At 75.3% G+C, this 46907-nt stretch carries 45 protein-coding genes, 1 other RNA gene and 1 pseudogene; 26 read left to right on the top strand and 21 right to left on the bottom strand.

What is annotated here, in order from left to right:
• On the top strand, positions 1-215 hold a 215-nt coding region (locus tag ACW69E_RS25525), incomplete at its 5' end, for an ALF repeat-containing protein (RefSeq protein WP_457500646.1).
• 354 nt (positions 216-569) lie between these two features.
• On the opposite strand, the gene ACW69E_RS25530 is transcribed toward ACW69E_RS25525, so the two are convergent.
• Positions 570-836 carry a hypothetical protein gene (locus tag ACW69E_RS25530; RefSeq protein ID WP_457500647.1) on the bottom strand — a complete coding sequence of 89 codons (267 nt, stop codon included), beginning with the start codon at positions 834-836 and terminating at the stop codon, positions 570-572.
• The gene (locus ACW69E_RS25535) at positions 833-1069 is read right to left on the bottom strand and encodes a hypothetical protein (RefSeq protein WP_457500648.1); all 237 of its coding nucleotides are present in this window, start codon (positions 1067-1069) and stop codon (positions 833-835) included. The genes ACW69E_RS25530 and ACW69E_RS25535 overlap by 4 nt, the downstream gene beginning before the upstream one ends.
• Before the next feature lie 207 nt (positions 1070-1276).
• Between ACW69E_RS25535 and ACW69E_RS25540 the strand changes: the two genes are divergently transcribed.
• From ACW69E_RS25540 to ACW69E_RS25555, 4 genes are all read left to right on the top strand, one after another.
• On the top strand, positions 1277-2551 hold the full coding sequence (locus ACW69E_RS25540) for a helix-turn-helix transcriptional regulator (protein ID WP_457500649.1): 1275 nt from the start codon (positions 1277-1279) through the stop codon (positions 2549-2551).
• Positions 2548-3081 (top strand): N-acetyltransferase family protein, encoded by a 534-nt coding sequence (locus tag ACW69E_RS25545; protein WP_457500650.1) that lies wholly within the window; start codon positions 2548-2550, stop codon positions 3079-3081. Before ACW69E_RS25540 ends, ACW69E_RS25545 begins: the two co-directional genes overlap by 4 nt.
• A gap of 119 nt (positions 3082-3200) precedes the next feature.
• Entirely contained in the window at positions 3201-4031 is an 831-nt protein-coding gene (locus ACW69E_RS25550; RefSeq protein ID WP_457500651.1) for an SDR family NAD(P)-dependent oxidoreductase, read from the top strand.
• Positions 4032-4139: 108 nt separating this feature from the next.
• Positions 4140-4718, top strand: a complete 579-nt coding sequence (locus ACW69E_RS25555; RefSeq protein WP_457500652.1) for a dienelactone hydrolase family protein — start codon at positions 4140-4142, stop codon at positions 4716-4718.
• A 278-nt stretch (positions 4719-4996) separates the two neighbouring features.
• Here ACW69E_RS25555 and ACW69E_RS25560 read toward each other — a convergent pair.
• The 6 genes and pseudogenes from ACW69E_RS25560 to ACW69E_RS25585 all read right to left on the bottom strand — a co-directional run.
• Positions 4997-5332: pseudogene (locus tag ACW69E_RS25560) on the bottom strand (methyltransferase domain-containing protein); the annotation flags it as partial.
• 71 nt (positions 5333-5403) lie between these two features.
• The gene (locus ACW69E_RS25565; protein WP_457500653.1) at positions 5404-5847 is read right to left on the bottom strand and encodes a PIN domain-containing protein; all 444 of its coding nucleotides are present in this window, start codon (positions 5845-5847) and stop codon (positions 5404-5406) included.
• The gene (locus ACW69E_RS25570) at positions 5819-6058 is read right to left on the bottom strand and encodes a hypothetical protein (protein ID WP_279948281.1); all 240 of its coding nucleotides are present in this window, start codon (positions 6056-6058) and stop codon (positions 5819-5821) included. The genes ACW69E_RS25565 and ACW69E_RS25570 overlap by 29 nt, the downstream gene beginning before the upstream one ends.
• A 188-nt stretch (positions 6059-6246) precedes the next feature.
• An RNA gene (rnpB, locus tag ACW69E_RS25575) (RNase P RNA component class A) lies at positions 6247-6664 on the bottom strand.
• A gap of 64 nt (positions 6665-6728) precedes the next feature.
• Entirely contained in the window at positions 6729-7121 is a 393-nt protein-coding gene (locus ACW69E_RS25580) for a hypothetical protein (RefSeq protein ID WP_457500654.1), read from the bottom strand.
• Positions 7118-9397, bottom strand: a complete 2280-nt coding sequence (locus tag ACW69E_RS25585; RefSeq protein WP_457500655.1) for an NACHT domain-containing protein — start codon at positions 9395-9397, stop codon at positions 7118-7120. The genes ACW69E_RS25580 and ACW69E_RS25585 overlap by 4 nt, the downstream gene beginning before the upstream one ends.
• Positions 9398-9593: 196 nt before the next feature.
• On the opposite strand from ACW69E_RS25585, the gene yaaA reads away from it, so the two are divergent.
• Both yaaA and eda read left to right on the top strand, forming a co-directional pair.
• Positions 9594-10391 carry a peroxide stress protein YaaA gene (gene yaaA / locus ACW69E_RS25590; protein ID WP_457500656.1) on the top strand — a complete coding sequence of 266 codons (798 nt, stop codon included), beginning with the start codon at positions 9594-9596 and terminating at the stop codon, positions 10389-10391.
• 79 nt (positions 10392-10470) lie between these two features.
• A complete protein-coding gene (gene eda, locus ACW69E_RS25595; RefSeq protein WP_457500657.1) occupies positions 10471-11184 on the top strand; it encodes a bifunctional 4-hydroxy-2-oxoglutarate aldolase/2-dehydro-3-deoxy-phosphogluconate aldolase in 714 nt (237 codons plus the stop codon).
• Here eda and ACW69E_RS25600 read toward each other — a convergent pair.
• From ACW69E_RS25600 to ACW69E_RS25610, 3 genes are read right to left on the bottom strand one after another with little or no spacing between them, the layout of a single operon-like run.
• Positions 11159-12589 (bottom strand): bifunctional RNase H/acid phosphatase, encoded by a 1431-nt coding sequence (locus ACW69E_RS25600; RefSeq protein ID WP_457500658.1) that lies wholly within the window; start codon positions 12587-12589, stop codon positions 11159-11161. The two genes, eda and ACW69E_RS25600, sit on opposite strands and share 26 nt — an antisense overlap.
• Complete coding sequence (locus tag ACW69E_RS25605; RefSeq protein ID WP_457500685.1) at positions 12589-13332, bottom strand: zinc ribbon domain-containing protein; 744 nt, start codon at positions 13330-13332, stop codon at positions 12589-12591. Before ACW69E_RS25605 ends, ACW69E_RS25600 begins: the two co-directional genes overlap by 1 nt.
• Positions 13329-14216, bottom strand: a complete 888-nt coding sequence (locus ACW69E_RS25610) for a Nif3-like dinuclear metal center hexameric protein (protein ID WP_457500659.1) — start codon at positions 14214-14216, stop codon at positions 13329-13331. Before ACW69E_RS25610 ends, ACW69E_RS25605 begins: the two co-directional genes overlap by 4 nt.
• A gap of 173 nt (positions 14217-14389) precedes the next feature.
• Here ACW69E_RS25610 and ACW69E_RS25615 point away from each other — a divergent pair, with 173 nt between their 5' ends.
• From ACW69E_RS25615 to ACW69E_RS25635, 5 genes are all read left to right on the top strand, one after another.
• Complete coding sequence (locus ACW69E_RS25615; RefSeq protein WP_457500660.1) at positions 14390-15634, top strand: hypothetical protein; 1245 nt, start codon at positions 14390-14392, stop codon at positions 15632-15634.
• A 61-nt stretch (positions 15635-15695) separates the two neighbouring features.
• Entirely contained in the window at positions 15696-15854 is a 159-nt protein-coding gene (locus tag ACW69E_RS25620) for a hypothetical protein (RefSeq protein WP_206346260.1), read from the top strand.
• 201 nt (positions 15855-16055) lie between these two features.
• On the top strand, positions 16056-16712 hold the full coding sequence (locus ACW69E_RS25625; RefSeq protein ID WP_457500661.1) for a class I SAM-dependent methyltransferase: 657 nt from the start codon (positions 16056-16058) through the stop codon (positions 16710-16712).
• A gap of 22 nt (positions 16713-16734) precedes the next feature.
• On the top strand, positions 16735-17679 hold the full coding sequence (locus ACW69E_RS25630) for an N-acetylmuramoyl-L-alanine amidase (protein WP_457500662.1): 945 nt from the start codon (positions 16735-16737) through the stop codon (positions 17677-17679).
• Positions 17680-17825: 146 nt separating this feature from the next.
• Positions 17826-18767, top strand: coding sequence for a DUF5336 domain-containing protein (locus tag ACW69E_RS25635; RefSeq protein ID WP_457500663.1), 942 nt, complete (start codon positions 17826-17828; stop codon positions 18765-18767).
• 144 nt (positions 18768-18911) lie between these two features.
• Here the strand turns inward: ACW69E_RS25635 and ACW69E_RS25640 are convergent, their stop codons facing one another.
• The 3 genes from ACW69E_RS25640 to ACW69E_RS25650 all read right to left on the bottom strand — a co-directional run bounded on the left by ACW69E_RS25640 (position 18912) and on the right by ACW69E_RS25650 (position 22165).
• The gene (locus tag ACW69E_RS25640) at positions 18912-19979 is read right to left on the bottom strand and encodes a prenyltransferase/squalene oxidase repeat-containing protein (protein WP_237883784.1); all 1068 of its coding nucleotides are present in this window, start codon (positions 19977-19979) and stop codon (positions 18912-18914) included.
• Complete coding sequence (locus tag ACW69E_RS25645; RefSeq protein WP_457500664.1) at positions 19976-20734, bottom strand: methyltransferase domain-containing protein; 759 nt, start codon at positions 20732-20734, stop codon at positions 19976-19978. Before ACW69E_RS25645 ends, ACW69E_RS25640 begins: the two co-directional genes overlap by 4 nt.
• An 81-nt stretch (positions 20735-20815) precedes the next feature.
• Complete coding sequence (locus tag ACW69E_RS25650) at positions 20816-22165, bottom strand: glycosyltransferase family 4 protein (RefSeq protein WP_457500665.1); 1350 nt, start codon at positions 22163-22165, stop codon at positions 20816-20818.
• Between the two features lie 303 nt (positions 22166-22468).
• Between ACW69E_RS25650 and ACW69E_RS25655 the strand changes: the two genes are divergently transcribed.
• Entirely contained in the window at positions 22469-23089 is a 621-nt protein-coding gene (locus ACW69E_RS25655; RefSeq protein ID WP_457500666.1) for a TetR family transcriptional regulator, read from the top strand.
• A gap of 156 nt (positions 23090-23245) precedes the next feature.
• Positions 23246-23851, top strand: coding sequence for a LuxR C-terminal-related transcriptional regulator (locus ACW69E_RS25660; RefSeq protein ID WP_457500667.1), 606 nt, complete (start codon positions 23246-23248; stop codon positions 23849-23851).
• Between the two features lie 133 nt (positions 23852-23984).
• Here ACW69E_RS25660 and ACW69E_RS25665 read toward each other — a convergent pair whose 3' ends face one another.
• The 5 genes from ACW69E_RS25665 to ACW69E_RS25685 form a co-directional block, all read right to left on the bottom strand.
• Entirely contained in the window at positions 23985-25916 is a 1932-nt protein-coding gene (locus tag ACW69E_RS25665; RefSeq protein WP_457500668.1) for an ATP-binding cassette domain-containing protein, read from the bottom strand.
• Positions 25913-27757: an ABC transporter ATP-binding protein gene (locus tag ACW69E_RS25670; protein ID WP_457500669.1), complete on the bottom strand. Its 1845-nt coding sequence runs from the start codon at positions 27755-27757 to the stop codon at positions 25913-25915. The genes ACW69E_RS25665 and ACW69E_RS25670 overlap by 4 nt, the downstream gene beginning before the upstream one ends.
• 159 nt (positions 27758-27916) lie before the next feature.
• Positions 27917-28042 (bottom strand): SapB/AmfS family lanthipeptide, encoded by a 126-nt coding sequence (locus ACW69E_RS25675; RefSeq protein WP_093654844.1) that lies wholly within the window; start codon positions 28040-28042, stop codon positions 27917-27919.
• On the bottom strand, positions 28039-30723 hold the full coding sequence (gene lanKC, locus ACW69E_RS25680; protein WP_457500670.1) for a class III lanthionine synthetase LanKC: 2685 nt from the start codon (positions 30721-30723) through the stop codon (positions 28039-28041). The genes ACW69E_RS25675 and lanKC overlap by 4 nt, the downstream gene beginning before the upstream one ends.
• Positions 30724-30980: 257 nt before the next feature.
• Positions 30981-32561 carry a peptidoglycan-binding protein gene (locus tag ACW69E_RS25685; protein WP_457500671.1) on the bottom strand — a complete coding sequence of 527 codons (1581 nt, stop codon included), beginning with the start codon at positions 32559-32561 and terminating at the stop codon, positions 30981-30983.
• 749 nt (positions 32562-33310) lie between these two features.
• Here ACW69E_RS25685 and ACW69E_RS25690 point away from each other — a divergent pair.
• The 10 genes from ACW69E_RS25690 (at position 33311) to ACW69E_RS25735 (ending at position 42891) form a co-directional block, all read left to right on the top strand.
• Positions 33311-34612, top strand: coding sequence for a prenyltransferase/squalene oxidase repeat-containing protein (locus ACW69E_RS25690; RefSeq protein ID WP_457500672.1), 1302 nt, complete (start codon positions 33311-33313; stop codon positions 34610-34612).
• Positions 34609-35334 (top strand): SCO2322 family protein, encoded by a 726-nt coding sequence (locus tag ACW69E_RS25695; protein ID WP_457500673.1) that lies wholly within the window; start codon positions 34609-34611, stop codon positions 35332-35334. Before ACW69E_RS25690 ends, ACW69E_RS25695 begins: the two co-directional genes overlap by 4 nt.
• Positions 35331-36512, top strand: a complete 1182-nt coding sequence (locus ACW69E_RS25700) for an energy-coupling factor transporter transmembrane component T (RefSeq protein ID WP_457500674.1) — start codon at positions 35331-35333, stop codon at positions 36510-36512. The genes ACW69E_RS25695 and ACW69E_RS25700 overlap by 4 nt, the downstream gene beginning before the upstream one ends.
• Positions 36509-38161: an ABC transporter ATP-binding protein gene (locus tag ACW69E_RS25705; protein ID WP_457500675.1), complete on the top strand. Its 1653-nt coding sequence runs from the start codon at positions 36509-36511 to the stop codon at positions 38159-38161. The genes ACW69E_RS25700 and ACW69E_RS25705 overlap by 4 nt, the downstream gene beginning before the upstream one ends.
• Entirely contained in the window at positions 38158-39075 is a 918-nt protein-coding gene (locus ACW69E_RS25710; RefSeq protein ID WP_457500676.1) for an ECF transporter S component, read from the top strand. The genes ACW69E_RS25705 and ACW69E_RS25710 overlap by 4 nt, the downstream gene beginning before the upstream one ends.
• Before the next feature lie 36 nt (positions 39076-39111).
• Complete coding sequence (locus ACW69E_RS25715; RefSeq protein ID WP_457500677.1) at positions 39112-39837, top strand: hypothetical protein; 726 nt, start codon at positions 39112-39114, stop codon at positions 39835-39837.
• Positions 39834-40439 carry a hypothetical protein gene (locus tag ACW69E_RS25720; RefSeq protein ID WP_457500678.1) on the top strand — a complete coding sequence of 202 codons (606 nt, stop codon included), beginning with the start codon at positions 39834-39836 and terminating at the stop codon, positions 40437-40439. Before ACW69E_RS25715 ends, ACW69E_RS25720 begins: the two co-directional genes overlap by 4 nt.
• Before the next feature lie 188 nt (positions 40440-40627).
• Positions 40628-40972 carry an antibiotic biosynthesis monooxygenase family protein gene (locus ACW69E_RS25725; RefSeq protein WP_457500679.1) on the top strand — a complete coding sequence of 115 codons (345 nt, stop codon included), beginning with the start codon at positions 40628-40630 and terminating at the stop codon, positions 40970-40972.
• Between the two features lie 262 nt (positions 40973-41234).
• Positions 41235-42011, top strand: a complete 777-nt coding sequence (locus ACW69E_RS25730; RefSeq protein WP_457500680.1) for a peptidoglycan-binding domain-containing protein — start codon at positions 41235-41237, stop codon at positions 42009-42011.
• A 226-nt stretch (positions 42012-42237) separates the two neighbouring features.
• A complete protein-coding gene (locus tag ACW69E_RS25735) occupies positions 42238-42891 on the top strand; it encodes an HAD-IA family hydrolase (RefSeq protein ID WP_457500686.1) in 654 nt (217 codons plus the stop codon).
• Between the two features lie 180 nt (positions 42892-43071).
• Here the strand turns inward: ACW69E_RS25735 and ACW69E_RS25740 are convergent, their stop codons facing one another.
• Positions 43072-43653 carry a TMEM165/GDT1 family protein gene (locus tag ACW69E_RS25740; protein ID WP_457500681.1) on the bottom strand — a complete coding sequence of 194 codons (582 nt, stop codon included), beginning with the start codon at positions 43651-43653 and terminating at the stop codon, positions 43072-43074.
• Between the two features lie 717 nt (positions 43654-44370).
• Here ACW69E_RS25740 and ACW69E_RS25745 point away from each other — a divergent pair.
• Positions 44371-45042 carry an HNH endonuclease family protein gene (locus ACW69E_RS25745; protein ID WP_457500682.1) on the top strand — a complete coding sequence of 224 codons (672 nt, stop codon included), beginning with the start codon at positions 44371-44373 and terminating at the stop codon, positions 45040-45042.
• 109 nt (positions 45043-45151) lie between these two features.
• On the opposite strand, the gene ACW69E_RS25750 is transcribed toward ACW69E_RS25745, so the two are convergent.
• Positions 45152-45862 (bottom strand): superoxide dismutase family protein, encoded by a 711-nt coding sequence (locus ACW69E_RS25750; protein WP_457500683.1) that lies wholly within the window; start codon positions 45860-45862, stop codon positions 45152-45154.
• Positions 45863-46026: 164 nt separating this feature from the next.
• Here ACW69E_RS25750 and ACW69E_RS25755 point away from each other — a divergent pair, with 164 nt between their 5' ends.
• Positions 46027-46683 (top strand): DedA family protein, encoded by a 657-nt coding sequence (locus tag ACW69E_RS25755; RefSeq protein ID WP_457500684.1) that lies wholly within the window; start codon positions 46027-46029, stop codon positions 46681-46683.
• The last annotated feature ends 224 nt before the right edge of the window (positions 46684-46907 follow it).

A 46907-nucleotide genomic window follows, 5' to 3' on the forward strand; every position in this document is an offset into this window, starting at 1 on the left:
CCCTCAACGACGGCAGCCCCGAAGCCCTCCGCGCCTTCCTGGAGACCGGCTACCGCCTCGCCCAGGCCGAGGACGACCGCGTCGCCGTCTTCCGCCTCCTGGCGGACCCGACCATCAGCGACGCGCTCCGCAAGGCCGCCGAGGAGGTCATCGACGGCACTCCGGAGGAGCTGCGGTACTTCCTGGAGACCGGGCGGTACGAGGTGGACGCCTGAGCCCGCGCCCCGGCAGACACCGCATCTGACGGGCCGTCCCGCCCCCGCGTTCCCGAACGGGGGCGGGACGGGCGCGGGGTACGGTCGGCCGTCAGCGCCTCTCCGTCCCACTCGCCGTCGGAAGCGGCCCCCGGCCGGACACGGGTGCGTCGTCGTCGAGGACGGTGACGGGCAGCGCGCCGGGAACGGTCGGCACGATCCCCGCGGAACCGGCCACGGCCCCGAGGCCGAGCACGTTCGCGGCTGCGAGGACGACTCCGGCCACGATGCCGTCCGGCTCCGGCAGGCGGAGAGGCCGGGGGGCGCGGGACGCGCGGGACGCGCGGGGAGGACGCAGGGCGCGTCGGCGGGCGTTCACCCGGCCACCTCCCGGATCGTCTCCGGCGCGGTGGTCCACTCCACGCCGCCACCGACCGGGGCCAGCCACGCCACCGGCGGTCCGCTCCCCGGCCGGAACGCCGATCCCGTGCACACGGCGGCGCCGTCCGGCTCGGGGCAGATCGCCCGCAGGACCCCGGTCCGCCCGGTGGCGGTGTCCAGCACGGTCCGCCCCAGCAGCGGGTGGTCCCGGTGCCCCAGCCCGATCTCCCGCAGCCCGATCTCCCGCCCGGCCGCCCTCACGGCGTGCTCCGCAGGCCGCCGACCTCGGCCCACCAGCGCGGCTCGCGCCCGCCCTCGCACCGCAGCAGAGCCCGCGCCGGGCGGCCCGCGCCCTCGGTGCAGACCTTCCCGGATGCGTCCCGCAGGAGCAGTACCACCGCGACGCGCCCCGTCCCGGTGTCCAGGACCCGTATGCCGACCGCCGGCCAGGAGGACGCTCCGGTGGACGCGGGGCCGCCTGTGGTCGTGGTCATCGTCGTCGTCATCGCCTCGTTCCGGGTCTCTGGCAACCGACCGCCGCATCCCGCCCGCCTCGGCGGGCCCGCGGCTCCTGTCCCGCCCAGTCAACGGCCGCGTACCGCGGGGGATAAGGAAAAGCAGGAGCCCCACGGACCGTCCCCAACCGGAAATTTCCCCTCATCGACTTCTACGCAAAGCCTTCGTGCGGCTACTTTGAGTGAGTGCAGAGGAACCAGGACCTCAGAAGTCGCATGCTCGAAGCGGGCCTCACCCAGGAGGAGTTGGCCGAGGCCGTCAACTTCCGGCTGCGCGCGGACGGGTACGCGGGGACGGTCAGCGACCGGACGGTGCGCAACTGGCTGGCCGGAAAGACGGTTTGGCCGCATGCTCGGCAGAGGCAGGCTTTAGAAGCGGTGTTCGGTTGCGCCGTCGAGGAGTTGGGCTTCACACCTCCGGCGGGCAGGTGCGGCACCGCACCCTCACCGGAGCAGGAGGAGCCCGTGCGACGCCGTCACTTCCTCACCGCCACCACCGGGACGACCGCCGCAGCCGTCCCCCTGGTCGCCGCCGCCCGGCCGTCCTCCGTCGGCACATCCGACGTGATCCGGCTCCGCGAGGGGCTGGAGGCCCTGACCACCCTGGACCACGCCCGGGGCGGGCACGAGAGCCTGGAACGGGCGGCCCTGTCCGGCGCCGGCCAGGCGCTGAAGTTGCAGGAGCGGGCGGCCTCCCAGCGCATCCGGCAGCGCCTGTTCGGCGTGGCGGCCGGCTACACAACCACCGCCGCTTGGTTCACGATCGACGCCCGTCGCTCGGGCCATGCACAGCAGTACCTTGACCGGGCGCTGTATCTGGCTCGGATGGCGAAGGACTCCGTCGCTGAGCTACACGTGTGGAACTCATACGCGATGTTGGCCCGTGAGCGCGGCGACTACACGCAGGTCGTGGATGCCGCACAGGCAGCGCAGACGACCACTACCACCCGCCGCGACCCGCTGTTCGCCTCGCTCATGCATGCTCGTGCGGCAACCGGCCACGCCTACCTCGGTGACCGCCAGGCCGCCTTGCGGTCCCTCGGATACGCCGAGGAGTTCCTCACCAAAGCCGACTTGCATGCACCCCGGGCGAGTTGGGTCGCCTTCTACGGCCTTGGGGAGTTGTACGCCCTCACCTCGATCGCCCATGACCGCCTGGGCGAACCGGCGAAGGCCGAGGCCGCCTCCCACAAGGCGCTGTCCGCCACACCCGCCCGGTTCCGCCGCAACCGGGGCATGGAGACGGCGTGGCTCGCCATGGCTCAGCTTCACCAGCACGACGTCGAGCAGGCGTGCGCTACCGCCGAAACAGTCTTCGACCTGATGGAGGGCGACCCTCTTCCGGGGAGGATGCGTTCCCTGCTCGGCGACTTCCACCGCGACCTGATCACCATCGCCCCCGACTCCGCCACCGCGCGGGAGTGGGGCGACCGCCACCGCGACGAATGGACCCTCGCATGACGACCGCCACCGACCTGGACCCGCGTCACTACACCCACGAGGACCTTCCGCGCATCCGGCAGACCCTTCTGGACGTGCACGCCGACGCCTACGCCGACCAGATGGACGACCCGTTCGTCCAGCGCTTCCCCTGGTTCGTGGACCACTGGGGCGGCAATCCCGGTTTCTCCTGCGTCATCGGCTACGACGGCGACGAGCCTGTGGGCTACGCGTACGGCGCTCCCGCCACCCCCGGCCGCGAGTGGTGGCGGGAGTACCTGGACCCGGCTCCCGAGGCGTCCCGTACGTTCGCCGTCTCGGAGCTGATGGTGCGCCCGCGATGGCGCAAGACCGGCGCCTCCCGGCTCCTGCACCACGGGCTGCTGGCGAAGCACGATGAGGACCTGGCCGTCCTGCTGGTGGACGTCGAGCACCCCAAGGTGCAGGCCCTGTACGAGTCCTGGGGCTACCGGAAGGTCGGCGAGCGGCAGCCCTTCGCCGACTCACCGCTCTTCGCGGTGATGCTCGCCCAGCTACCGCTGCCCGACTGATCACCGCGTGCGGCGCGGACGTGCACAGCCCGTATGCCGCCCAGTGCGTCGAGACCGGGCATGGCGCCGCTCACGGCGGGACGTTCTTCACTCACACACAGGAGACGGGGCAGCACCACATGGACAATCCCTTACCCGTGAAGGCCGCCGTCGTCGGCGGCACACGCGGCATCGGTGCCGCGATCACCTCCACGTTCGTGGCCGCCGGGGCGGACGTCCTCCTGACCGGACGCAGCGTTCCGGAGCGTGTGCTGGAGACCTTCCGGGAAGGCGGGCACCGCGCCGGACAGACCGTGGAGGGGCTGGCTGTCGACGTCACCGAGCACGACTTCGCGCACCGGCTGGCCGAGTCCGCCCGGACATCGCTCGGCGGCCTGGACGTACTGTGCCTCAACGCCGGTGTCTTTCCCAACAAGCCGCTGGCGGACATGACGCACGCCGACGTACGCGAGGTCTTCGCCACCAACGTGGAGAGCCAGATACTCGCCGTCGCGGCGTGCGTGCCGCTGCTGCGGGAGTCGGGACGCGGACGGATCGTGCTGACCTCCTCGATCACGGGCCCGCTCACGGGCTTTCCCGGCTGGAGCCACTACGGCGCGAGCAAGGCCGCACAGCTCGGCTTCATGCGTACGGCCGCGCTGGAACTCGCCCCTTACGGCATCACCGTGAACGCGGTGGCCCCCGGCAACGTGATGACCGAAGGGCTTGAGGAACTGGGTGAGGCCTACCTCGCCCAGATGGCCGCGACCGTTCCCCTGGGCCGTCTCGCCCGCCCGCAGGAGATCGCCGATGCGGTGGAGTTCCTCGCCGGCGAGCGGGCGTCGTTCATCACGGGGCAGGTCATCACCGTCGACGGTGGCCAGACCCTGCCCGAGTCACCGGAAGCGGTGCTGCCGACCAGTGCCGGTACGCACGTCCCGTCCTGCCCCGAGGCTCCTCGGCCGGGCTGAAGTACCTCGTTCCCCACTCCCCTCCCCGAGCCGCCGGGGAATGTCAGTGCCCCCTGCGACACTCCCCGCGGCGGCTCCGTCCGGGTGCCGCCGGAGCGAGGGGGCCGTATGACCGAGGTAGTGCTGTTCCACCACACGCACGGACTGACGTCCGGGGTACGGGAGTTCGCGCGGGAGCTGGAGGGTGCCGGGCACACCGTCCACCTGCCGGACCTGTACGAGGGGCGGGTCTTCGCCGACATGGCGGAGGGCGCGGCGTACGCGCGGGAGACGGGGTTCGGCACGATCACCGAGCGCGGCCGGGCCGCCGCCGAGCACCTGCCCGGCGAGGTCGTCTACGCGGGGTTCTCCCTCGGCGTGCTGCCCGCGCAGATGCTGGCCCAGACGCGCCCCGGCGCGAAGGGCGCGCTGCTGTTCCACGCCTGCGTCCCGGTCTCCGAGTTCGGCGGCGAGTGGCCGAGGGGGCTGCCGGTCCAGGTGCACGGCATGGAGGCCGACGAGTTCTTCGCCGGGGAGGGCGACCTGGAGGCGGCTCGCGCCCTGGCCCGTACGGCCGGTGACGCGGAGGTGTTCCTCTATCCCGGCGACCGGCACCTGTTCGCGGACGGCAGCCTGCCCTCCTACGACCGCGAGGCGGCCGCACTGCTCACGGAGCGCGTGCTGAAGTTCCTCGACCGCGTCGAGTAGCCCCGCGCGGCGGCGGTGGTCTATGGGCGGGCGAGCCGTACCCGCCATGCGTCGCCCGCGCGCTCCAGACGGCCGTGCAGTTCGTGGGTACACGGTGACGCGGCCCGGCCCGCGGTCGTCGCCGACCGTGATGTGCGCGATGGCGTACGCACCGGGAAGTGCGGAGAGCCGTACGCCGGTCAGGATCGCGCCGCCCGGCCTGAGCTGCCGCAGCCAGGCGTCGGGAAGGGCGGACGGTGTGGTCCCGACGAGGATGCGGTCGTACGGGGCGTTGGGGGGGGACGGCCGAGGATGCCGTCGGCCACGACCGTTTCGACGGCATGCCCGTGCTCGGCGTACAGGGTCTCCGCGCGTTTGGAGAGGTCGGCTTTGTTGTCGACGGTGGTGACATGGCCAGCCGGGCCGGCGATGTGCGCGAGCAGCGCGGCGGAGTAACCGGAGCCGGTTCCGATCTCCAGGACCTCGGGGCCGAGCGGCACGTCGAGCATCCGGATATGGCGGAGGGTGACGGCGGCCGGGGTACAGGGGCGGACAGCGCGGCCGTCGGCACCGTGGAAGCGTGCGGCGGGGACGCTTTCGGCGGCACGGTCGACCGGATTGTCGCGATCGGTCATCGGTGGTTCCTTGACTCAGGCCCGCCGAGCGCCCCCGGCCCCGTCAGGTTCGTTGCCTTGGGACGCGGCCGTCACTCGACGCCGAGGACGCGGAGGCCGTGGTGGAGGCGGAAGTCCTCGTAGTCCTTGAAGTTGAGGGTGGCCAGCGGCAGGTCATAGGTGAGAGCGCAGGCGGCAATCCACATGTCGTTGACCGGGCGGGGCCGACCACGCTGTATCCCGGCGGCCGAGAGCCGTCCCCAGGTGGCGGCGACGGACTCGTCGCCGGGCAGAACCGGGATGTCGGCAAGCCAGTCAGCGAGTTCCTGGCGGCTGCGGGCACCCCAGTGGCGGATTTCCATCCACTTGGTCAGTTCGCCGTAGGTCACGAAGGTGATCAGAGGCCTGCGGCCGATGAGGCGAGCGGCCAGCGGTCCGGTGAGCTTGCGCTTGTGGGACAGGGAGGCGACATCGGTGTCGAGGATGACGGGCTGCATGCGGGCGGTCTCAAGCGGCGTCGCGGTGACGCTCGGCATAGGTGAAGGCGAGGAACTGTTCCAGTTCCTCGTCCGACTCGAACGTGTCGGCTGTGAGATCGTCCAGCGAGCGGATCGGCTGGGTGTTCTTCGCTGCCAGCAGTTCCTCGACCGACAGGCGTGGCCGGAGCGGCGGATAGCTGAAGTCTTCCGGCGCGGGTGTGCTCATCAGTACCTCCACCAGGGACGGGAACCGGCTCACGGCCAGCATACGGGCGCCCGTACCTGCCGACATCAGGGTTTCACCCCACAGCCCGATCCCCGAACACATGTGCCTCGGAGTCGTCCGCCCCGGCTCGTCCGGGGTCTGTACGGGGGTGTTCACTTCCGAGGCGGCCGGGGCTCCCCGGCCGCTGAGGCGTAGAAGGCGGGACTTCGGCGGGCCGGAGCGGTAAGCGGCAGACGAGCCGTGCTGTACGCCGGGTTCTGTCTCCGGTGGGCCTCGCGGCCCGCCGGGAGGCGGCCATCCATCTGGGACCGGTGTTGCCACCGGCCTCGTGCGGTCTACCCGCGGACTCGGGCGGGCCGCCCTCGGACATCCGCGCAGGGCCGCCGTCCCAGTGGGGCGGCGTCCCCTCTTGACCTTGCTCCGGGTGGGGTTTACCGAGCCGCCCAGGTCACCCTGGGCGCTGGTGGTCTCTTACACCACCGTTTCACCCTTACCGGGGGCGGTGAGGCCCCCGGCGGTCTGTTTTCTGTGGCACTTTCCCGCGGGTCACCCCGGGTGGGCGTTACCCACCACCCTGCCCTGTGGAGCCCGGACGTTCCTCGACGTTCACCCCGTAAGGGATTCCGCCGCGACCGCCCGCACGACTCGTCTGCCGTACCGCCCATGCTATCCCGCCGCCGTACGCGGCGCGGACCCGCGGCGGGCGCGGCGGCTACGGGCGGGCTGGGAGGTCGGGCGCTTCGGCGGTGTCCCGCGGCGTGTGGGGGCCGCTCCGGCGTCCGCGCAGCAGGACGGTGGTGCCCGCGGCGAGCGCGGTCAGGGCCGCGGCTCCGAACCACAGTGCGGCCTGCCGCTGCTCCACGAGCGCGTCCTGGTGGTAATCGGCCATCTGCACGGCGATCCGCGCCTCCCCCAGCAACTCGTCCTTCCCGGCCGCACCGGCTTGCTCGTCCGCTTCCGCCAGTGCCCGCTTCGCTATGGCCAGGCTCCTGTCCCTGCGTTCCTGCGTCGCGTCGGCGCGGGCGTGGACGTAGGCGCCCAGGGCTCCGGCCACGATGCCCGCGACCATGAGGGCGGTGACGATCAGTGATCTCGTCCGGCTCATTCCGTCGCTCCCTGTCCGGGTGGTACGGGATCGGGTGGTACGGGATCGGCTCGCGGGGGGTCGGGCGGCGGGGAGGTCTCCGTCCCGAGGCGCCCCAGGAGGTGGTCCTGCAGGCGGGCGTGACGGAAGCGGAGGACCGCCCCGCTCCGGAGCAGGACGCCGCGGCCGTGCGCGTCCGCCAGGAACGTCGTCACCGACCAGGGCAGCCGGCCGGTCAGCGGCAGCCAGAGGCGGACCAGCAGGAGCCACTGCGCCCAGGCGCCGAAGCCGATCCCCGCCGTGGGCCCGGCGGCGAGACCCACCATGAGGACGAGCGGCGTGCCCGCCCCGATGACGATCAGGGCGGCCTCGAGCCCGTTCAGCCACATATGGTGGTCCACCGCCCGGGAGACGGCGACCCCCACCAGGATTCCGAAGGTCGTGCCGGTCGTGACGCCCGAGGCGATCAGGAATCCGAGGCCGAGTGCCGCGCCGAGGAGCAGCGCCTGCGTGAGCGGGAGGACGCGGTCGGCGAGGACGGCCGCGAGGAGGCCGGCCGCCAGTCCGTTCGGCAGCCCGGCGGCCAGACCGGCGGCCCGATCCGCCCTCAGCACCTCGAACGGTTCGCCGGTGGCGTCGCCCCGGGAGTGGGTGAGGTTGCCGGAGACGCCGGACACGGCGCCCGCGATCACTCCGAACGCCAGTCCCCCGACGAGCGCGGACTTCAGCCCCAGGCCCAGTCCGAGTGTGAGGGCGAACCCGGTCCCCAGCCCCAGGGCCAGGTGTTCGAGGAGGTCACGTCTGCGTCCCCGCAGTCGCAGGCGGGTGCGAACCGGCTCCGGGCCGTGTTCCGGACGCCCGGCCGCGAGGCCGAAGGCGAGTCCGGCGGCGGCGCCGAACGCGGAGGCGACGCCGGGGCCCGTCACTCCAGCGAGCGGTAAGGCCGTGACGAGGCCGATCAGCGCGCCGAGCACCGGGATCCGCGTGGTGCGGGGGACGGTGTCGCGCAGCTGCCACCAGGCCAGGTCCCCGGTCCCCAGCCGGTCGAGGTGGACGGCGAGGTGGGTCAGCCACCGCCGGGCGCGTTCGGCGTGCCAGCTGCCGGGCCTGCCGTGGCGGGCGGAGCGCGGCCACGCGTACACGGTGGTGAGGTACTCACGCACCAGCCGGTCCTCCAGGCCGGACACCCGGGCTGTGACGAGTTCGGCGGGGGAGCGGCCGGACGAGCCGGTGTAGACGGTGCGTGCGAGTCCGACCGCCAGCGGCGTCGACAGGATCTCGCCCAGGGGCGCCCCGGCCGGGCCGGCCAGGTGCGCCAGGACCGCTTCCCACTGTCCCGCCGTGCCCGCGTCCGCTCCGGGAGGGGCGACGCGGCGCAGGTACCGGGCCAGGTCCTCGGCGGTCAGGTCCGCCAGGGCGACCACGGCGGCCGCGGTGAGCACGCCGTGGGCGCGCACCGCCCGGGCGTACTCCTCATGGCGGCCGGTCAGCACGAACGGCAGGGTGGTGCGGCGCAGCCGTTCGAGGGCCGGACGGTGCAGGCCTTCGGCGAGTTCGTCGAAGCCGTCGAGGACGGGCAGGACGCGGCCGCCGTTGACCAGGTGCGCGGCCAGGTTCTCCCCGTCCGGGCCGGGGGCGGCCAGTTCGGGATGGTCACGGGCCAGTTGGGCGGCCAGCCAGGTGCGGAACTCGACGGCACCCGCGTCCCACGAGCCGACGCCGAGGAGTACCGGTACCGGGTCGTCTGCGGCGCGGCAGCCGATCAGGCCGAGGACGAGCTGCATCGCCAGCACGGTTTTCCCCGCACCTGCCCGCCCCAGGACCACCAGGCGCCGGGAGGGCAGACCGCGGTAGAGGCCGACGACGTTCTCACGCCGGTCGAGCCGGCCGGCCAGAGCCGGCGGGGCAGCCCCGGCATCAGCACCGGCCCCGGCACCGGGAGGGAGCATCCGGACGGCGGCCCAGTGGTCACGCGGTACGCCGTCGGCCGCTTCCCAGGCCACCGGGATGCGCTGGGTCTCGGAGACGCCCTGCCGTTCCTCCTCCGCCTCCCACTGGGCCCTGACTCTGGCCGCCAGGCGGCGGCTCAGACCCGCCAGGTCGGGCTCCGCCGGGCGGGCGGGGGGCGGGGCGGAGAGGAGGGCCGCGGCGACGACGGCCGCGCCCAGCAGGACCGTCGCGCCCCAGACCCAGGGCGTCCATGCCCGCGGTAACTCGAGGGTGCCGGTGGCGAGGTTGCCGACCAGGCCGAGCAGGACCGACGCCGCGGCGGCCGCGATGAGCAGGAGTCGCCGCACCCCACCCCCCGGGTCCGCCCCTTGCCGCGCGATGCGGTTCGCCCGCGCCGCGTCCGGCTCGTCGGTTCCGGAGAATAGCAACGTCACGCGGGCGGCAGCCGGGGTTGTGCGGATCGGGGCCGGCCAGGAGGGGGACGTACGCTGCTGAGCGCGCCGGTTTCCCGTGGCGCGCGCACCACCTGTGAGGAGAACCACCGTGCTCGTACTGCTGCCGCCGTCCGAGGGGAAGGCCGCCGGGGCCTCCGGCCCCGCGCTCGATCTGGAGGCGCTGTCGCTGCCGGGGCTGACGGCCGCGCGGGAGGCGGTGCTGGCGGAGCTGGTGGAGCTGTGCTCGGCCGACGAGGACAAGGCGCGCGAGGTGCTGGGGCTGAGCGAGGGTCTGCGCGGCGAGGTGGCGAGGAACGCCGGGCTGCGGACGGCCCCGACGCGTCCCGCCGGCGAGGTCTACACCGGTGTGCTCTACGACGCGCTGGACCTGGCCACGCTGGACGCGGCGGCGCGGGAGCGGGCCGGGCAGTGGCTTCTGGTGTTCTCCGGGCTGTGGGGCGCGGTGCGGGTCGGCGACCCGATCCCGCCCTACCGCTGCTCGGGCGGGGTGCGGCTGCCGGCGCTGGGACCGCTGGGCCGGTACTGGCGGGAGCCGCTGGAGTCGGTGCTGCCCGAGGCGGCGGGCGAGGGGCTGGTGCTGGACCTGCGGTCGGCGGCGTACGGGGCGATGTGGAAGCCGAAGGGCGCTCTCGCCGGGCGGACGGCGACGGTGCGGGTGCTCCAGTCCAGGATCGTCGGCGGTGTGGAGAAGCGGTCGGTGGTCAGCCACTTCAACAAGGCCACCAAGGGGCGGATGGTGCGCGCGCTGCTGCGCGAGGGCCTTGAGCCGGGCGGCCCGGCGGAGCTGGCCGAGGCGCTGCGCGGCCTGGGGTACACGGTGGAGGCGGAGCCTCCGGCGAAGGGCGGGACGCCGTGGCGGCTGGACGTGGTGGTCACCGAGCTCTGACGGGGCCCGGGGATCCATATCGTTGCGCCATGCGCAACGGGCGTTGCGGTGTGTGAGCCGGATGGGCAGGATGGCCGCCATGACAGCCACCGCGGACGCGCCCCCGCCCTCCGTACTCGCCCTGGGCCCCGTACTGCCGGTGGTCGTCCTCGACGGCGGGGCCGATCCGGCCGAGGCCGTCCCCCTGGCGCGGGCGCTGGTGGCGGGCGGGCTGCGGGCGGTCGAGATCACGCTGCGGACGGAGGGCGCGCTGGAGGCGGTGCGCCGGGTCGCGGCGGAGGTGCCGCGGGCCGTGGTCGGCGCGGGCACGGTGCTCACCCCGGAGCAGGCGGTGGCGGCGCGGGAGGCGGGCGCCCGCTTCCTGGTCAGCCCCGGCTGGACGGACCGGCTGCTGGCGGCGGCGCGGGAGGCGGATGTGCCGCTGCTGCCGGGGGTCTGCACCGCCTCGGAGGTCATGGCGCTGCTGGAGCGCGGGGTGACGGAGATGAAGTTCTTCCCGGCCCGGGCGGCGGGCGGGCCGGCGTATCTGAGGGCGCTGGCCTCGCCGCTGCCCCGGGCCCGGTTCTGCCCGACGGGCGGCATCGGGCCCGACTCGGCGGCGGACTATCTGGCGCTGCCCAACGTCTCCTGCGTGGGCGGCAGTTGGATGCTGCCGCCGGAGGCGGTGCGGGCGCGGGACTGGGGGCGGATCGAGAGTCTGGCCCGCGAGGCGGCCCGGCTGGGCGCGAACGCCCCCGTCAGCGCGGCCGGTACGGGCGCCGGGGACGTCAGCGCAGGTGGCCGGTGTCGTTGAGCAGCCGCAGCGAGGCGTTGCCGTCCGCGTAGTACGCCACCGCCGACAGCGAGGCCGCCGACAGCTCCATGCGGAACAGCGCCTCGGGCGGTGCGCCCAGGGCCGTGCACGCCAGCACCTTGACCGGTGTGACATGGGTGACCAGCAGCACCGTGCGGCCGGCGTGGCGGGCCAGGATCCGGTCGCGGGCGGCCTCGACGCGGCGGATGACGGAGGCGAAGGACTCGCCGCCGGTGGGCGCGGCCCCGGGCGAGGCCAGCCAGGCGTCCAGGTCGTCCGGGTACCGTTCGCGGACCTCGGCGAAGGTCAGCCCCTCCCAGGCGCCGAAGTCGGCCTCGCGCAGGTCGTGTTCGACCTCGACCGCGAGCCCCAGCCGGTCGGCGACCGCCCGCGCCGTCTGGCGGCAGCGCACCAGCGGCGAGCTGATCACCTGCTGGACGGTGCCGCGCGCCGCCAGGGCCGAGGCGGCCGCCTCGGCCTGGCGCAGCCCGGTCGCCGACAGCTCCGGGTCGGTGCCGCCGCTGCCGGAGAACCGCTTGAGGGGGGTGAGCGGGGTCTCGCCGTGGCGCAGCAGGACGAGGGTGGTGGGGGTGCCCATGTCGGCACCCCAGCCCGTCTGCGGGGTGCGCGGCTCCCCCTGTCCGGCGGGCGCCGCCTCGGCCACCGGCTCCACGGGCAGCTCGTCGGCCGCGGTCAGGGCCGTGGGGTCGTCCGTCCCGGCGCCCCGCTCGGCGGCGGCGGCCGTACGGTGGGTCTCCCGTACGGCCTGGCGTACGGCGGCCCGCGCCGCCGCCCGCGCCTCCGCCGAGCTCTCGGGGGTGGCCGCCGGGGTCCCGCCGGTTCCGGGGAGGCCGGGGAGGGCGTCGGCGTGGGCTCCGGAGTCGAGTTCGGCGGTGGAGTCGGACGGCCGCCACTCCTGGCCGCGGCGTCCGGCGTCCATGGCCTCGTTCGCCAGCCGGTCGGCGTGCTTGTTCTCCTCGCGCGGGATCCACTGGTAGGTGACCGACTCCGGCGGGAAGACGGAGGCGGCCTCCAGCGCCAGCGGGCGCATGGCGGGGTGCTTGATCTTCCAGCGGCCCGACATCTGCTCGACGACCAGCTTGGAGTCCATCCGCACCCGCACCAGGGCCCGCGGGTCGAGCGCGTGGGCCGCGCGCAGCCCGGCGATCAGGCCCCGGTACTCGGCGACGTTGTTGGTGGCGGTGCCGATGTACTCGGCCGCCTCCGCCAGCGTCCGCCCCGTCCCGGCCTCGCGGACGACCGCGCCGTAGCCGGCCGGGCCGGGGTTGCCGCGGGAGCCGCCGTCGGCCTCGACGACGAAGGTCCTGCGGGAGCCCGGGGAATCCGGAGAGCCCGGGGAATCCGGGACGTCCGGGGAGCCCGGGGCCTGCTGGGAACCTGGCATCACAGTCCCGACTCGGGCGTGCGCACCAGGATCCGGCGGCAGTTCTCGCAGCGCACCACCGCGTCGGCCGGGGCCTGGCGGATCTCGTTCAGCTCGGTGATGTTCAGCTCCAGGCGGCAGCCCTCGCAGCGCCGCTGGTAGAGGCGGGCCGCGCCGACGCCGCCCTGCTGCTCGCGCAGCTTGTCGTAGAGCTTGGTCAGGTCGGCCGGGATCGAGGCGGCCACGACCTGGCGCTCCTTGGTGACGGTGGCGGTCTCGGCGTCGATCTCCGTCAGCGCCGCGTCGCGCCGCGCCGCCGCGTCGTCGATCCGGGCCTGGACGGAGTCGGCCCGCTGCGCCAGCTCGGCCGCGCGCTCCTGGGCGGACTCGCGGCGCTCCATGATCTCCAGCACGACGTCCTCCAGGTCGCTCTGGCGCCGCGAGAGGGAGGCGATCTCGCTCTGGAGGTTCTCCAGGTCCTTGGGCGAGGTGACCGCGCCGGAGTCCAGGCGCTGCTGGTCGCGGGCGGCGCGCTTGCGCACCTGGTCGACGTCCTGCTCGGCCTTGGTCTGCTCGCGGGCGGTGTCGCTCTCCTCGGTGCGGGCGGCGACCAGCAGGTCGCGCACCTGGGTGAGGTCGGCGGTCAGTCCCTCGATCTCGGCGTGCTCCGGCAGGTTCTTCCGCCGGTGGGCGAGCTGGCTGAGCCGGACGTCGAGGGCCTGGACGTCGAGGAGGCGGATCTGGTCGGCGGGCTCGGCGTTCAGTTGGGGGCTCCTGTGATGGTGGTTGCGGGGGCGGCGCCCTGGGCGGGTGCGGACGCCGCGTGGACGGTCCAGGGGTCGGTGACCGTGCGGGAGACGTGGACGCGCAGCCCCCAGCCGTGCCGCTCGGACACCGCTTCGAGCTGGGCGGCGGCCTGCTCGCACCAGGGCCACTCGGTGGCCCAGTGCGCGGCGTCCACCAGCGCGGGCCCCTCGTGGGGGCCGCCGTGCTGCACGGCCTCCGAGGCCGGGTGGTGGCGCAGGTCGGCGGTGACGTAGGCGTCGACGCCGGCGGCCCGCACCTGGTCGAAGAGGCTGTCGCCGGAGCCGCCGCAGACCGCGACGGTGCCGACCGGCCGGTCCGGGTCGCCGGCGGCCCGCACGCCCTGCGCGGTGGCGGGCAGCCGTGCGGCCACCCGCTCGGCGAAGCGGGCCAGCGGCTCGGGGGCGTCCAGTTCGCAGATCCGGCCCAGGCCCCGCCGTCCGGCCGGGTCGGTGGGGTCGGGCACCAGCGGGCCGGTGACGCGCAGGCCGAGGGCCTGGGCGAGGGCGTCGGAGACGCCGGGGTCGGCGCGGTCGGCGTTGGTGTGCGCCACGTGGAGGGCGGCGCCGGCCCGGATCAGGTCGTGCACCACCCGGCCCTTGAAGGCTCCGGCGAAGACCGTGGTGGTGCCGCGCAGGTAGAGGGGGTGGTGGGTCAGCAGCAGGTCGGCGCCGAGCTCCACCGCCTCGTCGGCGGTCTCCTGCACCGGGTCGACGGCGATCAGCACCCGGCCGACCTCGGCGCCGGGGTCTCCGCAGACCGTTCCGACGGCGTCCCACTGCTCGGCCCGCTCGGGGGGCCACAGTTCGTCGAGTGCGGCGATGACATCGGAGAGTGCAGGCACGGGTGAGAGGTTACCTGCCGTGCGCCCCGGTGTGCGGGGCCGGGCGGAGCACACCGGGCGCCTCCTCCCCCCCGCGAAACGGGCCGCCGTCCCCCGTACGTGTGAAGGCGCCCGGCTCGGGCCGTCCGGTGGCGGGCGCGAAAACTACCGTCCTCACCGGAGGTGATGGGCTGATGACCATCAGTACCGTCGAGGCCGCCCGGAGCGAGGGCGCGAACGCGGCGCATCCCGGCCTCACGATCGCCGCGGACGGCTCCTACGCGGCGCGTCTCGCGTCGGCCGGGGACGGGCGCGGCCTGATCCCGGAGCGCTGGACGCTGGACGGCCCGGAGCCGTACGCGGTCCCGCTGCCGGGGCCCCGCCCGGAGGGGCCGGACGCCCAGGTGCTGCCGCTGCCCGACGGGCGGGTGCTGATCTGCCGTACGGCCGGCGGCCGGTGCCGCCTCGCGCTGCTCTACCCCACCGGCCCGGGCACCGGCGAGCTCCCGCTGGGCTCGGTGGGCTGCGAGCGGCTGCGGCTGCTGCCGCCCGCCCCGCACGGCTCGTACAGCTTCCCGGTCCACGCGCTCGCCCCCGGCGAGCACGGCGCGACGGTGTGGCTGGTGCACGGCGGCCCCCGCGGCCCGGAGCCGGTCGCCGAGGTGCCCGGCCGCTGCTCGGGCGGCGTCTGGCTGGACCGCGAGGGGCGGCTGCTGGCCCTGGACCGCACCGACTCCGCCGGCCGCACCAAGACCGTCGCCGTCGACCTGGGGCGCGGCGGCGAGGTCCACCCGCTGCTGGAGCTCACCGACGACAGCGACGACCGGCTGCTGCTGGCCGACCCGGACAGCGGTCTGCTGCTGCTGCGTTCCGACGCGCCGGGCGAGGCGCGGCTGGGCTGGGGCGTGCTCGGCAGCCACCGGCCCGTGCGCTTCCCCGACGCCCTGCGCCCGCCGGGCGTCGCGCTGACCCCGTTCGCCGTCCAGCCCGGCCAGGCCCTCACCCCCGAGGGCTGCGCGGTGGCGCTGCGCGCGGACGGCCCGAACGGTACGTGGGTGGCCGTGTGGCGCCCCTCCCAGCGGCGGCTGCGGCATCTGCCCGCCCCGGTGGGGTGGGTGCGGGGGACGGGGCTGTGGACGGCGGAGGGCGAGCTGCGGCTGCCGTGCGCCGGCGGCCGGGCGGGCCGGACGCAGTGCGGCCTGGCCCGGGTCACGCCGTCTTCGGAGCCCGGGCCGCCGCCGGCCCGGCGGTGTGCCGAGCCCGCGCCGGAAGGGGGTCCGGCGGAGGACGGCGGCCCGGCGGGGAGCGGCCCCACGGGTGGTTCGGCGGGCGGTTCGGCGGAGGACGGCGGTCCGCTCGCGGTACGGGCGGCGGCCTTCACACCGGTGCCCCTCCAGCAGGCGCCACTGGCCCGGAAAGATGCGGAGCGAAGATCGTAGAACTACTACGATCTGGTCGGGTACGGAGGAAGAAGCCTCGAATCCACGGAGTATTCCCGCGATGTCCCAGACCCAGACCGAGACGAGCAGCGAGACGAGCGCCGGGACCGGCGAGCAGCACGGCCGGCACCGCGGCCCGGCCGCCGTCGGCGAGGAGGCCTCGGTGCCCGTGCGGGGACGCCACCGCCGCCCCGCCGGGCAGGAGCCGCTGGAGGACTGAGCCCGCCCCGGCACGTCCCTTTGGGCCCCGGACGCCGCGGTCCCGCGCGGCGCCCGGGGCCCCGCTCCGTCCGCCGGACGCGGAGGCGCGCGGAGCCGGACGCGGGGCGCCCCCGCTGACACCGCGCCCACCCGCCTCACCGGCCGGGAGACGCGTACGGCAGCATGGTCGGCCGCACCACAGGTCAGGGAGGCCGAGCCCATGGATTCCGCAGCGCGACCGGCACCCGAGGTCGTCGCCGCCTTCGAGGCGGCCAAGGGCTTCATGCCCGCCGACGAGGGGATGGCGCTGTACGCCGCCGCCCGCGACGCGGCGCGGCTGGGGCTGCCGCTGCTGGAGATCGGCACGTACTGCGGCCGCTCCACCATCCTGCTGGCCGACGCCGCCCGCCGCGCGGACGGCGACGTGACCGTCCTGACGCTGGACCACCACCGGGGCAGCGAGGAGCAGCAGCCGGGCTGGGAGTACCACGACCCCGCGCTGGTGGATCCCGAGGTGGGGCTGATGGACACCCTGCCCTTCTTCCGCCGCACCCTGCACGCCGCCGGACTGGAGGAGTACGTCGTCGCGCTCGTCGGGCGCTCGCCGCGGGCGGCGTCGGTGTGGGGCGGGCGGCTCGGTCTGGTCTTCGTCGACGGCGGGCACACCGACGAGCACGCGAGGGCCGACTACGAGGGGTGGGTCCCGCACCTGGCCGAGGGCGGGCTGCTGGTCATCCACGACGTCTTCCCGGATCCGGCCGACGGCGGTCAGGCGCCCCACCGCATCCACCGCCGCGCCCTGGAGTCCGGCGCCTTCACCGAGGAGTGCGCGGTCCGCTCGCTGCGCGTTCTGCGGCGTACCGGCCCGGGCCTGTAGGACGCGGCGCTACGATCCGATCATGTCCCTCGGCCGACGGCTGTCCACTCCCGCCGTGATCCTCGCGATCGCGCTGTCCGTCGTCCTGGCGGGCCTGCTGGTGTGGCGGTCGGCGCGGGACACCGGCTCCGGCGCGTCGCGCGGTGCCCCAGCGGCCTCCGGCGCCCCCGAGGTGTCCGGGGCGCCCTCGCCGGGCGCCTCTTCCCGGCAGCCGGAGGGAAGCGGGGAGCCGGACGGGGAGGGAGGGCCCCTGGACGGCGCCGTGGTGGTGCTCGATCCCGGCCACAACCCGGGCAACCGCGAGCACACCCGCGAGATCGCGCGCCGGGTGGACGCCGGCACGCACCGCAAGGAGTGCGACACCACCGGCACGGCCACCGACTCCGGCTACGCGGAGGCGTCCTTCACCCTCGACGTCGCCCGCCGCGCCCGCACCCTCCTCGAAGGGCTGGGCGCGAGGGTGGAGTTCACCCACGACGGCGACCGCCCGTACGGGCCGTGCGTGGACGAGCGCGCCCGGGCCGGGAACGGGGCGGGGGCCGACGCGGTGGTCTCGGTGCACGCCGACGGATCGGGCGAGGGCGACCGGGGTTTCCACGTCATCCTCCCCGCGCGGGTGACCGAGGGCTCCGCCGACACCCGGCGGATCACCGGCCCCTCGCGCCGGCTGGGCGAGCACCTCGTGCGCTCCTTCTCGGAGGCCACCGGCTCCGGGCCCGCCGACTACCTGGGGGGTCCGGTGGCCGAGACCGGCCTGACCGTCCGCGACGACCTGGGCGGGCTGAACCTCTCCCGGGTGCCCAAGGTCTTCCTGGAGTGCGGCAACATGCGCGATCCGCGGGAGGCCCGGCGGCTGTCCGACCCGAAGTGGCGGCAGCGCGCGGCCCGCGGCATCGCCGAGGGTGTCGGGGCCTTCCTGCTCGGCGAGCGCGACGGGGCGCGAAGCGGCGCCGGGGACGGTGCCTGAAGCGGCGCGCGAACCGGTGAGCGCAAGGTGGCGGAACGATCCGGGGCCGGGCGGGAGAACCCGCCGGACTCCGCGGAACGTCCTTCCGTACGATAGGGCCCGCCCCCGTCTGACCAGACCATGACGAAACCGATTAAGGATATTACGTGAACATCCGCTCGCTCACCCGAAGCGATGGCGCGGTTGTCGGAGCAGCGGTGCTGCTGTTCATCGCCTCGTTCCTCGCCTTCTTCAAGGCCGACGGCTGCACCGAGAACTGCACGGTCAACAGCTGGGAGCCCGCGCTCTTCCCGCTGCTGCCGACCGTGACGCTCGCCGCGCTGATCGCGGCCGCCCTGCTCGTCCTCGGGCGGATCACGCCCGGTGAGCGCAAGGTGGCGGGGCTCGGACTCGACCAGTGGGGCACCGCGCTGGCGGTCTTCGTCGGCTGGGCGGCACTGTGGGCGGTGTTCGCCACCATCGCGCCGGACCCGGAGGACCAGAACCTCAACCGCAACATCGACCTGGGCGTGGGCGCCTGGCTGACCCTCATCGGCGGCCTGCTCATGGCGGCCTTCGCCGTCCTGGGCAACACCGTGGGCGCGCTGAAGGCCCCGCTGCTGCCGGCCCCCTCCCCGCAGGCCCCGAACCCCTACGGTCCGGGCCCGCAGGCCGGCGGCTACGGCTACCCCGGCGCCCAGCCCGGCCAGCCGATGCAGGGACAGCCGATGCCCGGTCAGCCGATGCAGGGGCAGCCGCAGGGCGGTTACGGCTACCCGGGCGGCCCGCAGCCCGGTCAGCCGGCACAGGGGCAGCCGGTGCAGGGACAGCCGCAGGGCGGTTACGGCGGGGGTCAGCCGGCACCGCAGCAGCAGGCGGCCCCGGCGGGCGGCGGCGCTCCGGCCGACCCGAACTTCCAGCCGTTCTGGTTCGCCGTGCCGGTCGCCCGGCCGCTGTACGGCGAGGACGGCTCCCCCGCCCCGGTCGCCGAACTGGCCCCGGGTACCTGGTACCTGGCGGTCGAGCAGCGCGGCCAGGCACTGGTGGCGCAGACGCAGGACGGCCGCCGCGGCGTCCTGCAGGACACCTCCGGCATCCAGCGCGGCTGACCTCCGCCCGGACACGCGAGCGGACATGCGGCAGGCTCCGCCCGGTACCGGGCGGAGCCTGCCGCACACGTGCGGTGGGAGACGGCGCGGGCCTCGGCGGATCCCGGCGGCCCGGCGTGCATGCCCGCGGAGCCGGTTTCCGGCTCAGCAGCAGTCCGGCTCCAGCCCGGCCGGCAGCCTCTCGCCGCCGAAGACCGCCACCGTGGCCTCGTCGCCGCCGAGCGCGGCCACGGCCAGCAGCAGCGAGCCTGCGGTCCAGGAGGTCAGCTCCTCCGGCCAGAAGGCCTCGTCCTCGAAGACGTAGCCGGTCCAGTACAGGCCGTCCTCGGCGCGCAGGTGCTGCATCCAGCGCAGGATCTCCAGCGCCCGGTCGGACTCCCCCATCACCCACAGGGCCAGGGCGAGTTCGGCGCTCTCGCCGCCGGTCACCCAGGGATTGGGCAGCACGCAGCGCACGCCCAGGCCGGGGACGACGAAGCGGTCCCAGCCGGACTCGATGCGCTCCTTGGCCGCGGCTCCGGTCACCGCGCCGCCCAGGACGGGGTAGTACCAGTCCATCGAGTAGCGGCCCTTGTCCAGGAAGCGCTCGGGGTGGTGGCGCACCGCGTGGCCCAGCCAGCCCAGGGCCAGTTCCCAGTCCGGCTGCGGCTCCTCGCGGTGCTCGGCCAGGGCCAGCGCGCAGCGCAGCGCCTGGTGGATCGAGGAGCTCCCCGTCAGCAGGGCGTCGGTGACGGGGGTGCCGTCGGCCTCGCGCTTCCAGCCGATCTGCCCGCCGGGCTGCTGGAGTTCCAGGACGAACTCCACGGCCGCGTGGACCACCGGCCACATGCGGTCCGCGAAGGTGTCGTCGCCGGTGGCCAGGTAGTGGTGCCACACCCCGACGGCGACATAGGCGCAGAAGTTGGTCTCCTTGCCCAGATCGGTGGGGCGGGCCGCGTCCCCGTCGGCGTAGGCGGCGTACCAGGAGCCGTCCGCGTTCTGGTGCTCGGCCAGCCAGCGGTAGGCGGCCTCGGCCCGCGCGTGCTCCCCGGCCGCGTCCAGCGCCATGGCGGCCTCGACGTGGTCCCAGGGGTCGAGGTGGTGGCCCCGGAACCACGGGATCGCGCCGTCCTCCCGCTGGAGTGCGGCGATGCCCGCGACGGTCCGCTCGGCCTGTTCGGCGGTCAGGACGCCGGGCAGGACCAGCCGTTCGGTGCGGCCCGGGCTCGTCACGCCGTCTCCCGGCCGGAGGCGGCGTCGGCGGGCAGGTGCGGCTTGGTGGCGTAGGCCACGAAACTCTTGCCCATCACCGGGTTGAGCAGGTCCTCGGCGAGGCGGGTGGCCAGCGGCTTCTTCATGATGTCCCAGACCAGCAGCTTGTGGTACGCGCGCACCGGCAGCGCGGCGTCGTCGCCGTCCCGGTTCACCCCGAAGGCGCACTTGAGCCACCAGTACGGGGAGTGCAGGGCGTGCGCGTGGTGGGTGCCGTACGGCTTCAGACCCGCGCCCCGCATCTTCGCCAGCAGTTCGTGGGCGCGGTAGATGCGGATGTGGCCGCCCTCGACCTCGTGGTAGGCGTCGGAGAGCGTCCAGCAGACCTTCTCCGGCCCGTAGCGCGGCACGGTCACCGCGATCCGGCCGCCGGGGCGCAGCACCCGGACCATCTCGGCCAGGACGCCCTTGTCGTCGGGGATGTGCTCCATCACCTCGGAGATGATCACGGCGTCGAAGCTGTCGTCGGGGAAGGGCAGGGCCAGGGCGTCGCCCTCCATCGCGGTGGCCTCGGCGCCCGCGGGGGCCTCACCGGCCTCCTTCATGGCGGCGAACCACTTGGCGACCTCGCGGATCTCCTCGGCGTTTCGGTCCAGCGCGACGACGCGGGCGCCGCGCCGGTAGCACTCGAAGGCATGGCGCCCGGCGCCGCACCCCAGGTCCAGGACCCGGTCCCCCGGGGCGAGCGGGAATCGGGAGAAGTCCACGGTCAGCACTGGTGTCTGCCTTCCTCGGTGCGGTGCGGTGCTATGCGGGGGCGGGGCGTGCGGTGGCGGGCCGGGGGCGGAGGGCGGCGGCTAGCGGAGGGCGGGCGCGGCGGGATTGCGGGCCGCGACGGCGGCGCGGTAGTGCTCCACCGTGCCACGGGCGGCCTGTTCCCAGGTGAAGCGGCGCAGCACCCTCTCCCGTCCGGCCGCGCCCAGGCGCGCCCGCAGTTCCGCGTCGCCGAGCAGTCTGCCCAGCGCCGCGGCGAGCGCGCCGGCGTCGGCGGGCTCCACCGCCAGGCAGGTCTCGCCGTCGGGGCCGGCGACCTCGGGGATGGCTCCGCCGGTGGTGGCGACCAGGGGGGTGCCGGTGGCCATGGCCTCGGCCGCCGGCAGGGAGAAGCCCTCGTAGAGGGAGGGCACGCAGGCGATCTGGGCACCGCGCACCAGGTCGGCCAGCTCCCGGTCGCTGATGCCCTTGACGAACTCCACCGCGCCGCCGAGCCCGTAGCGCTCCATCGCCTCGGCCACCGGGCCCTTCTCCGGGCGCTTGCCGACGACGACCAGATGCGCGCTCCCGTGCTCGGTGCGGACCTTGGCCAGGGCCTCGACGAGGTGGACCAGTCCCTTGAGGGGGACGTCGGCGCTGGAGGTGGTGACGATGCGGCCGGGGATCTCGGGGACGGCCGGGTCGGGCGAGAACAGCCGGGTGTCGGCGCCGATGGGCACGACGTGGATGCGCTCGGGGCGCACCTTGAGGTCCTCGGTGATCTCCCGGCGGGAGGATCCGGAGACGGTCAGCACGGTGGGCAGCCGCCGGGCGACGCGCTTCTGCATACGGGTGAAGCCGTACCAGCGGCGCACCGAGGCCCGGCGTCTCCAGCCCTCGGCCGCGGCCAGGTCCAGGCGGCGGTCGACGGTGATGGGGTGGTGGACGGTGGTGACCAGGGGGAAGCCGATCCGGTCCAGGCCGAGCAGGCCGTAGCCGAGGGTCTGGTTGTCGTGGACGACGTCGAACTCGCCGCGCCGGGCGGCCAGGTGGCGGCGAGCGCGCAGCGAGAAGGTCAGCGGCTCGGGGAAGCCCCCGGTCCACATGGTGGCGACCTCCAGCGCGTCGACCCAGTCGCGGTACTCGCCGCGCCCCGGGGTGCGGAAGGGGTCGGGCTGCCGGTAGAGGTCGAGGCTGGGCAGGCGGGTGAGGGTCACCTGGCCCGGCAGGCCGTCCTCCTGGTCCAGTACGGGGTAGGGCTGGGCGCCGATCACCTCGACGCGGTGGCCGAGCCGGGCCAGCTCGCGCGACAGGTGGCGCACGTAGACGCCCTGGCCGCCGCAGAACGGGTTCCCCTTGTAGGTGAGCAGCGCGATCCGCAGCGGCCGGCCGCCGTCGGCGGCCTCGCCCGCCAGGGGTCCGGGCGCGGCGCCCCAGGTGGCCTCTGCCGTCACTCACGGCCCCCTTCTCGAAGGTCCTCGCGGCGATTTTCCGCCGGAGCGTAACCGCCGACGATATTCTGGAACAAGTTTCAATGATGCCCCGGGCACGCCCGGCCCGCGCCCCGGACCCGTCCGCCCGAAGGGCGGGGCGGCTCCGGCTCGCAAGATTACCGGCCGGTAGAAGTTCCGGACCGAGCCGGTCCGGGTGATTCACGCCACGGCTCCGCCCTGCGAGGATGCGGTCTCCCGGGCCACGCGGCCCGGGCCCGCGGCGGGGGGCCGCCCGGGCCCGACGGGACAGACGGCAGGAGAGACTTGACGGCACATCCCGGTTTCCCCTCCGCCTCCTCGCTCACCGAGCGCCAGGAGGCGCGCCGCCACCGCATCCTGGCGGCCAGCACCGGACTGGCCCGGCGCGGGGGCTTCGGCGCGGTGCAGATGCGCGAGGTCGCCGAGTCCGCGGACGTCGCGCTGGGCACGCTCTACCGCTACTTCCCCTCCAAGGTGCACCTGCTGGTCGCCACCATGTACGACCAGCTGGAGCGGCTGCACGAGACGCTGCACCGGCACCCTCCGAAGGAGCCGGAGCCCGCCGCCCGGGTGGCGGTGACGCTGATGCGCGCCTTCCGCTCGCTCCAGCGGGAGCCGAACCTGGCGGAGGCCATGCTGCGGGCGTTCACCTTCGCCGACCGCTCGGCCGGCGCGGAGGTCGACGCGGTCTCCCGGCTCACCACCGAGATCATCCTGGACGCCGTGGGGGCGCGGGACGCGCCGACACCGAAGCGGCTCTCGGCGGTCCGCGTCATCGCGCACACCTGGCATTCGGCGCTGATCGGATGGCTTTCCGGACGTGTTTCGATCGAACAGGTACAGGAAGACATCGAAACGGTTTGCACATTGATCACTTCGGAAAAAAGCGGTGGTGTGCGCCGGTAGCAGAGTTCGGTGATCCGCGCGCCCCCCGGCTACCTCCAACACCCCCACTACTCACCGGTACTGGCTGAAACTCTGCGTTAACCAGTGCCATTTGTAGGTATCTGTTGACGGGTGTTCGACAACCGTCCCCCGATCAGGGCACTGGAGGAGCCGAACGTGATTCAGGTATTGCTGGTGCACCATTTCGGCCTGCTGCGATCCGGCCTGGCAGCGTTGCTCAACGATGCACCCGACCTGGAGGTGCGCGACGTCCCCTGGTCCAGTGACCCCGGCCGGCTCCGGGTCCTGCGGGCGGACGTGTGCGTCGCGGATCTGGACGGCCCCGGGGCCCCGGACGTGGTCGGCATGGCGGAACTGTGCAGGCATATGACGTCGGCAAAATGCGGCCTACTGGTTCTGGCCACTCCCGGACGGCCCGGCGCGCTGCGCCGCGCCTATGACGCTCAGGCCCTGGGATTCGTCAACAAGGACGCCACCCCGCAGAAGTTACTCGAGGGGATCCGGAACGTCGCCGCAGGAAAGAGATACGTGGACGAGTCCCTCGCCCACGATCTGCTGCGCGCCGCGGACATGCCCCTGACGGCGAGGGAACTGAGCGTTCTGTCGCTGGCCGCCAAGGGCGCGACGGTCTCCGAGATCGCCGGGCGGCTGCACCTCTCGCACGGCACCATACGCAACTACATGTCCGCGATCACCCGTAAGACCGGGGCCCGCAACAAAGTCGACGCCATACGGATATCGCAGGGCGCGGGCTGGGTGTAGGCACCGGCCGCGACGAGGCCCCGACCGGACGGTGATCCGGCCGGGCGCACCTGTGCGCGGGCACGCGTGCGCCCGGCCGGGCTCGGCGGGGTCACCAGGCCGGGACATCGGGCCGGGACATCGGACCGGACCGTCAGGCCGGGGCGCTCTCCCGGCCCGGCCGGGCGGCGGGCCCGCCGTCGCGGCCGGTGTGCCAGCGCCCCACCAGATCGCGGTACAGCGGTGAGCGCTCCAGCAGTTCGCGGTGGCTTCCGGCGGTGGCCCGGGCGCCGTCCATCACCAGTACCCGGTCGGCCCGGTGCGCCGAGCTGATCCGGTGGGCGATCACCACCAGCGTGCCGGGCCGGTCCGCGAACGCCCGCTCGGCGCGCGCCTCCGCCTCCGGGTCCAGATGGCAGGTGGCCTCGTCCAGCAGCACCAGGGGGGCGGGCGACAGATGGGCCCGGCCCAGCGCGATCAGCTGCCGCTCCCCCTGGGAGAGGGCGGCCGGGTCGACCATCGCGTCCAGTCCGCCCAGCCTGTCGGCCAGCGGTCCGAGCCCGACCGCCGCCACCGAGGCGGCCAGCCTCTCCTCCGGCCCGCTCTCCCCCGGGCCGGTCTCCGGTGAGCCGCCGGGCAGGCCGTCCGGGCACAGGTAGAGCAGGTTCTCCCGGAGGGTGCCGGTGAACACGTACGCCTGCTGCGGGATCAGCACCCGCCGCCGCGCCGGCTCGCCGGCACTCCTCCCGGCGGCGAGGGGCGGGGCTCCGTCCACCAGCACCTCGCCCCGGCCGGGGGCGAGCAGGCCCGCCACCAGGGCGGCGAGGGTGGACTTGCCGATGCCGCTGGGGCCCACGACGACCAGATGCTCGCCGGGTTCGACGGTGAGGTCCACCTCGCGCAGCACCGGCTGGGCTCCGGGCCCGTAGGCGAAGGTCACCGAGCGCAGCTCCACCCTGGAGCCCGCCGCGGACCGTACGGAGGCGGGGGCCGCGGGGGCCGCGGTTGCGGGCCCGGCGGGCTCCCCGGCGGCCGGCGCGCTCCGCCGCGGCCGGTCCGCGCCGACGAGCCGGTCCAGGATCACCAGCAGCCGGGTGCCCGCCGCCCCCAGGGCGCTCATCAGGGTCCGCAGGGCCGGCAGCAGCGACTGGGCCAGATACGTCAGCGCGCCCAGCAGCGCGCCCGCCGTGAGCCCCCGCTCCAGCAGCCAGGGTGTGGCCAGCAGCAGCAGCACGATCGGCAGATGCCCGGCCACGCCCAGCGCCACGGTGCGGGCGGCGGCCCACCGGGCCAGCGACCGGGCCGCCCTCACCTCGGTGGCCACCAGCGCGTCCGCCTCACCGGCGGTGCGCCGCTCGGCACCGCACGCCACGATGTCCCGCAGCCCGGCGGCAACGGCTCCGTAGCGCGTGGAGAGGGCCTCGTCCGCGTCGAGGAAGTCCCGCTGGCGCGCCGCCATCGGCACCAGTGTGGCCGTGAAGAGCAGCAGTCCCAGCACCAGGGGCGGCAGGACGACCAGGAGCAGCAGGGGATGGAGGGAGGCCAGTCCGGCCAGCGCCCCGGCCGCGGTGAAGACGAAGGAGCGCAGCACCAGCACCAGCCCGGCGAAGCTGTCCCGGGCCAGCTCGGTCTGGTGGGTGAGGCGGGAGACGGAGGAGCTGTCCGCCCGGGCCGGTTCGGCCACCGCCCCGCGCAGGGCGCGGGTCACCACATGGCGCAGCAGCCCGTCGCGCAGCGGCTCCACCAGGTCGGCCAGTCCGCGGAAGACCCCCCGCACCGCCAGGCCGCCGACGACGGTCGCCGCGGCGGCCACCGCCAGCCAGGCCAGCCCCGTGCCGGTGCTCCCGGCCAGGAAGCCGCGGTCCAGGGCCTGGGCCACGCCGTAGCCGACCAGGAAGGTCTGCGCGGACTCCAGCAGCGACCAGCCGCCGAGCCGGACCAGGACGCGGCGGCGGTGGCGCAGGAAGCGCACGGCGCGCGGCAGGAGGCGGCGGGCCGGGCCCGGGGCGGCACGGCCGCCCGCCGGGTTCGTCGTGCTCGTCGGGCCGGTCTGTTCCGTCGCGCTGGTCGGGTTCGCCGGGCTCACCGCCCCTCCTCCACCGCGGCGCGGGCCGCCGGGGCCCGCGCCGCCTCCCGGGCGCCTTGGGCGCCCGGGCCGTCCCCGGCCGCGAACACCGCCCGGTAGTCCGGCAGTTCCCACAGCGCCTCGTGCGGTCCGACGGCCCGCACCCGGCCGTCCTCCAGCCAGGCGACCAGATCCGCACGGGCCGCGGAGGAGACGCGGTGCGCGATCAGCAGCCGGGTGCCGGCCCGCACCCGGTCCGTCAGCGCCCGGCTCACCTGGAGTTCGGTGGCGCTGTCCAGGCTGGAGGTGGCGTCGTCCAGCACCAGCAGCCGTCCCGCGTGGGCGAAGGCCCGGGCCAGGCCCAGACGCTGGAACTCGCCGCCGGACAGCGGCGCGTCCGCCAGCGCCGTGCCGTAACCGGCGGGCAGGCGGCGGACGAAGGCGTCCGCGCTGGCCGCCCGCGCGGCGTCCTCGACGGCGGCGGGTCCGGGGTCGTACGCGCCGAAGGCGACCGCCTCACCGACGGTGTCCCCGAACAGGGCCGGCCGCTCGAAGGCGTAGCCGACCTCGCGGCGCAGTTCGGCGGGGCCGAGCCCGTCCAGCGGGACTCCGTCGAGCAGCACCCGCCCCTCGTCGGGGTCGGCCAGGCGCCCGGCGAGCGCGGCGAGGGTGGACTTGCCCGAGCCGGACCGGCCCACCACGGCCATCGTGGCGCCGCCGGGCACCACCAGATCGACGCCGCGCAGCACCTCGCGCCCGCCGCGCACGGCGGTCACACCGCGCAGCTCCAGCCGCCCGGTGCCGTCCGGCGGCAGCACGCGGCGGCCGTACACGACCGGGGACACGGCCAGTAGTTCGCCCACCCGGCGGGCCGCGGCGCGGCTGCGCACCAGGGCGCCGAGCCGGCCGGTGACCGCGCCGATCCCGGCTGCCAGGGCCGCGTAGCGGGAGGCGGCCAGCAGTTCGCCGACGCTCAGCTCCCCGGCGGTCAGCCGCATACCGCCCACCGCCAGGACGGTGATCGTCAGCAGGGGGACCAGGACGCCGCCGCCGACCATGGCCCGCCCGTAGACCTGCCACATCCGCCGCCCCTGGGCGGCCAGTTCGGGCAGCGGAGCCAGCACACGGACGCGTTCGCGGTCGGCGGTGCCCGCGGCGGCGAGGGTACGGGCGCCGGCGAGCGCCTCGACCAGGCGCGCGGCGATCTCGCCCTGGACGCGCTGGTAGCGCGAGACGCTGTCGGAGGAGCCGCGTGCGAAGGCGCGCAGCAGCAGCGCCAGCAGCGGGACCCCTGCGCAGAAGGCGGCGGCGAGCCAGACGTCCACCAGCGCCAGCGCCACCAGGGCGCCGAGCGGGGTGATGAGCGAGGAGACGGTGGTGGCGGCCGCGGTGGGGGCGCCGCCGGCCTCGGCCGCGTTGCCCGACAGCCGGGTCACCAGGTCGCCGTGGTCGAAGCGGGCCGCCCGCCGGGGGCCCACGGCCAGCAGGTGCTCCAGCCCGCGGCGGCGCAGCCAGGCGGTGGAGCGGGCGTCGGTGGTGCCGGTGAGGTGGGCGCTCACCGCGTCCAGCAGCACCTCGACCGCGACCAGCAGCGCGCACAGCGCCGTCCAGCGGGCGGCCTCCCCGGCGCCGTCCAGCGCCAGGTCGAGGGTGTGCCCGAGCGCGGCGGGCAGGGCGATGGTCGCGGCGGCGGACGCGGTGGCGAGCAGGCAGATCGCCGTGGCGCGCCCGGCGCTGTGGCGGATCGCGGCCCTCAGGAGGCGGTCGGCCGGCAGAGCTTCGGCGGCCGTACCGGCCGCACCCGTCCTGTCGGCGGCGTCGGCTGCGGGATCGGCGGCATCGGCGGCGGGCTGGGGCGCCATGGGCGGTGGGCTCCTCGCGTCCGTGGGCGGTGCGGCGGGGGTACGCGCGGGGCGGCCGGGGTAGACCTGGAATACGGCGATGCGGTCCCGGGCGCTGTGACCGCCCGGGACCGCGTCGACCGTTTCACCGCCGCGAGGTCACACCCCGCGGCGCCGGGGTCAGCGGCAGGTGGTGACGCTCAGGGAGCTGTCACCGCACAGCAGCAGGCTGGCCTCGGAACCGCCGCCGGCGACGGTGCCCTTGTCCTCGGAGGTCTCCAGGGTCTGCAGGTCGAGAAGCGTCATTTTTCTGTTCCTTTCGTTTCCGTGGGGACGGGATTTTCCGGTACGGCCTCCCTGACGAGAGACCGGCTCTGGGGCCGCCTCGGGGGCGGCGGGAGGAAGGGCAGGTGCACGGGGGTGTCGTGCAGCGCGCTGCCCAGGGCGAGCAGACAGCCGGCCGTGCCGGTGGCGAGATCCATCGACAGGCGCATCATCTGTTCGCCGGGGAAGGCCAGCAGGCCCCGGTACGGGACGGCGGCCCGGGTCAGCGAGGCGATCTGGCGTCGCAGGTCGGCCTCGTGGGCGCCGGGTTCGCCGACGGTGGTGCGGCTCAGGTGCAGGATCATCCCGGCGGTGCCCCGGAACAGGGCGGGCTGGGCGTAGAACCTGGAGCGGGCGGCCCTGAGGATGTCGTGCCGCGCCCGCTCGAACCGCTCGTCGTCGCGGTGGGCGGCGTAGTCGTCCAGCACCATCCCGATGCCGACGCTGCCCTCGCCCAGGTAGGGCATGGTGCGCCAGCCCTCGTCCACCTGGAGGGCGCCGCCGGCGCTGCTCACGCAGTGGTCGAGGTCGCGCCGCAGGGCGTCGGCGGCGAGGTCGAGGAGTCCGGGCTCGCCGGTGCGCTCGTACAGCCGCAGGAAGAGCAGGGCCTGGCCGGCCGAGCCGTACAGCAGTCCGGCCCGGGGGCCGCGGCCCGCCTCGCGTCCGGCCCTGTCGGCGACGAGACGGGCGCAGCGCAGTGCTGCTTCGCGCAGGGCGCTCTCGCCGGTGGAGGCGGCCAGGCAGTCCAGTGCCAGTCCGATGCCGGACAGTCCGCCGTGCAGGTCGGGGGCCAGGTCCTCCCAGGGCTGTTCCACGACCGTCCCGGCCAGTTCCAGGGCCCGGTCGGTGTGGCCGAGGCGCTCCAGGGTCCAGGCGATGCCGGACAGTCCGTCGTAGAAGCCCAGCGGGGTGCCGGAGGGGAGCTCCTTGGTCCTGCGCAGCAGCCAGTCCTCGGCCTCCGGGCACCTCTCGGCGCCGGTGACGGCCAGGGCGTGGAGCACTCCGGCCGCGCCGTTGGCGAAGGAGAGGCCGCCGCCAGCGGCGAACTGGGCTATGTCTCCGGGGAAGAAGCGGTCCTCGCGTTCGGGGGTGGCCGAGGCGAGTACGGCCCGCGCCATCGAGTCGCGGCTGCGCGGCCAGTCGGCGGGGTGGACGGGCAGGTAGCCCCGCCCGGGCGCGCCCGCCGTCCCCTCCTGGGCCGTGCCACCCGGCCCGCGCCCGGCGCCGTCCGGCTCCGGGGGCTCCCAGCCGCGGAGGATCTCCGCCACGGCCTCGTCGAGGAACTCGCGCGGTACGGGGAACTCCTCGGCCACCAGCTCGGCCAGGTGCGCCGCCTTGCCCCGGTCGATCGCCAGCAGGCTGGTCTGCGGCAGGAAGAGCGCGATGCGCAGGCAGGCCAGGGCGTAGCGGTCGACGTCGAACCCCCTGCGGTCGGCGGGGGCGACGAAGCCGGGGTTGGCGATGACCTGGCGGCGGCCCTCGTCGATGTGGGCGGCGGCCTCGAAGTCCAGCAGGGTCACCGACCGCTCGTCCTCGGAGACCATGATGTTGAACAGGTGCAGGTCGTTGAAGACGACGCCGCGGGCGTGGACGGCCTCGACGGCCTCCTCCACCAGCCGGTGGACGCGCAGGGCCCACTCGGTGTACCCGGCGATCGCGTCCGGGCCGGGGTCCGCCTCGATCAGGGGGTGCCGCAGGGCGAAGAAGCTGTTGAGCGGCCGGCCCTCGACGTACTCCAGCACCAGGAACCAGTGGTCGCCCAGCTGGAACCAGTCGCGCACCTCGGGGGTCTGCGGCAGTCCCGACAGCCTCTCCAGCGCCTCCTTCTCGCGGCGCAGGCGGGTGACGGCGTCGGCGCCGTCGGCGGCGAGGCCGGCGTGGGGGCGGCCCTCCTTGAGGACGACCTTCTCGCCGGTGCGGGTGTCGGTGCCGACGTACACGCCCCCGCCGTTGGAGAAGTGCAGCGCCTTCTCGATGCTGTAGGGGATGTCGGCGACCTTCGCCGCGCCGCGGGCCTCCAGGTGGGGCCGCAGGAAGTCGGGGAGGGTTATCCAGTCCGGGACGTGGAAGGCCGGGTCCCTGCGGTCGGGCACCAGGCGGCCCTCGGCGTCCTCGACGGCGGGACGCAGCTCGCCGTCCTCGTAGCAGTGCCGCTCGGTGAAGCTGCCCCAGCGCACGTGCACCGGGCCGTTCCCCCAGCGCAGGTCGCTGAGGATGTACGGGCCGCTCTCGCCGGCCAGCAGCGCGTCGAGGTCCTCGGCGATGGTGCGGCACTGCTCGTCGCCGGCCGGGTAGACGGTGACGAACTTGCCGCTGGCGCCGCGGTCGGCGTACTTGGCGTTGCGGTTGTGCAGCAGGTAGCGGCTGGGCATGAACTTGAAGGCCACGCCCCGGGACACGCAGTAGTCCCAGACCTTCTCCAGGATCCGCTCGGCGTTGTCCAGGCAGGCCGAGACGTGGATCTTCCAGCCCTGGGCGGGGAGTTCGGCCTCCAGCGGGCGCAGGGCCAGCCAGTCCCCGGAGCGGTGGCGCTGCCAGCCTTCGGGGGCCGGGCGGCGGGCGGCCTCGTAGGTGCCGGCCCGGCCGGTCTCGTCGGAGAGGCGGTGGGGGGCGTCGTAGAAGTGGCGGTCCGCGTCGCAGAAGACGGCGTAGCCCTTGCTCATCGTTCCCCCTTCGGCCTTCTCGGTCACCGGCGGCGTCTGGGGAAGACGATTCCACGGCGCCGAAGGGGCGGAACAGTCACAGCTGTCATGAGTCGGCCGTGAGGAACTCACGAGTAACTTCCGCGGTGGGGAAGGGTGTCGCGGGCTCGCGGGAAAGCGCCGGTCCGCACCGCCGGGCGGCGGTGCGGACCGGTGTGACGTGCCGGGCCCGGCGGCGGTTCCCGGGCGGACCGGGCCGGGCGGGCCGGGCTCGGGGCCTAGCGGCCGGACTGGAGCGCGCCCCAGGTGCCGCTGCCGACGATGCCGTCCACGGCCAGGCCGCGGCTGCTCTGGTAGTCGCGCACGGCGGTCTCGGTGTTCGGGCCGAAGGCTCCGTCGATGCCCACGGTGCGGCCGAGCGCGGCGGTCAGGGAGCGCTGCAGCCGCTCCACGTCCGCGCCCGAACTCCCCCGCTTCAGCACGGGCTTGGTGCCGGCCGACAGCAGGGCGGTCCAGGTGCGGGCGCCCACGACGCCGTCGGCGGTCAGGGAGCGGCTGCTCTGGAAGGCCCGCACCGCGCTCTCGGTGCCGGAGCCGAAGACGCCGTCCACCGTGCCGGCCTCGAAGCCGCTGTTGTTCAGCAGCTGCTGGGCGGCCTTCACCTGGGCGCCGGTCGAGCCGCTGCGCAGGGTGCTGTAGGAGGTGAAGTTCAGCTGGACGGGGGCGGTGGCGTCGCCGTCGCGGACCAGCTGCATGTAGTAGGTCCAGTTCCAGTTGGGGCCGGGGTCGGTGTGGTCGTTGCCCGGCACCTCGACGTGGCCGACGATGTGCGACCGGTCCTTGGGGATGCCGTAGCGGTCGCACAGGTGGCGGGTCAGGGCGGCCGAGGAGCGGTACATGGCGTCGGTGAACCAGGAGGGGTTGTCGACGTAGCCCTCGTGCTCCAGGCCGATGGAGTACGGGTTGCCGGACTTGGCGTGCCAGGCGGTGTCGCGGTCGCGGACCGTCTGCGTGACCTCGCCGTCCGAGGAGCGGATCACGTAGTGGGCGCTGACGTTGGAGCTGGGGTTCTGGAACCAGCTGATCGAGCCGGCGTAGGAGCCCTGGGTGACGTGGACGACCACATGGGTGATCGACGACGAGCGGCCGGAGGTGTAGTTGCTGGAGTGGGCCGCCGCCCACCGCGCGGGCGGGTAGTCGGTGCTCAGCGCGCCCGCCCCGGACGAGGCGCCCAGCGGCCGGACCTTCGCGTAACGGCCGAGCTCCGGCTCGGTCTCCCTGGGCCGTACGGTGACCCGCTCGCCGGCCGGGGTCAGGGCGCTGAAGCCGTCCTCCAGGAAGTCGTAGACGGTGTCGGCGTACAGCCGGGCGGTGCGGTCGTCGTCCGCGCCGCCGTAGCGGGCCACCACCGGGTACCAGGCGTCGGCGTCGCGGCGGTCGGCGGCGTCCAGGCCCAGCTCGTCGGCGTAGGAGCGCAGGACGGCCGCGCCGCCGAGGATGTTGGCGGCGGTGTCCTCTCTGAGGGCGGCGGCCGGCTCGCCGGTCAGCTCGGCGGCCTTCTCCAGGGTGCGGTGTTCGGGGTTGCTGACCAGGTGCATCACCCCGTAGCCACCCGCGTGGCTGGGCTCGCCGCCGTGGCCGTCGAGGTGGGTCTCCCCGTAGCCCACCGCGACCAGCAGGTCGCGCGGGACCTGGAACTCGTCGGCCGCCCGCTCGAAGGCCCGGTTCACCGGGGCGCGCGGGTCCGGGCCGGCGGGCGCGGCGCTCGCGGGCTGGCCCGTGGCGATCAGCGCCGCGGCGGCCGCGGCGGCGAGTACGGGGGTGCCCGCCCGTCTCCAGGCGGTGAGGCGTCGGAACATTCTTCCTCCCGGTCAGCATGTGCGTGGGGGTGAGCATCTGCTGCTCGCTCACGCCGGTGGTCGGAAGGAATTCCTACCCTGAAAGACATGTACACGTCAACAATTTTCCGGATTTCCCCAGCGATTCCGCCCACCTGCCGACAGGAATTCCGCACAGGGCCCCGGAAAAGCCCGGAAAAAGCCCGAAAGGCAGCATCCGGCCACCCGGACGGCCCCCGCCGCCTGCGGGGACGGCCCCCGGCGCGACCGTCCCCGCGCCGGGGGTATTCGCGCCCCAGCAGAGAGTGGCGGATCCGCGCTACGCGCGTCAACGAAATGCGCCGGGAACCATGGGACTTCTTTGGTGTGAACCACTGGAAAGGACTGTGGAACGGGCGGGGTAAGCGCGTCGGAACACCCCTCCGCGCGCCACGGGCCGGATCACCGGTGTGATCCCGCTCCCACCTGCGGTCCGGCCCGAACCACGCCCGTTAGAGTGAGGCGCGAAACGTCCTGTGCCCGAGTGGGGGAAGCCGGTGCGAATCCGGCGCTGACCCGCAACCGTGAGCAGGCGGACGCCGACCCGTCCGCCGTACAGCCGGAGCACCCGCCCGGGCACGCAAGGCTCCCGGAGCCGTCCCCGCCGCACGGCGGGGCGCGGCCCCGGCACCGGCACCGTCGAGGAATGCGGAGCCGAGCCCGGTGTGCCCCGTGCGGTGAGCGCGGCCGGCCGTCCGTGCACGGCTGCGCCACGAGAAAGGCACCCGCCCATGTCCCTGCGCCGCACCGCCGCGGCCCTGGCCGCCTCCACCGTGCTCTGCGCGGTCGCGGCCCCCGCCGCCGCCGACGAGTCGCCGTCCGCGCAGGCCCCGGCGCAGCGGGACCTGCCCTCCGGGCTGTACGGGAAGGACGACCCGCAGTACGACGGCGTGTGGCGCCAGTCGACGGCCCTGCTCGCCCAGGACGCGGTCGGGGTGAAGCCCGCGTCCAAGGCCGTGGCCTGGCTGACCGGCCAGCAGTGCGAGGACGGCTCCTTCGCCTCCTACCGCCCCGACCCCACCGAACCGTGCACCGCCAAGACGGTGGCCGACGTCAACGCCACGGCCGCCGCCGTCCAGGCGCTGGCCGCCCTCGGCGGCCACGGCGACCGGGTGGAGCGGGCAGTGAAGTGGCTGCGGCTGGTCCAGAACGACGACGGCGGCTGGGGCTTCAACCCCGGCAGCCCCAGCGACGCCAACTCCGTCTCCGTCGTGATCGGCGCCCTGGACGCCGCGGACGAGGACCCGGCCAAGACGCTCTCGGCCAAGAGCGAGAAATCCCCCTACGACTCCCTCCTCGGCTTCCAGCTCGGCTGCGACGCCGACGAGGACGAGCGCGGCGCCTTCGCCTACCAGCCCGACGAGAAGGGCCGCCTCGCCGCGAACGACGACGCCACGGCCGCCGCCGTACTGGCCGCCCGCGGCGAGGGCCTGGCCACCGGGCCGGGCGGCGAGAACGGCGGCGGCGAGGACCGCGGCGCCGCGAAGGCCCTGGAGTGCGGCGAGGACGGCGAGGGCGGCACGGAGCGCACCCCGGCCGAGGCCGCCGAGGCCGGCGCCGCGTATCTGACGCGGGTGCTGGAGGCGGGCGGCGGGCATCTGAAGTCCGCCATGCCCGGCGCCGAGGAGCAGCCGGACTACGGCAACACCGCCGACGCCGTGATCGCCCTGGCCGCCGGCGGCCACCGCGACGCCGCCGCCAGGTCCCTGACGTGGCTGGAGAAGAACCTCGGCTCCTGGGACAAGGCCACCACCGCCCCGGCCGCCCTGGGCCAGCTCGTCCTGGCCGCCCGCGCCGCGGGCGGCGACCCGGCCGACTTCGGCGGGGTGGACCTGGTCGAGCGGCTGAACGCCACCGGCCCGGCCCCGGTGCACGTCCCCTCCGGCAAGGGCGGCGAGGACGGCGGCCGACAGGAGGCCTCCGAGGACGGCGGTAGCGGTTCGCCGGTGGTGTGGTCCCTCGTCGGCGCGGGCCTGGTCGCGGGAGCGGGCGCCGGCTTCCTGATCAGCATGCGCAGGAGGCGGAACCGGTGACCGCGCCGCGCACCGTGCTCGCCGGCGTGTGCACCGCCGTGCTCGCGGTCGTGTTCACCGCCGTGCCGGCGGCGGTGGGCGCCGCCTCCGCGCAGGCCGCCGGCTACCGCTACTGGTCCTTCTGGGAGCGCGACGGCGGCCAGTGGACGTACGCCACGCAGGGGCCGGGCACGCTGCGGCCCGAGGACGGTGACGTGCTGGGCTTCCGGTTCGCCGTCAGCGAGGACTCGGCCGAGGCCGACAAGCCCCGCGGCGCCGGCGACTTCGAGGAGATCTGCGGCGACACCGAGGCCGGGGAGGGGAGCAAGCGCATCGCGCTGAGCGTCGACTTCGGCACCCGGGCCGACGCGCCCGGGGGCGAGAAGCCGCCCCGGGGCCGCACCGAGTGCGCGCGCGTGCCCGAGGACGGGACCGCCGCCGAGGCGCTGGCCGCCGTGCTGAAGCCGCTGCGGTACAACTCCGACTCGCTGCTGTGCGCCATCGCCGGCTATCCGCGCACCGGCTGCGGTGAGCAGGTCTCCGACTCCGCGGCGCGGACGGACGGCGCCTCCGGGGAGTCCGAGGACGCCGAGGGGCCCAAGGGGGCCGAGGGGGCAGCCGCTCCCGAGGACAACGCCTCAGGAGACGGCGGCGGCCCCTCCGCCGGGCTGGTCGGGGGCGGCGCCGTCGTCGCCGTACTCGCCGCAGCGGCCGTCTGGCAGGCCCGCCGGCGCCGGTCATGACCCCCCGGCGGCCCCTGGCGGCCCTGCGCGCCCCGCGTGCCACGCGCTCCAACGCGCTGCACGCGGGCGCGTGGTGGCTGTGGGCGCTGGGGCTGGCCACGGCCGCCTCCCGCACCACCAACCCGCTGCTGCTGGCCCTGGTCATCGCCGTCACGGCGTACGTCGTCGCGGCCCGCCGCACCGACGCGCCCTGGGCCCGCGGTTACGGCGCCTTCCTGAAGATCGCCCTGGCGGTGCTGGTGATCCGGCTGTTCTTCGCCGTCTTCCTCGGCTCCCCGATCCCCGGCACCACCGTGCTGTTCACCCTCCCCGAGGTGCCGCTGCCCGGCTGGGCGCAGGGCGTGCGCATCGGCGGCCGGGTCACGGCCGAGGGGCTGGTGTTCGCGCTGCGCGACGGGCTGAAGCTGGCCACCATGCTGGTGTGCGTCGGCGCCGCCAACGCCCTGGCCAGCCCCGCCCGGCTGCTCAAGTCCCTGCCGGCCGCGCTGTACGAGGCGGGGATGGCCGTGGTCGTGGCGATGACGTTCGCCCCCCACCTGATCGCCGACGTCCGCCGGCTGCGGGCCGCCCGCCGGCTGCGCGGCCGCGACGACAAGGGGATCAGGGCGGTGCTGCGGATCGGGCTGCCGGTCCTGGAGGGCGCGCTGGAGCGCTCGGTGGCACTGGCCGCCTCCATGGACGCACGCGGCTACGGCCGCACCGCGCGGGTACCGCCCGCCGTGCGCCGCACCACCGCCGCCCTCACCCTGGGCGGGCTGCTGGGCGTGTGCGCCGGCACGTACGGGCTGCTGGCCGCCCAGGGTGCGGCCCTCGGACTGCCGGTGCTACTGCTCGGACTGGCCGCCGCGCTCGGCGGGCTGTGGCTGGGCGGGCGCCGCGCGGTGCGCAGCCGCTACCGGCCCGACCGCTGGGGGGCGCGCGCCTGGCTGGTGTCGGCCTCCGGCGCGGCGGTCGGCGCGGCCGTGGTCTGGGCCGCCGCCCGCCTCCCGGAGGCCCTTGACCCGCCCCCGGTGCCGCTGACCGCGCCCGAGCTGCCGCTGTGGCCCGCCGCGGCCGTACTGGCCGGGCTGCTCCCGGCCTTCGTCGCCCCCGTACCCGCCCCCCGAACCGAAACCGACGCCGGGTCCGTCTCCCGCACCGGGCAGAACCCGCCGGCGAAGGAGACGACCCGCGCATGATCCGCTTCGACCAGGTCTCCGTCACCTACGGGGACGGCGCCGCCCCCGCCGTGCACGGGGTGGACCTCACCGTGCCCGAGGGCGAGCTGGTGCTCGTCGTCGGCCCGTCCGGCGTGGGCAAGTCCACCCTGCTGGGCGCCGTCTCCGGGCTGGTGCCGCACTTCACCGGCGGCACCCTGCACGGCCGGGTGACCGTGGACGGCCGCGACACCCGCGAGCACCGGCCGCGCGAACTGGCCGACGTCGTCGGCACCGTGGGCCAGGACCCCCTCGCGCACTTCGTCACCGACACCGTCGAGGACGAACTCGCCTACGGCATGGAGTGCCTGGGCCTGCCGCCGGACACCATGCGCCGCCGCGTCGAGGAGACCCTGGACCTGCTGGGCCTGGCCGAGCTGCGCGACCGCCCCGTCGCCGCCCTGTCCGGCGGGCAGATGCAGCGCGTCGCCATCGGCTCGGTGCTGACCACCCATCCGAAGGTGCTGGTGCTGGACGAGCCGACCTCCGCGCTCGACCCGGCCGCCGCCGAGGAGGTGCTGGCCGTCCTCCAGCGGCTGGTGCACGACCTGGGCACCACCGTGCTGATGGCCGAGCACCGCCTGGAGCGCGTGGTGCAGTACGCGGACCAGGTGCTGCTGCTGCCCGCGCCCGGCGCCGCGCCGGTGCTGGGCGAACCGGCCGAGGTGATGGCGCTCTCGCCGGTCCGTCCGCCCGTCGTCGCCCTGGGACGGCTGGCCGGCTGGTCCCCGCTGCCGCTGTCGGTGCGGGACGCGCGCCGCAGGGCGGCCGGGCTGCGACAGCGGCTGGACGCGCTGGAGCCGCCCGCCGGGCGCGCCGGATCCGGTCCGTCGGGCGGATCCGGCGGCGGCGAACCGCTGGCCGAGGTCTCCTCGCTGTCCGTGCGCCGCGGCCGGATCACCGCCCTGGAGAAGGTGGACCTGACGGTGCGGCCGGGCGAGACGATCGCCCTGATGGGCCGCAACGGCGCGGGCAAGTCCACCCTGCTGAACACCCTGGTCGGCATGTACGAGCCCGCGCGCGGCACGGTGCGCCTGGGCGGCGCGTCCGGCGCCGTGCCGCACCGCACCCGGCCCTCCGAACTGCTGCGCCGCGTCGGCCTGGTGCCGCAGGACCCGCGTGACCTGCTGTACGCGGACACCGTCGCCGCCGAGTGCGCCGGCGCGGACCGCGACGCGGGCGCCGAGCCCGGCACCTGCCGCGCCCTGGTCTCCACCCTGCTGCCGGACGTCCACGACGGCACCCATCCGCGCGACCTGTCCGAGGGTCAGCGCCTGGCCCTGGCACTCGCCGTCGTCCTCACCGCCGCCCCTCCCCTGCTGCTCCTGGACGAGCCGACGCGCGGCCTGGACTACGCGGCCAAGGAGCGGCTGACGGGCGTGCTGCGCGCACTGGCCGACGACGGCCACGCGGTCGTCCTGGCCACCCACGACGTGGAGCTCGCCGCCGAACTCGCCCGCCGGGTGGTGATCCTGGCCGACGGCGAGGTCGTCGCGGACGGTCCCAGCGGCGAGGTCGTCACCTCCTCCCCCGCCTTCGCCCCGCAGACCGCGAAGATCCTCGCCCCCCGGCGCTGGCTCACCGTCGGCCAGGTGCGGACGGCGCTGGAGGAAGCGGGGGCGGGCGTATGAGCGGCGCCCCGGACGCCCCCCGCGGCTCCGGCCCCGGGCGGACCGAGCAGACCGGACGGGCCGGACGGGCCGACCGCCAGGTGCGCGCCGTACGGATCGGGCCGCGCTCCGCCGCGGCCCTGGGCATCGTCTCGGCCATCGGTGTGGCGGCCTTCGGCTGGCCGCTGCTGGCCGACTCCGCCTCCGGACTGGCCCACTCCGGGGACGCCCCCTGGCTGTTCGCCGCGCTGCTGCCGCTGCTGCTGGCCGTGGCGGTGGCGGCCGTGGCCGACACCGGGCTGGACGCCAAGGCCGTCGCGATGCTCGGCGTGCTGGCCGCCGCGGGGGCCGCGCTGCGCCCGCTGGGGGCGGGCACGGCGGGCCTGGAGCCGATGTTCTTCCTGATGGTGCTCTCCGGCCGGGTGCTGGGGCCGGGCTTCGGGTTCGTCCTGGGCGCGGTGTCGATGTTCGCCTCGGCGCTGCTGACCGGCGGGGTCGGGCCGTGGCTGCCGTTCCAGATGCTGTCGATGGGCTGGGTGGCGATGGGCGCGGGCCTGCTGCCCGGGCCCCACAGTCTGCGCGGGCGGCGTGAGCTGGCGCTGCTCGCCGCGTACGGGGCCGTCGCCTCGGTGCTGTACGGCGTGGTGATGAACCTCCAGGGCTGGCCGTTCATCAGCGGACTGGCCAGCGGGATCTCCCATGTCCCCGGGGATCCGCTTGAGGTGAAGCTGGCCAAGTTCACCGCCTACGTCCTGGCCACCTCCCTCGGCTGGGACCTGCCGCGCGCCCTGCTGACCGTGGTGCTCACCCTCACCGTGGGCGGCACGGTGCTGCGGGCGCTGCGCCGCGCCACACGACGGGCGGCGTTCGACGCGCCGGCCTCCTTCACCGGCGCTCCGTTTGCGCGGAGCGAGGGCGGCAACGCGGAGAGTTGACAGCCCGAGCAAGGGGACACTCGTGGAAGGCGAGCCATGTCCACAGGTTTGATCATCACGTTGATCGTGGCGGCGGTCGTCGTCCTCGCGATCGCCCTGTTCCTCGCCAGGCGCGGCGGCGGGCCGCAGTCCGTCAAGCGGCGGTTCGGCCCGGAGTACGAGCGGACCGTCGCCCAGCACAACGGCGACACCAAGGCCGCCGAACGGGAGCTGCGTGAACGGCTCCAGCGCCACGGCGAGCTGCGGGCGAAGCCGCTGACCCCGCAGGAGCGCGAGGAGTACGCGGCCCAGTGGGCCGCCGTGCAGGAGCGGTTCGTCGACGCGCCGGTGGAGGCGGTCGTCTCCGCCGACCGGCTGCTGAGCCGGCTGGCCGAGGCGCGCGGCTTCCCCGGCGACGGGTACGACGAGCAGGTCTCCGCGCTCTCCGTACACCACCCCGGGCGCGTCCAGGGCTACCGCGAGGTGCACGCCGTGGCCGTGCTGGCCCGCGAGGGCCAGGCCGACACCGAGCGGCTGCGCGAGGCGCTGGTGCACGCCCGAGCACTGTACGAGGACCTGATGGAGCGGTCCGCCCACGACTCCCGCGGCGGCGGGGGGCGGCACGAGCACGACCGCGCCCACGACCACGACCACGGCCGCGAGCACGACCACGACCGCACGCACACCGGCGGTTCCGGATCGCGGGGCCACGGCCGTCTCTCCGAGCGGCTGCACCTGCCCGGAGCGGTGCGCCGCCACGACACCTCCGGAGGCAGGGCATGAGCACCAACGGACGCATCCCCGCGGAACGCCGGGCCCCGCTGGCCGACCGCGCCGGCCGGCCCGAGTGGACGGACGACGCGCCCCCGGCCGACCGGACGGAGCCGGTGGCGGCGGTACAGCCGGTCGAGCCGGTGGCACCGGACGGGTCCGCGGACCGGGCGGACGGGCAGGCGCCGTCCGCGTCCTCCCCGCGAGTGCCGCTCGGGGAGAGCACCAAAACGGCCGCCGGGACGACGGCGGCGGCGGGAGCCGCGGCGGGCTCGGCTGCGGGAGCGGGAGCGGCGGCGCGCGGTGACGCGGACGGACACCGCCCGGAGGGCGGGGACGCCGGCACCGGCCTGCTGACCCCGCAGGAGCGCGAGCGTTTCGGCAGGCGGCTGCACGACGCGGTGACGGGTTTCGTCGACGGGCCCCGGCGCTCGGTCGAGGAGGCGGACGCCGTGTTCGAGGAGATCTCCCGCCGTATCGCCGAACTGCTCACCGAACGCCACCGCAGGCTGCGCGAGCCCTGGCACGGCGAGGACTCCGCGGAGCGCACGGAGGATCTGCGCAGGGCTCTGCGGGAGTACCGCGACGCAGCCGACCGGCTCCTGCGGCTCTGACCCGAGGACCGCGAACCGACGACCGCGAACCGAGGACCGCACCCGGCGGCCGGCCCCGATCGGGGCCGGCCGCCGCCGTGTGCCCGCGCCCCGCCCGTCCCCCGGGGCATTCGCCGCACGGCGCCACAAGCCGGACCGGCCGCCGTGCCGCCGCCTCCTCGGACCGGGGCGGGAGGCACGATGGGGGCATGAGCATCGTGAAGATCAACGTTCTGACCGTCCCCTCCGAACAGCGGGAGGAGCTCGAGCGGCGCTTCTCCTCCCGGGCGGGTGCGGTGGAGTCCTCCGACGGTTTCGAGTGGTTCGAACTCCTCCGCCCCGTGGAGGGGACCGATCGCTACCTCGTCTACACCCGGTGGCGCGACGAGGCCGCGTTCCAGGCGTGGATGTCGGGCCCGATGAAGGCTGCTCACCAGGGCGGCGGCGGAGGGCGCCCGGGCGGCGCGGGCCGGGGCCCGGCGGCGTCCGACTCCACCGTCTGGACCTTCGAGGTCGTCCAGCAGGCGGCTCCGAAGCCCGGCGCGGAGGGCTGAGACCGGGCCCCGGTCCCGGGTGCTTCCGCCCGGGACCGGAGCCGTCGGCGGCGTGCCGGGAAGGCCCGCGAAACCCGGGCGAACGGGAGTGACCGGCGGGTACGAAGGGGGTGGAGGGCGTCCAGTAACCTCTGTGGCACTTTCCGATGGAGGGGAGCCCTCAGTGGCGGATACGCCCATCTGCCCCATATGCCACAGGCCCGCGGACGATTCCGGCCGGGCGAGCTGCCGGTGCGCCGGGGTCGAGGTGCTGCCGCGGCCGGTGACGCAGCCGGACCGGGGGCCGGACCCGGCCGACCTGGCGATGTTCCCCGCGGGGTCCCGGCAGGCGGACGGCGACACCGCGCCCCTGCCGCTGGTGACCGGCGGCCGGGCCGCACCGCGCCGCCGCATCGGACGCGGCATGGCGCTGGCCGTGGGGGGCACCGCGGTGGCCGTGGTGGGTTCCGGCGTGCTCGTGGCCGGGCTGTTCACCCGGGGGGACGACCCCTTCGACGAGGCCCGGTTCGGTGATCGCGGCGGTGTTCCGACCGCGGTGGTGCCCACCGACGGCAAGGGCGGGGAGTCGGCCGACGCCGACCCCGACGGCTCCGCCTCCCCCTCGCTCTCCCCCTCGGCCGCGGCCTCCCCCTCCGCCTCGGTGTCCGCGAGTCCCCAGCAGAGCCGTACACCGTCCTCCTCCTCCCCCACTCCCTCCCGTACCGCCTCCGCGTCCGCGAGCGCCTCCCCGGCGCCTTCCACCCCCACCGCTCCGGGCGGAGGCGGCTGGGACGGCGACTGGGACGGCGACGACAGCGGCGGCCCGCCGCGCACGCTGCGCGAGGGCGACTCGGGCCCGGAAGTCGCCGAACTGCAGTACCGGCTGGCCGCGGTGGGCACCTACGACGCCCGCGAGCACGGCGTGGACGGCGTGTACGACGGCGAGGTCACCGAAGGGGTGGCCACGTTCCAGACCTGGTACGGGGTGCGGGGCGACCCCGAGGGCATCTACGGACCGCATACCCGGCGCGCCCTGGAGAGGGCCACGCGGAAAGGCTGACACCAGGGGATTGGCGCAAACGCGGAATGCTTTGTATCGTGGAGGAACAAAGTGGCTCCGCCCGTTCCCCGTTCCTGACGACGGGGGCCCCTGACCCGGCGGGCGGGCCACTTGTCCTGCCTTCCAGCCGTTGGAGCCACCCGCCATGCCCTCGGACACTCCGGACTCCCCCGAAGCCCAGGACGTCCAGGACGCCCGGCGCGCCGGGGGCGTGCCCGCCGTTTCGATGAAGGCCCGCGCGCTGCTGCTGGACATGGACGGCACCCTGGTCGACTCCGACGCCGCCGTCGAGCGCGTCTGGCGCGACTGGGCCGCCGGGCACGGCCTGGACGGGGACGAGGTCATGAAGGTGGTGCACGGCCGGCAGGGCTACGCCACGATGGCCGAGCTGCTGCCCGACCGCCCGATGGAGGTCAACCACGCCGAGAACCGGCGCCTGCTGGAGCGGGAGACCGCCGACACCGAGGGCGTGGTACCGGTGCCGGGCGCTCCCGCGTTCCTCGCGGCGATCGAGCACCTCCCCCACGCGCTGGTGACCTCGGCCAGCGTCCCCCTGGCCACCGCCCGGATGAACGCGGCGGGTCTGCGGATGCCGCCGGTGCGCGTCACCGCGGAGTCCGTCGGCGCCAGCAAGCCGCACCCGGAGGGCTTTTTGAAGGCCGCGGCCGAACTGGGCTTCGCGCCGGAGGACTGCGTGGTCTTCGAGGACTCCGGGGCCGGCGTCGCGGCGGGCCGCGCGGCCGGCATGCGGGTGGTCGGCGTCGGGCCCCGGGCCGCGGCCTTCGGACCGACCGCCCATGTGCCCACGCTTGAGGAGGTGCGCGTGGAACCCCTGCCCGGTGGCGGACTGCGCCTGCGCCTGGCGCCCGGGCCCCGCTGAGCCCGCACCGCCTCCCCTCCCCCCGAACGCACGCCCCCCGCCCGGAACCTTCCTCCCCGCCGGTTCCGGTCGGGGGGCGTGATCGCTCACGGTGCCCCGGCCGTCCGGCCGGGGCACCGCCGGTGGCGGGCCGGCGGACCACCCGGCCCGCCACCGGCGGCCGGTCGGCCGGTCAGCCGGTCAGCCGGTGAACGCCTCGTAGAAGCTGAGGGCGGCCAGCACCAGCATCACGCCCGCCGCGATCCGGGAGATCAGCCGCAGGGGCACCCGGCGCATCAGCGCGCGCCCGCCCAGGATGCCGATGGCCGCGACCGACCACAGGGCGATCACCGCGCCGAGGGCGACCGAGAGCGGGTTGTCGTAGCGGGCGGCGAGGTTGGCCGTCATGATCTGGGTGAGGTCGCCGAACTCCGCGACCAGGATCAGCATGAAGCCGCTGCCCGCCACCTTCCAGAAGGACTGGTCCGAGGGCTTGCGGACCTCCTCGTCCCCGTCGTCCTTCCGCAGCAGCAGCATCAGCGCGCCCGCCAGGAACAGCGCTCCGGTGATCCCCTGCACCAGTTGCCGCGGCAGCAGGGTCAGCACGCTGCCCGCGGCGACGGCCAGCGCCACGTGCAGCACGAAGGCGGCCGCGACTCCGGCGAAGACGTACGAGGCCCGGTAGCGGGTGCCGAGCACCAGTCCGGCGAGCGCCGTCTTGTCGGGCAGTTCGGCGAGGAAGACGACGCCGAAGGTCACTGCGGCGGCGGTGATGCTGAACATGCGGGAAGAACCCCTCGTCGGTCGGGCCGCCCTGCCGAGGGGCCCGCGGGGGCGAGCACGCTTCGGCACGGCAGCGTCGTGGGCGGCTTGTGTGAAGCCGTGGACACTGCGGCCGAAGGTCTCGCTGGCACGGTGCGCGAGCACCGGCTCCGGGCGCCGGGCCTGCCGTACGGGTACGGCGCGGCCAGTATGTCGACGGTCCGGCGAAGAGCTACTCCCCTTCAGACACCGACCAGCGTACGCGATGCCCCGCGCGTCCCCCGCACCCGCCCGTGGGCAGGGGCCGCCCGCGCGCGGCCTCCCACGGGCGTCGGCACACCACCGTGACCAGTACGGACACCGGTACGGCGCCCGGCGCCCGCCCGCCGGTGCGCCGCACCGGCGGTGTGACCGGCGCCACGCCCCCGGCCGTCCCGCCCCGCACCACGCCGCACCACGCCGGGACCGAGCCCGGCGCAGGCCCCGGCCACCGGGCCGGACGGAGGCCGGCCGGGCCGCGGCAGCGCGGCGCCGGGCGGCACGGCGGCTCCGGCGCTCCGCACCGGCTCCGCACGCGGGCCCGGTGCTCCGAGCGCGTCGATCAGTCCCGGCAGCGGTCTTGATCTGACGTGCCCATGTCGTCATCCTGTCATCTGGCGCCCGCCGGGAGGAAACCTTTCGGCGCCACCCTGACGGCGTTCCTTCCACTCAACTTCCCCCCATTCCCAGGGAGTTCGTATGCACGGCATGCGCCCGCCCGCTTCGCGGCGCGGCTTCTACGCGCGTCGATCCACCACGCTCGGCGCGCTCATGGCTCTCTGCGCCGGTCTGCTGTTCCTGAGCGCCCCCACCGCCCAGGCCGCACCCCCCACCCCGCCGAGCGCCTCCACCGCCCGCTCCTACCTCGCCTCCCTGACGGTCCGCGCCGAGGGCTCGTCGGACGGCTACAGCCGCGACAAGTTCCCGCACTGGATCACCCAGAGCGGCACCTGCAACACCCGTGAGGTCGTCCTCAAGCGCGACGGCACAGGCGTGGTGCAGGACGGCAGCTGCGCGGCCACCAGCGGCCGCTGGTACTCGCCCTACGACGGCGCCACCTGGTACGCGGCCTCCGACGTGGACATCGACCACGTCGTGCCGCTGGCCGAGGCGTGGCGCTCGGGCGCGAGCTCCTGGACCACCTCCAGGCGGCAGTCGTTCGCCAACGACCTGTCCATCGCGCAGCTCATCGCGGTGACCGACAACGTCAACCAGTCCAAGGGCGACAAGGACCCCGCGGAGTGGATGCCGCCGCGCTCGGCCTACCACTGCACCTACGCCCGGATGTGGGTCTGGGTGAAGTACAGCTACGGCCTGTCCGTGGACTCCGCCGAGAAGAGCAGGCTCGGCAGCGTGCTGAGCGGCTGCTGACCGGGCACGGCGCCCGCCGTCTCCCGCTCGCGGCCGAGGGCCGCGGCCGGAGGACGGCGGGGCCCGGCCGATGCGTTCGGCCGGGCCCCGCCGCGTATCCCCGCCGCCCCTACCTCCCGGGCTCCGGGTCGAGCGACACCGTGACACAGGCCAGCCGCCTGCCCGCGTCACCGGGGCGCCCGGGGTCGTGCCGCGTGCGGTGCTCGTGGATCACCACGGACCGCGCCTCGCCGGCGCGGAAGCGCCACATGTGGCTGGACAGCGCCCTGCCCTCGCCGTGCTCGTCGGTCGTGAAGTCCAGCCAGACCTCGTTCTCGGGGTTGGCGTGGCGGGGACCGGCGGACGAGCCCCGCGGGGCGGGGACGTTGCGGTAGTGCGGGCCGGAGTCACCGGGCCGGGCGCCGCACGGCCCGGTGTGGACGTGCGCCCCGTAGTCGCGGCCCTCGGGCAGTCCTCGCACGCCCAGCGCGACCGTCATCCCCCGGCGGCTGTCGTAACGGGCCACCGAGACCCCGGCTCCGGCGGGGACGAGGGCCCGGTCGTACGTCACCGCGGCCGGCACGGTGGACTTCCCCGGCGGGGCGAACTCCGCGTCCGCCCACGCCACCCGGTGCCTGCCCCCGAGCCCGAAACCGCCGATGCCGATGTCCGCGACCGACTCGGCGGCGCCGAGGACCTCCGCCGTCCCGGCCGGTTCGGCCGCTCCCGCGCCGCCCGCCGGTCCCGCGGCGGTCAGCAGCGCCGCCGCCGCGGCCGTCGCGGCGGCCGCGGCCGCCGTCCTGCGCGCCGCCCTGTCCGCCGGTTTCCTGCCCCTGAGCATGTCGGCCCCTCCTGCTCGGTTCGTCGTGTCGTTCCGTACGGCCGCCCATGCTCCGCCGACTGCGGCCGGACGGTGGGGAGATGACGTGCCGCGGCACCCCAGCCGATCCTCACGGGTGACGCGGGCGTACGCTGATCGGCGGTAGGCCGCCCCGGGGAGTGAACGTGCAGGAAACGCTGGGGGAGTTGATCTACGCCCCCTGGATCTATGTGCTCATAGCGCTGTCGGTGCTGCTCGACGTCTTCCTCCCCTTCCTGCCCAGCGGCGTCATCGTGATCGCGGCGGCGGCCACCGCCGCGGGCGCGACGGCGGCGAACACGGCGTCCGGCGCCGCCGCTATCACCGCGCCTGCCCCGGACGCCCCGCTTCCGACCGTGTGCGCACTGGTGCTGTGCGCGGCCGCGGCGTCGGTGCTGGGCGATCTGGCGGTGTACCGGCTGGCCCGTCGCGGCGGCGACCGCTTCGCCCGGGCCATCGCCCGTTCGCGTCAACTGGTCGGCGCCCGGAGGCGGTTGGGTCACGCGCTGGCGCGCGGCGGGGGCCCTCTGGTCGTCCTCGCCCGGTTCGCCCCGGGCGGGCGCTCGGTGATGAGCCTGGTCGCAGGCGTGGAGCAGCGCCGCACCAGGGAGTTCCTGCCGTGGTCGGCCCTGGCGGGCCTGGCGTGGGCCGGGTACGGCGTCGGCGCCGGCTATGTGGGCGGGCAGTGGCTCGGGGCGACGTGGCTGGGGGCCGCGGTCTCGGCGCTGGCCCTCCTCGGCGCGGGCGCCCTGGCTGCCTTCCTGGTACGGCGCAGGCCGGTGCCGGCGGCGCGGGCATCCTGACCGCCTCCCGGACGCCCGCCCGCGCCGGGGGCGGTGCCGCGCGGCGGGCCGCGCACGTGTCCGCCGTCGCCCCCGTGCCGTCCCCTTCCCCGGCCGTCCCGCCGAATGCCGTGTGCGCCGCCCTCCCGGGGGGGGGGGGGGGGCCCGCCCGGGGGGGGGGGGGGGGGCGGGGGCCGGGGGGGGGGGGCCCCCCCCGGGGGGGGGGGGGGGGGGGGGGGGGGGGG

It is taken from the genome of Streptomyces sp. SS8, from assembly GCF_054072955.1.

Coding starts and splice junctions, on each gene's coding strand:
- ACW69E_RS25615 (WP_457500660.1), top strand. CDS start 14,390: ATGACCATCAGTACCGTCGAGGCCGCCCGGAGCGAGGGCGCGAACGCG.
- ACW69E_RS25545 (WP_457500650.1), top strand. CDS start 2,548: ATGACGACCGCCACCGACCTGGACCCGCGTCACTACACCCACGAGGAC.
- ACW69E_RS25565 (WP_457500653.1), bottom strand. CDS start 5,847: ATGCCGAGCGTCACCGCGACGCCGCTTGAGACCGCCCGCATGCAGCCC.
- ACW69E_RS25555 (WP_457500652.1), top strand. CDS start 4,140: ATGACCGAGGTAGTGCTGTTCCACCACACGCACGGACTGACGTCCGGG.
- eda (WP_457500657.1), top strand. CDS start 10,471: ATGACAGCCACCGCGGACGCGCCCCCGCCCTCCGTACTCGCCCTGGGC.
- ACW69E_RS25725 (WP_457500679.1), top strand. CDS start 40,628: ATGAGCATCGTGAAGATCAACGTTCTGACCGTCCCCTCCGAACAGCGG.
- ACW69E_RS25570 (WP_279948281.1), bottom strand. CDS start 6,058: ATGCTGGCCGTGAGCCGGTTCCCGTCCCTGGTGGAGGTACTGATGAGC.
- ACW69E_RS25745 (WP_457500682.1), top strand. CDS start 44,371: ATGCACGGCATGCGCCCGCCCGCTTCGCGGCGCGGCTTCTACGCGCGT.
- ACW69E_RS25720 (WP_457500678.1), top strand. CDS start 39,834: ATGAGCACCAACGGACGCATCCCCGCGGAACGCCGGGCCCCGCTGGCC.
- ACW69E_RS25580 (WP_457500654.1), bottom strand. CDS start 7,121: ATGAGCCGGACGAGATCACTGATCGTCACCGCCCTCATGGTCGCGGGC.
- ACW69E_RS25670 (WP_457500669.1), bottom strand. CDS start 27,757: ATGGCGCCCCAGCCCGCCGCCGATGCCGCCGATCCCGCAGCCGACGCC.
- ACW69E_RS25740 (WP_457500681.1), bottom strand. CDS start 43,653: ATGTTCAGCATCACCGCCGCCGCAGTGACCTTCGGCGTCGTCTTCCTC.
- ACW69E_RS25750 (WP_457500683.1), bottom strand. CDS start 45,862: ATGCTCAGGGGCAGGAAACCGGCGGACAGGGCGGCGCGCAGGACGGCG.
- ACW69E_RS25735 (WP_457500686.1), top strand. CDS start 42,238: ATGAAGGCCCGCGCGCTGCTGCTGGACATGGACGGCACCCTGGTCGAC.
- ACW69E_RS25675 (WP_093654844.1), bottom strand. CDS start 28,042: ATGACGCTTCTCGACCTGCAGACCCTGGAGACCTCCGAGGACAAGGGC.
- ACW69E_RS25535 (WP_457500648.1), bottom strand. CDS start 1,069: ATGACCACGACCACAGGCGGCCCCGCGTCCACCGGAGCGTCCTCCTGG.
- ACW69E_RS25685 (WP_457500671.1), bottom strand. CDS start 32,561: ATGTTCCGACGCCTCACCGCCTGGAGACGGGCGGGCACCCCCGTACTC.
- ACW69E_RS25630 (WP_457500662.1), top strand. CDS start 16,735: ATGTCCCTCGGCCGACGGCTGTCCACTCCCGCCGTGATCCTCGCGATC.
- ACW69E_RS25550 (WP_457500651.1), top strand. CDS start 3,201: ATGGACAATCCCTTACCCGTGAAGGCCGCCGTCGTCGGCGGCACACGC.
- ACW69E_RS25625 (WP_457500661.1), top strand. CDS start 16,056: ATGGATTCCGCAGCGCGACCGGCACCCGAGGTCGTCGCCGCCTTCGAG.
- ACW69E_RS25690 (WP_457500672.1), top strand. CDS start 33,311: ATGTCCCTGCGCCGCACCGCCGCGGCCCTGGCCGCCTCCACCGTGCTC.
- ACW69E_RS25620 (WP_206346260.1), top strand. CDS start 15,696: ATGTCCCAGACCCAGACCGAGACGAGCAGCGAGACGAGCGCCGGGACC.
- ACW69E_RS25600 (WP_457500658.1), bottom strand. CDS start 12,589: ATGCCAGGTTCCCAGCAGGCCCCGGGCTCCCCGGACGTCCCGGATTCC.
- lanKC (WP_457500670.1), bottom strand. CDS start 30,723: ATGAGCAAGGGCTACGCCGTCTTCTGCGACGCGGACCGCCACTTCTAC.
- ACW69E_RS25705 (WP_457500675.1), top strand. CDS start 36,509: ATGATCCGCTTCGACCAGGTCTCCGTCACCTACGGGGACGGCGCCGCC.
- ACW69E_RS25700 (WP_457500674.1), top strand. CDS start 35,331: ATGACCCCCCGGCGGCCCCTGGCGGCCCTGCGCGCCCCGCGTGCCACG.
- ACW69E_RS25715 (WP_457500677.1), top strand. CDS start 39,112: ATGTCCACAGGTTTGATCATCACGTTGATCGTGGCGGCGGTCGTCGTC.
- ACW69E_RS25710 (WP_457500676.1), top strand. CDS start 38,158: ATGAGCGGCGCCCCGGACGCCCCCCGCGGCTCCGGCCCCGGGCGGACC.